General features: G+C 68.3%; 46 protein-coding genes, 2 tRNA genes and 1 riboswitch. Of the genes, 33 read left to right on the plus strand and 15 right to left on the minus strand.

Going from position 1 to position 53,326, the window contains the following annotated elements:
* Nucleotides 1-194 (minus strand): hypothetical protein (locus BLS42_RS20260; RefSeq protein WP_176803381.1); only part of this gene is annotated, 194 nt, incomplete at its 3' end.
* A gap of 39 nt (nucleotides 195-233) precedes the next feature.
* Between BLS42_RS20260 and BLS42_RS12430 the strand changes: the two genes are divergently transcribed.
* The 8 genes from BLS42_RS12430 (at nucleotide 234) to BLS42_RS12465 (ending at nucleotide 7,897) form a co-directional block, all read left to right on the plus strand.
* A complete protein-coding gene (locus tag BLS42_RS12430; RefSeq protein WP_090581580.1) occupies nucleotides 234-497 on the plus strand; it encodes a hypothetical protein in 264 nt (87 codons plus the stop codon).
* Nucleotides 498-577: 80 nt separating this feature from the next.
* Nucleotides 578-1,345, plus strand: coding sequence for a class F sortase (locus BLS42_RS12435; protein WP_090581582.1), 768 nt, complete (start codon nucleotides 578-580; stop codon nucleotides 1,343-1,345).
* Nucleotides 1,346-1,417: 72 nt separating this feature from the next.
* Nucleotides 1,418-2,467, plus strand: a complete 1,050-nt coding sequence (locus BLS42_RS12440; RefSeq protein WP_090581584.1) for a 3-isopropylmalate dehydrogenase — start codon at nucleotides 1,418-1,420, stop codon at nucleotides 2,465-2,467.
* Between the two features lie 152 nt (nucleotides 2,468-2,619).
* Nucleotides 2,620-3,732, plus strand: coding sequence for a branched-chain amino acid aminotransferase (locus tag BLS42_RS12445; RefSeq protein ID WP_090581585.1), 1,113 nt, complete (start codon nucleotides 2,620-2,622; stop codon nucleotides 3,730-3,732).
* Between the two features lie 146 nt (nucleotides 3,733-3,878).
* The gene (locus BLS42_RS12450) at nucleotides 3,879-4,664 is read left to right on the plus strand and encodes an MBL fold metallo-hydrolase (protein WP_090581587.1); all 786 of its coding nucleotides are present in this window, start codon (nucleotides 3,879-3,881) and stop codon (nucleotides 4,662-4,664) included.
* Between the two features lie 76 nt (nucleotides 4,665-4,740).
* Nucleotides 4,741-5,517, plus strand: a complete 777-nt coding sequence (locus BLS42_RS12455; RefSeq protein ID WP_090581589.1) for a fumarylacetoacetate hydrolase family protein — start codon at nucleotides 4,741-4,743, stop codon at nucleotides 5,515-5,517.
* Nucleotides 5,518-5,646: 129 nt separating this feature from the next.
* Complete coding sequence (gene gltX, locus BLS42_RS12460; RefSeq protein WP_090581591.1) at nucleotides 5,647-7,182, plus strand: glutamate--tRNA ligase; 1,536 nt, start codon at nucleotides 5,647-5,649, stop codon at nucleotides 7,180-7,182.
* A gap of 1 nt (nucleotide 7,183) precedes the next feature.
* Nucleotides 7,184-7,897: an HAD family hydrolase gene (locus BLS42_RS12465; RefSeq protein WP_090581593.1), complete on the plus strand. Its 714-nt coding sequence runs from the start codon at nucleotides 7,184-7,186 to the stop codon at nucleotides 7,895-7,897.
* A gap of 79 nt (nucleotides 7,898-7,976) precedes the next feature.
* On the opposite strand, the gene BLS42_RS12470 is transcribed toward BLS42_RS12465, so the two are convergent.
* Nucleotides 7,977-9,365 (minus strand): hypothetical protein, encoded by a 1,389-nt coding sequence (locus BLS42_RS12470; protein ID WP_090581595.1) that lies wholly within the window; start codon nucleotides 9,363-9,365, stop codon nucleotides 7,977-7,979.
* Nucleotides 9,366-9,709: 344 nt separating this feature from the next.
* On the opposite strand from BLS42_RS12470, the gene BLS42_RS12475 reads away from it, so the two are divergent.
* Nucleotides 9,710-9,781: transfer RNA gene (locus BLS42_RS12475), tRNA-Gln, on the plus strand.
* 129 nt (nucleotides 9,782-9,910) lie between these two features.
* Nucleotides 9,911-9,983: transfer RNA gene (locus BLS42_RS12480), tRNA-Glu, on the plus strand.
* Nucleotides 9,984-10,120: 137 nt separating this feature from the next.
* Here BLS42_RS12480 and BLS42_RS12485 read toward each other — a convergent pair.
* On the minus strand, nucleotides 10,121-10,657 hold the full coding sequence (locus tag BLS42_RS12485) for a DUF1697 domain-containing protein (RefSeq protein ID WP_090581596.1): 537 nt from the start codon (nucleotides 10,655-10,657) through the stop codon (nucleotides 10,121-10,123).
* 13 nt (nucleotides 10,658-10,670) lie between these two features.
* Nucleotides 10,671-11,390, minus strand: coding sequence for an IclR family transcriptional regulator (locus BLS42_RS12490; protein ID WP_026266447.1), 720 nt, complete (start codon nucleotides 11,388-11,390; stop codon nucleotides 10,671-10,673).
* Nucleotides 11,391-11,520: 130 nt separating this feature from the next.
* On the opposite strand from BLS42_RS12490, the gene leuC reads away from it, so the two are divergent.
* Complete coding sequence (leuC, locus tag BLS42_RS12495; RefSeq protein ID WP_090581597.1) at nucleotides 11,521-12,975, plus strand: 3-isopropylmalate dehydratase large subunit; 1,455 nt, start codon at nucleotides 11,521-11,523, stop codon at nucleotides 12,973-12,975.
* Between the two features lie 106 nt (nucleotides 12,976-13,081).
* Entirely contained in the window at nucleotides 13,082-13,684 is a 603-nt protein-coding gene (gene leuD, locus BLS42_RS12500; protein WP_090581599.1) for a 3-isopropylmalate dehydratase small subunit, read from the plus strand.
* A gap of 121 nt (nucleotides 13,685-13,805) precedes the next feature.
* On the opposite strand, the gene BLS42_RS12505 is transcribed toward leuD, so the two are convergent.
* The gene (locus BLS42_RS12505; protein ID WP_090581601.1) at nucleotides 13,806-15,467 is read right to left on the minus strand and encodes an HNH endonuclease; all 1,662 of its coding nucleotides are present in this window, start codon (nucleotides 15,465-15,467) and stop codon (nucleotides 13,806-13,808) included.
* Nucleotides 15,468-16,154: 687 nt separating this feature from the next.
* Between BLS42_RS12505 and murA the strand changes: the two genes are divergently transcribed.
* The 4 genes from murA to BLS42_RS12525 are packed head-to-tail and all read left to right on the plus strand — an operon-like array spanning nucleotide 16,155 to nucleotide 20,449.
* Nucleotides 16,155-17,480 (plus strand): UDP-N-acetylglucosamine 1-carboxyvinyltransferase, encoded by a 1,326-nt coding sequence (gene murA, locus BLS42_RS12510; protein ID WP_090581603.1) that lies wholly within the window; start codon nucleotides 16,155-16,157, stop codon nucleotides 17,478-17,480.
* Nucleotides 17,481-17,490: 10 nt separating this feature from the next.
* Nucleotides 17,491-18,237, plus strand: coding sequence for a lysophospholipid acyltransferase family protein (locus BLS42_RS12515; protein ID WP_090581605.1), 747 nt, complete (start codon nucleotides 17,491-17,493; stop codon nucleotides 18,235-18,237).
* A complete protein-coding gene (locus tag BLS42_RS12520) occupies nucleotides 18,234-19,301 on the plus strand; it encodes an NAD(P)H-dependent glycerol-3-phosphate dehydrogenase (protein ID WP_090581607.1) in 1,068 nt (355 codons plus the stop codon). Before BLS42_RS12515 ends, BLS42_RS12520 begins: the two co-directional genes overlap by 4 nt.
* 17 nt (nucleotides 19,302-19,318) lie before the next feature.
* Nucleotides 19,319-20,449 carry a D-alanine--D-alanine ligase family protein gene (locus BLS42_RS12525; RefSeq protein ID WP_371129569.1) on the plus strand — a complete coding sequence of 377 codons (1,131 nt, stop codon included), beginning with the start codon at nucleotides 19,319-19,321 and terminating at the stop codon, nucleotides 20,447-20,449.
* Nucleotides 20,450-20,484: 35 nt separating this feature from the next.
* Here the strand turns inward: BLS42_RS12525 and BLS42_RS12530 are convergent, their stop codons facing one another.
* Entirely contained in the window at nucleotides 20,485-20,985 is a 501-nt protein-coding gene (locus tag BLS42_RS12530) for a DUF3515 family protein (protein ID WP_090581611.1), read from the minus strand.
* A gap of 198 nt (nucleotides 20,986-21,183) precedes the next feature.
* Between BLS42_RS12530 and thiL the strand changes: the two genes are divergently transcribed.
* The 4 genes from thiL to rsmD are packed head-to-tail and all read left to right on the plus strand — an operon-like array spanning nucleotide 21,184 to nucleotide 26,180.
* A complete protein-coding gene (gene thiL / locus BLS42_RS12535) occupies nucleotides 21,184-22,209 on the plus strand; it encodes a thiamine-phosphate kinase (protein ID WP_176803398.1) in 1,026 nt (341 codons plus the stop codon).
* A 22-nt stretch (nucleotides 22,210-22,231) separates the two neighbouring features.
* Nucleotides 22,232-23,326 (plus strand): DAK2 domain-containing protein, encoded by a 1,095-nt coding sequence (locus BLS42_RS12540; RefSeq protein WP_256336447.1) that lies wholly within the window; start codon nucleotides 22,232-22,234, stop codon nucleotides 23,324-23,326.
* A complete protein-coding gene (locus BLS42_RS12545; protein WP_090581615.1) occupies nucleotides 23,316-25,544 on the plus strand; it encodes an ATP-dependent DNA helicase RecG in 2,229 nt (742 codons plus the stop codon). The genes BLS42_RS12540 and BLS42_RS12545 overlap by 11 nt, the downstream gene beginning before the upstream one ends.
* Before the next feature lie 9 nt (nucleotides 25,545-25,553).
* Complete coding sequence (gene rsmD, locus BLS42_RS12550; protein ID WP_090581617.1) at nucleotides 25,554-26,180, plus strand: 16S rRNA (guanine(966)-N(2))-methyltransferase RsmD; 627 nt, start codon at nucleotides 25,554-25,556, stop codon at nucleotides 26,178-26,180.
* On the opposite strand, the gene BLS42_RS12555 is transcribed toward rsmD, so the two are convergent.
* The gene (locus BLS42_RS12555) at nucleotides 26,177-26,962 is read right to left on the minus strand and encodes a spermidine synthase (RefSeq protein WP_176803383.1); all 786 of its coding nucleotides are present in this window, start codon (nucleotides 26,960-26,962) and stop codon (nucleotides 26,177-26,179) included. The genes rsmD and BLS42_RS12555 overlap by 4 nt on opposite strands.
* Entirely contained in the window at nucleotides 26,962-28,173 is a 1,212-nt protein-coding gene (locus tag BLS42_RS12560) for an aminotransferase class I/II-fold pyridoxal phosphate-dependent enzyme (RefSeq protein ID WP_090581619.1), read from the minus strand. Before BLS42_RS12560 ends, BLS42_RS12555 begins: the two co-directional genes overlap by 1 nt.
* Nucleotides 28,174-28,221: 48 nt before the next feature.
* On the opposite strand from BLS42_RS12560, the gene coaD reads away from it, so the two are divergent.
* The 5 genes from coaD (at nucleotide 28,222) to mutM (ending at nucleotide 31,405) form a co-directional block, all read left to right on the plus strand.
* Entirely contained in the window at nucleotides 28,222-28,722 is a 501-nt protein-coding gene (coaD, locus tag BLS42_RS12565) for a pantetheine-phosphate adenylyltransferase (RefSeq protein ID WP_090581621.1), read from the plus strand.
* A 175-nt stretch (nucleotides 28,723-28,897) separates the two neighbouring features.
* Complete coding sequence (locus tag BLS42_RS12570) at nucleotides 28,898-29,422, plus strand: YceD family protein (RefSeq protein WP_090581623.1); 525 nt, start codon at nucleotides 28,898-28,900, stop codon at nucleotides 29,420-29,422.
* A gap of 36 nt (nucleotides 29,423-29,458) precedes the next feature.
* On the plus strand, nucleotides 29,459-29,662 hold the full coding sequence (gene rpmF / locus BLS42_RS12575) for a 50S ribosomal protein L32 (RefSeq protein ID WP_090581625.1): 204 nt from the start codon (nucleotides 29,459-29,461) through the stop codon (nucleotides 29,660-29,662).
* Between the two features lie 21 nt (nucleotides 29,663-29,683).
* Nucleotides 29,684-30,406 carry a ribonuclease III gene (gene rnc, locus BLS42_RS12580; protein ID WP_090581627.1) on the plus strand — a complete coding sequence of 241 codons (723 nt, stop codon included), beginning with the start codon at nucleotides 29,684-29,686 and terminating at the stop codon, nucleotides 30,404-30,406.
* 9 nt (nucleotides 30,407-30,415) lie between these two features.
* Nucleotides 30,416-31,405, plus strand: a complete 990-nt coding sequence (mutM, locus tag BLS42_RS12585) for a bifunctional DNA-formamidopyrimidine glycosylase/DNA-(apurinic or apyrimidinic site) lyase (protein WP_090581629.1) — start codon at nucleotides 30,416-30,418, stop codon at nucleotides 31,403-31,405.
* Between the two features lie 29 nt (nucleotides 31,406-31,434).
* Here the strand turns inward: mutM and BLS42_RS12590 are convergent, their stop codons facing one another.
* Genes BLS42_RS12590 through BLS42_RS12600 form a run of 3 tightly spaced genes read right to left on the minus strand, consistent with a single transcriptional unit; the run spans nucleotide 31,435 to nucleotide 36,106 of the window.
* Entirely contained in the window at nucleotides 31,435-32,406 is a 972-nt protein-coding gene (locus BLS42_RS12590) for an NAD-dependent epimerase/dehydratase family protein (RefSeq protein WP_090581687.1), read from the minus strand.
* Nucleotides 32,403-35,090, minus strand: a complete 2,688-nt coding sequence (locus BLS42_RS12595) for an alpha/beta fold hydrolase (RefSeq protein WP_090581631.1) — start codon at nucleotides 35,088-35,090, stop codon at nucleotides 32,403-32,405. The genes BLS42_RS12590 and BLS42_RS12595 overlap by 4 nt, the downstream gene beginning before the upstream one ends.
* Nucleotides 35,084-36,106: a 3-oxoacyl-ACP synthase III gene (locus tag BLS42_RS12600; protein ID WP_090581633.1), complete on the minus strand. Its 1,023-nt coding sequence runs from the start codon at nucleotides 36,104-36,106 to the stop codon at nucleotides 35,084-35,086. The genes BLS42_RS12595 and BLS42_RS12600 overlap by 7 nt, the downstream gene beginning before the upstream one ends.
* A 264-nt stretch (nucleotides 36,107-36,370) precedes the next feature.
* Here BLS42_RS12600 and smc point away from each other — a divergent pair, with 264 nt between their 5' ends.
* Nucleotides 36,371-40,015 (plus strand): chromosome segregation protein SMC, encoded by a 3,645-nt coding sequence (gene smc, locus BLS42_RS12610; protein WP_176803385.1) that lies wholly within the window; start codon nucleotides 36,371-36,373, stop codon nucleotides 40,013-40,015.
* A 54-nt stretch (nucleotides 40,016-40,069) separates the two neighbouring features.
* On the plus strand, nucleotides 40,070-41,281 hold the full coding sequence (gene ftsY / locus BLS42_RS12615) for a signal recognition particle-docking protein FtsY (protein WP_090581637.1): 1,212 nt from the start codon (nucleotides 40,070-40,072) through the stop codon (nucleotides 41,279-41,281).
* 44 nt (nucleotides 41,282-41,325) lie between these two features.
* Here ftsY and BLS42_RS12620 read toward each other — a convergent pair whose 3' ends face one another.
* A complete protein-coding gene (locus BLS42_RS12620; RefSeq protein WP_176803387.1) occupies nucleotides 41,326-42,576 on the minus strand; it encodes an MFS transporter in 1,251 nt (416 codons plus the stop codon).
* Nucleotides 42,577-42,823: 247 nt separating this feature from the next.
* Here BLS42_RS12620 and BLS42_RS12625 point away from each other — a divergent pair, with 247 nt between their 5' ends.
* Both BLS42_RS12625 and BLS42_RS12630 read left to right on the plus strand, forming a co-directional pair.
* Entirely contained in the window at nucleotides 42,824-44,203 is a 1,380-nt protein-coding gene (locus BLS42_RS12625; RefSeq protein ID WP_090581639.1) for an ammonium transporter, read from the plus strand.
* Nucleotides 44,200-44,538 (plus strand): P-II family nitrogen regulator, encoded by a 339-nt coding sequence (locus tag BLS42_RS12630; protein ID WP_028276847.1) that lies wholly within the window; start codon nucleotides 44,200-44,202, stop codon nucleotides 44,536-44,538. Before BLS42_RS12625 ends, BLS42_RS12630 begins: the two co-directional genes overlap by 4 nt.
* A gap of 134 nt (nucleotides 44,539-44,672) precedes the next feature.
* Here the strand turns inward: BLS42_RS12630 and BLS42_RS12635 are convergent, their stop codons facing one another.
* Entirely contained in the window at nucleotides 44,673-46,073 is a 1,401-nt protein-coding gene (locus BLS42_RS12635; RefSeq protein WP_090581640.1) for a glucose-6-phosphate dehydrogenase, read from the minus strand.
* A gap of 152 nt (nucleotides 46,074-46,225) precedes the next feature.
* On the opposite strand from BLS42_RS12635, the gene ffh reads away from it, so the two are divergent.
* On the plus strand, nucleotides 46,226-47,815 hold the full coding sequence (gene ffh, locus BLS42_RS12640) for a signal recognition particle protein (RefSeq protein WP_090581643.1): 1,590 nt from the start codon (nucleotides 46,226-46,228) through the stop codon (nucleotides 47,813-47,815).
* Between the two features lie 71 nt (nucleotides 47,816-47,886).
* Complete coding sequence (locus BLS42_RS12645; RefSeq protein WP_090581645.1) at nucleotides 47,887-48,621, plus strand: alpha/beta fold hydrolase; 735 nt, start codon at nucleotides 47,887-47,889, stop codon at nucleotides 48,619-48,621.
* Nucleotides 48,622-48,630: 9 nt separating this feature from the next.
* Here the strand turns inward: BLS42_RS12645 and thiC are convergent, their stop codons facing one another.
* On the minus strand, nucleotides 48,631-50,436 hold the full coding sequence (thiC, locus tag BLS42_RS12650) for a phosphomethylpyrimidine synthase ThiC (RefSeq protein WP_090581647.1): 1,806 nt from the start codon (nucleotides 50,434-50,436) through the stop codon (nucleotides 48,631-48,633).
* Nucleotides 50,432-50,540: riboswitch (TPP riboswitch) on the minus strand. (Overlaps the previous gene by 5 nt.)
* Nucleotides 50,541-50,619: 79 nt before the next feature.
* On the opposite strand from thiC, the gene BLS42_RS12655 reads away from it, so the two are divergent.
* Nucleotides 50,620-51,732: an amidohydrolase family protein gene (locus tag BLS42_RS12655; RefSeq protein WP_090581649.1), complete on the plus strand. Its 1,113-nt coding sequence runs from the start codon at nucleotides 50,620-50,622 to the stop codon at nucleotides 51,730-51,732.
* 70 nt (nucleotides 51,733-51,802) lie between these two features.
* Nucleotides 51,803-52,678 (plus strand): VOC family protein, encoded by an 876-nt coding sequence (locus tag BLS42_RS12660; RefSeq protein ID WP_090581651.1) that lies wholly within the window; start codon nucleotides 51,803-51,805, stop codon nucleotides 52,676-52,678.
* Between the two features lie 341 nt (nucleotides 52,679-53,019).
* On the opposite strand, the gene BLS42_RS12665 is transcribed toward BLS42_RS12660, so the two are convergent.
* Nucleotides 53,020-53,326: IS3 family transposase (locus BLS42_RS12665; protein WP_143019189.1), on the minus strand; the 307-nt coding region annotated here is incomplete at its 5' end.

A 53,326-nucleotide genomic window follows, 5' to 3' on the forward strand; every position in this document is an offset into this window, starting at 1 on the left:
CGCACCAGCCGGGCGATGGTAACGGCAACGGCGACGGGTCGCACCAGCCGGGCGACGGCAATGGTAACGGCGACGGGGACCACCATGGCGACGGGGACCACCATGGCGACGGGGACCACCATGGCGATGGGGACCACAACGGCGATGGGGACCACCATGGCGATGGGGACCACCATGGCGATGGGGATCACCATGGCGACGAGGGTGACTGCGAGGAGTCGGAAGAGACTCCGGTGGAGGAGTCCGTAACTCCGCCGGCTGTGAAGCCCGAGAAGCCAGTGACGCCCGTGACGCCCGTGACGCCGCCGACCAGCGCCGCTCCGGGAGCGGCGGCTCCGGCGGTGTCCAACGTTGGTTTCAACGTCCAGACGGCGGTCGCCAGCACTCCGGGTGCCGGAATTCCGCTGTGGCTCTCCGTGCTGACCGGACTCCTGACGGCAGGGGCCGCGACGGCTCTCCTGCGGGGCATGGTCCGGAGCGGTAAGGCCAACAGCTAGGGAAGATGCGGGCCGGTTGCCATTGTGCAGCCGGCCCGCACAGCTATTGCCCTCGGGCAAGTACTTCACCAGGAGCTCTCATGGCCCTTCGCCGCAAAGCCGATGATTCCGTCGAGGCAGCACCGCGTGGACTGCTGCTGCTTGGCCGGGACAGAATACTGCTGGTGGTCTGCATTGTTGGGCTGCTGGCGGCGTGGCTCGTCTACGCAGCTTTCGGCGTCAATGCCGGCGGGGGCGGCGCCGCCGGGCCCGCAACAGGATCCCTTCCAACGGCTACGGCAGCAGCGCAAGGCCCGGCGAGTCCGGTTCCGTCCGCCGGCCGCCCTTCCTCCACAACTTCACAGAAAGCAGCCCCCCAGGTGGCGGCGCGACGCACAGCCCCGCCGGTGGTGCAGGGCCCCGTTGCCTCCGCTCCGCAGCGTATTTCCTATCCCGCAGCACAGATGGACGTCGTGATTCATCCTCTGCAACCGAGCCGCGGTGAGGCTGCAAGCCAGAGCATCGTGCCTCCCGAGACGATGGACGGATACTGGCTCACCCCCTTCGGCGTCCCAGGCGTCGGATCGACGAACACCACCTACGTCGTCGGCCATAGCTGGCAGGGCATCGATGCGCCCTTCAATCATCTGAGCACGAGGGCGACACCCGGGGACAAATTGACCGTGCAAACGGCTGCCGGGGCCATCGCCTACAAGGTGGACTCCGTGACCACCTACCTAAAGTCGACCTTGAAGGACAGCCCCATTTGGACCGTCGTCCCCAACAGATTGGTCCTGATTTCCTGCTACACCGGGGATCTCTGGGGAAAGAACGTGACCGTGGTCGCATCCCCGGTTGCGGCCGGCTGAGGATTCCACGCGGCCATTCCGGATATTGAGACAATTTGACCAGCATGTGGATTCCTTGGCTACGCTGAAAACATGAGCGCATCCATTGATCTGGCAGTCATCCCGGGCGACGGCATTGGTCCGGAGGTCACGGCCGAAGCCCTGAAGGTCCTTGAGAAGGCCGCGGCCGCCGAGGGGATCGTGCTCCTGCAGACCCACTACAAGCTGGGTGCGGAACACTGGCTCGAGACGGGGGAGACCCTGCCCGCGGCGACCCTCGCCGATCTTCGCACGCGCGACGCCATCTTGTTCGGCGCCGTCGGGGCGGCCCCCGGCGACACCCGGATCCCCTCCGGCATCATCGAGCGCGAGCTCCTGCTCAAGCTGCGTTTCAGCCTGGACCACTTCGTCAATCTGCGCCCCTCCCGCCTGTACGCCGGCGTCGGCAGCCCGCTCGCCAACCCCGGCGAGATCGATTTCATCGTGGTCCGTGAGGGCACCGAAGGTCCCTACGTGGGCAACGGCGGCACGCTGCGCGCCGGCACCCCCCACGAGGTGGCCACCGAGGTCTCCCTGAACACGGCCCACGGCGTGGAGCGCGTGGTCCGCGATGCGTTCCGCCGGGCCAACGAACGCCCCCGCAAGAAACTCACGCTGGTGCACAAGCACAACGTCCTGGTCTTCGCCGGCCAGCTCTGGAAGCGCACGGTCGAGGCCGTGGCCCCCGAGTTCCCCGAGGTCACGCACGACTACCTCCACGTCGACGCCGCCACGATCTTCATGGTCACCGATCCGGCCCGCTTCGACGTGATCGTCACCGACAACCTGTTCGGCGACATCATCACCGACCTCGCCGCAGCCGTGACCGGCGGAATCGGCCTCGCCGCCTCCGCCAACCTCAACATGGACCGCACCGCACCGTCCATGTTCGAACCGGTCCACGGGTCCGCCCCGGACATTGCCGGCCAGCAGAAGGCCGACCCCACCGCGGCCATCCTCTCCGCGGCGCTCCTGCTCGACCACCTCGGCTTCGCTGGCGCCGCCCGGAAGATCGAAGCAGCCGTGACGGCCGACGTCGAAGCCCGCGACGGCGCCTTCCGGACCACCAGCGCGGTCGGCGACGCCATCGCGGCGGCGCTGTAGGTCCTGGCTGCATTCCTGGACTGTAGGGCGCCCCGAGGGGACCGCAAAACCCCGCTGCCAACGGGCGTAAGCTTGTTTCGAATCACCAATATGCTGCCGTGGTCCGAGGGTGAACCACGTTCCCACACCAGGCAGCCGATCGTGGAGGAACCATGACTCAGACTGCCCATGGCGTCGAATTCACCCAGCACCTGTCGGAGACCCCGAAGTCTGCTGAAGAGCGTGCAGCCATCCTGGCGAACCCGGGGTTCGGCGACTATTTCACCGACCACACCGCGATTGTCGACTACAGCGTCGACGCCGCAGGCAATGGCGGCTGGCACGACGCTCGGGTTGAGCCCTACGGCCCGATTTCCCTGGACCCGTCCGCCGCGGTGCTGCACTACGGCCAGGAAATCTTCGAGGGCCTCAAGGCCTACCGCCACGCCGACGGCTCGATCTGGACGTTCCGGGCCGAGGCCAATGCCGCCCGACTGAACAAGTCCGCGCGGCGCCTGGCCCTGCCCGAACTCCCGGAAGAGTACTTCCTCGGCGCCATCCGTGAGCTCGTCGCGGCGGACAAGGGCTGGGTGCCCTCCGGCGACGGCGAAGCCCTGTACCTGCGGCCCTTCATGATCGCCACCGAGGCGTTCCTGGGCGTGCGGGCAGCGCGCGAGGTCTCCTTCCGCGTGATCGCCTCCCCGGCCGGCAACTACTTCGGCGGCGAACTCAAGCCCGTCTCCATCTGGATCTCGCGTGAATACGCCCGTGCCGGCCGTGGCGGAACAGGCGCCGCCAAGTGCGGCGGCAACTACGCCGCCTCCCTGATCGCCCAGCAGGAGGCCGAGGCGCACGGCTGCAAGCAGGTCCTGTTCCTGGACCAGTTCAACGACAACGCCGTCGAGGAACTCGGCGGCATGAACGTCTTCTTCGTCATGAAGGACGGCTCGCTGGTCACCCCCGCATTGTCCGGAACCATCCTGGAGGGGATCACCAGGATGTCCGTGATCCAGGTGGCGCGGGACATGGGCCGGGAAGTCACCGAGCGCAAGATCACCCTGGATGAGTGGCGTGAAGGCGTTGCCTCCGGGGAAATTGCCGAGGTCTTCGCCTGCGGCACCGCAGCGGTCATCACCCCCATCGGCGTGCTCAAGGACGCCACCGAGTTCATCGGCTCCGAAGACGCCACGGCGGGGGAGACCACCCTGGCCATCCGCGCCCAGCTGCTCGGGATCCAGACCGGCACCGTGGAGGACACCCACGGCTGGCTGACCCGCCTCGCCTAACACCCAAGATATACAGCGCCGGAACTTCCGGTACGACGGCGGTCCCCACCTTCCGGTGGGGGCCGCCGTCGGCGTCTGCAGCCCATGTTTCGGGGCTGGATCCTTCCGTTCAGCGCAAGGACGGGGTTCGGTGCAAGGATGGGACCGTGACCACCGAGAGATCCCGCGACTTTGTCCGCAGCAGCGAGCTGACCCGGTTCCGCCTTGCGCCGAATCCGGGCCCCATGAGCCTGGACGGAACCAACTCCTATCTCATTGCCGCCCCGGGGGCCGCGTGCAGGGTCACCGTCGACCCCGGGCCCCTCGACGAGCCGCATCTGCAGGCGCTGGCCGGCGACGGGCCGGTCGAACTCATCCTGATCACGCACCGGCACGCGGACCACACCGCGGCCGCGGCGAGGTTTGCGGAGCTTACGGGCGCACCTGTCCGGGCCGCGGATCCCGCCCACTGCCATGGCGCACCCCCGCTGCAGGACGGTGAAACGATCCGGGCCGCCGGAACGGACATCAGGGTGCTGGCGACGCCGGGCCACACCGCGGATTCGCTGTGCTTCCACCTGCCGCAGGACGGCCCGCACGGCTCGGTGCTGACCGGGGACACGATTCTGGGCTCCGGAACCACCGTGCTGGACTATCCCGACGGCACCCTCCGCGACTACCTCGAATCGCTGGACCGGCTGGAGCGCCTCGGGCCAGCCACTGTGCTGCCGGCCCACGGCCCGGTGCTGCCGGCACTGGACGCCGTCGCCCGCGCCTACCGGGATCACCGGCAGGGCAGGCTCGAGCAGGTCCGGGCCGCACTCGCGGCACTGGGTGACGACGCAGGCGTCGGCGCCGTAACGGACACCGTGTACGCCGACGTCGATCCCTCCGTCCGCCGCGCCGCGGAGCTCTCCGTCGCGGCGCAGCTGGACTACCTGCGCAAAGCTTGACCACTTGAACAGCGGGCACCCCTGAACTGGCAGGCTGAAGACGGGCTCCGGCCGACGGGACGGTAGGCTAGGAACCATGCGTATCGCCCGGTTTGTAGTCGATTCTGATCCCCTCTACGGCATCGTGGAAGGTGAGCCCGGCAGTGAGGAAGTCACTGTCATCAAGGGCGATCCGTTCTTCCACGGCGTGGAACGAACCCCCATGAAGCACAAGCTGGAGGACGTCCGCCTGCTGGCGCCGATCATCCCGCGCAGCAAGGTCATCGGCGTCGGCCGCAACTTTGCGGAGCACGCCCGGGAACTGGGCAACGAGGTCCCGGCCCAGCCTCTGCTGTTCCTCAAGCCCAACACCTCCGTAATCGGGCCCAACGATCCCATTGTCCTGCCGGAGTTCTCCGAGGACGTCTCCTTCGAAGCCGAGCTGTGCGTCGTGATCGGCCGGATCTGCAAGGACGTGCCCGAAAACCGGGTGGACGACGTGATCTTCGGCTACACCTGCGGCAACGACCTCACCGCCCGCGACGTCCAGAAGACGGACCTGCAGTGGGCCCGAGCCAAGGGCTTCGACACCTCTGCCCCGCTCGGGCCGTGGATCGAGACCGAGCTCGACACCGAGGACCTGCAGATCCAGGGCCGGCTCAATGGCGAACTGCGCCAGGACGGCAGCACGAACCAGATGATCCGCGGCGTCCGGGAGCTCGTCTCCATCGTCTCGCAGGCCTTTACCCTGCTGCCCGGCGACGTCATCATGACCGGTACCCCGGCCGGCGTCGGCTCGGTGCAGGCCGGCGACCGCTATGAGGTCGAAATCGAGGGCATCGGTCGCCTCTCCAACCCGGTGGTCCGCCGCTAGAACGTTCCGCTAGAAGCAGCCGCGCCGATTTCGGACAGCCGCACCGTGGATCCACGGTGCGGCTGTCCCTTTTCGTAGCGGAATTCCGGGCGAGTAGCGATGGTGGAGGTTGGTAATGTTGGTACCACTATGACTACTGCTTCCGCGTCCGACGCCGTTTCCAGCTCCGCCCTTGCTGCCTCCACCGGTGAAGTCACCGCTGACACCCCGGTCCGTGTCCGGTTCTGCCCGTCGCCCACGGGCACCCCGCACGTCGGCCTGATCCGCACCGCCCTGTTCAACTGGGCCCACGCCCGGCACACCAAGGGCACCTTTGTGTTCCGGATCGAGGACACGGACGCGGCCCGCGACTCGGAGGAGAGCTACCAGCAGCTGCTTGAGGCCCTCAAATGGCTCGGCATCACCTGGGAAGAAGGCGTGGAAGTCGGCGGCCCGCACGAGCCCTACCGCCAGTCGCAGCGGCTGGACCTCTACAAGGACGTCGTGGCCAAGCTGATCGACGCCGGCTACGCCTACGAGTGCTACTCCTCGCCGGACGAAGTCGAGGCCCGCCACCGGGCAGCCGGCCGTGACCCCAAGCTGGGCTACGACAACTTCGACCGCGAGCTCTCCGAGGAACAGCTCGCCGCGTTCAAGGCCGAGGGCCGCCAGCCCGTCCTGCGCGTCCGGATGCCGGACGAGGACGTCACCTTTACTGACATGGTCCGCGGCGAGATCACCTTCAAGGCCGGCAGCATCCCGGACTACGTCATTGTCCGCGCCGACGGATCCCCGCTCTACACCCTGGTCAACCCGGTGGACGACGCCCTCATGGGGATCACCCACGTGCTCCGCGGCGAGGACCTGCTCTCCTCCACGCCCCGCCAGGTGGTGCTGATCCAGGCGCTGATGGACATCGGCGTCGCCAGCTACATGCCGGTCTTCGGCCACCTGCCGTACGTCATGGGCGAGGGCAACAAGAAGCTCTCCAAGCGCGACCCCCAGTCCAACCTGTTCCTGCTCCGGGACCGCGGCTTCATTCCCGAAGGCCTGCTCAACTACCTGTCCCTGCTCGGCTGGAGCCTCTCCGCCGACGAGGACATCTTCACCGTGGAGCAGCTGATCGAGCACTTCGACGTCAACGATGTGCTGGCCAACCCCGCCCGCTTCGACATCAAGAAGGCCGAAGCGATCAACGGCACCCACATCCGCATGCTAGGCGCTGAGGACTTCCGCGGCCGCCTGGTGCCCTACCTGCAGGCCGCCGGCCTGGTCGGGGAGAGCCTCACGGCCCGCGAGGAAGAGATCCTGGCCGAGGCCGCCCCGCTGGTCCAGGAGCGCATCGCGCTTCTGGGCGAGGCCCCCGAAATGCTCGCGTTCCTGTTCAAGGCCGACGACGCGATCGACGTCGCCGACGACGCCCGCAAGGGCCTGCCGGAGAACCTCACCGAAGTGCTCGACGCCGCCCTGTCCGCTCTGGAGCCCGTCGCTGACTGGACCGCCGAGAACATCCAGGCTGCCCTGAAGGAGGCCCTCGTGGAAGGCCTCGGCGTCAAGCCGCGCCTGGCCTTCGGCCCGGTCCGCACGGCCGTCTCGGGCCGGCGGATCTCCCCGCCGCTGTTCGAATCCATGGTCATCCTGGGCAAGGATTCATCCCTGGCCCGCCTCCGCGCCTTCCGCGGCTGACATGCTGGCCGCGGGCCTGGGCGGCGGCGCTGTCCATGGGGTTCTGTTCGATATCGACGACACCCTGGTGGACCTCGAATTCGCCATGACGGCCGCCCTCCGCGACGTCAGCGAGCACCTCCTGCCCGGCCTGGACGAGGCCGGGTGGGAGAGGTTCGGGCGGATCTTCACCCGGGAGACCACCCACTTCTACGACCGCTACCTGGCCGGCGAGCTGACGTTCAATGAGCAGCGGCTGCTCCGCGGCCGGGCGGCGCTGGGGTATTTCGGCGTCGAGCTTGCGGACGGCGAACAGGCCCACCACTGGGTGAGCTCCTACGCGAGCCGCCAACACGGCTACATCCGGGCGTTCGACGACGTCGGCCCGCTGCTGGACGCCCTTGACGCCGCGGGCATTCCCTACGGGGCCGTGAGCAACAACGTCCACGACTACCAGCGCGTGAAGCTGGACGCGGCCGGGCTGGAACGGATTGCCGTCCTGGTGGGCACCGATACTGTCGGCGTCGCAAAACCGGACCCGGCCATCTACCTCGAGGGTGTCCGGCGCATCGGTACGGGCCCCGGCCAAACGCTGTACGTCGGGGACAACCGGCTCCTCGACGCGGAAGGCTCGACGGCGGCCGGCCTCCTCGGTGTCTGGCTGAACCGCGGCGGGGAGCGCGCGCCGGGCTTCGCCGGGCGCGAGGTCGGCTCCCTGCTGGAGCTGCTGGCCTGACCCCGGCGACACCGGAGGCACGAACAAAACGGCCCCGCCGGAGGATCCATTCCTCCGGCGGGGCCGTTCGCTTGGCGGACTAGGCCGTTTCCTGCACCAGGCGACGGTTCCGCAGGGCCAGGAAGGCGCCTACGGCACCTAGTCCCAGCAGCGCCACGAGGCCCAGGGCCACGGCCACGTCAGCCTTGATCATGTTCGACGGCGAGACCGCCGCAGCGCTGGAGTGCAGCGTACCGGTGCCTTCGGCAATCCGGGCGTTCCCGTCGGCCAGCTTGCCGGCGCCCGTGGACAGCAGGGTGGACCCCGAGGCCAGCTTGGTGTTGCCGGCGGAGAGCTGCGATGCTCCGTTGGCGAGGGCCGTGGAGCCCCTCAGCAGGCCGGGGTTGGAAGGATCAGCGGGGTCCCCGGCAATTCCGGTGTTTAGCGCCAGCGTGCCGCCAGCCAGCCGCGAGGTCCCGTCGGTCATCCTGGCGGTGGCCTTGAGCAGGCCGGGGTGTTCGGGATCTCCCGGAACCCCGTCCATGCCGACGCGGATCTTCGCGGTGCCGGCTGCCAGCAGTTCGGTGCCCAGGACGACGCCGGGGCTGTTGGGGTCGCGGCTGTTGAGCTTGCCGGCCAGGGTGGCGAATCCGGCCGTGAGCTTTCCTGTTCCCGCGTGAAGTTGGCCGGCGCCGGTGTTGAGCTGGGCGGTTCCGGCCTGCAGCCGGGAGGCGCCGGCGTCGAGCCGCTGGGCGCCGGCGGTGATCTTAGCGATCTGGGCCTTTACCGCGGAAAGCGGCACAAACTGCTTGATGGGGTCATTGGCCGCGGCCAGCAGCTTCTCCAGGGCTTGCGCGAGGGCGGCCGTGCCGGTTCCGGCTTCCGGGTTGTCCCCGGCGCCGCGGTAACCCTTGAGCTGCACCGCTCCTGCCGCGAGGCGGCCGGTGCCGTCGGCAAGGCGGGCCGCGCCGGCGTTGAGCTGGGTGGCGCCGTCGGCCAGATTGTTCGGGGCCGTACCGGAAGGGGTGGGGGTCAGTGCGGCGGAAAGCTGCACGGCCCCGGCGGCGAGCTTCTGCGCGCCGTCGTCGACCTTGTAGACGCCGGGTGCCAGCTTGTTGTTGACGTCTGTTTGGATTTTGACGGCACCCGTGGCGAGCTTGCGGGCTCCGGCCTCGAGCTTCTCCGCCCCGGGGGCGAGCTTGCCAGCGACACCGGCCTGGATCTTCGCGGCGCCGTCCGAGAGTTTGCCGGCGCCGGCATCGGCCTGCCCCGCGCCCGTGGCCAGTTTGCCCGCGCCGTCCTTCAGCTGCTGCGCCCCGGCAGAGGCCTGTCCGGCCCCGGCATTGAGCCTCGCGGATCCGTCCGTAATGCGCCCGGTGACCAGGGTATAGAAGCCCAGCAGCGCGATCAGCAGCAGGGCCAGGATGGCGATGGCGATCTGTTGCGCCCGGGTTCGGGTTGGGGCGGTGGCGGCACGACTCTGTGGCACAGGTTGTTCCTCTCGACGATCTCGCCGGCAACGGCTCTGCTGCCGGCCCCCGCAGCTGTGACGCAGCTAACAGTCGGAAATGGCCGTTATTCTGCCCGAAACTGAGTGGGGAGGGGGTTGTTACTCATTGGTAACTTACCGAGCGTAAACTTGTTTGCACCGGATTGGCAAGGGTTGGCTTCGGTTTTCCGTCCCCCGGAGCAGGGCTCGGCCCGCCCGAGCGGCTCGATGCGGCAGCTTGGCGCCCGATTTGTGGAAGTGAAAACTCTCGGGTAAAGTAATTACTCGTGCTGAGGCGCCGGGAGCGAGGGTTTAGGCCTAAACATCCGGACCGAAAGTGCCATTGGGATATGGTGTAATTGGCAACACTACGGTTTCTGGTACCGTCATTCTAGGTTCGAGTCCTGGTATCCCAGCTCTGAAAATCCGCGGGTTTCCGCTGAATTTCGGAGGTTGTGAATCGGCTGGTCCGATTTGAAACCTGGGTCAAATGTATGAAACAATCATTTGGCTTGAATGGCAGAAATGCTGTTCAGGAAGTACGCGGCCCCATCGTATAGCGGCCTAGTACGCTGCCCTCTCACGGCGGTAACGCGGGTTCGAATCCCGCTGGGGTCACAATGGAACGGTCCCGGGCATCAGCCCGGGGCCGTTTTTGCTTTGCCAGGAATACTTGAAGGCCCGAACAGCGTCCCGCGCCCTGCAGGTAGCGTGACGGGTCCGGCTTGCCGGGTCTGGCCTGCCGGACTAGAGCGCTAAATCCCGGCTGCTGCGTCGCGGACCTTGACCATGGTGCGCAGGTTGCGGGTGGTCGTGGTTGCCTTGTACTTCGCCTTCGAGGAGAGCTTGCTGAAAGGGCTGTCCAGGGTTCCGCCGGCCGGCGCTAGCCAGGCCAGGGCTTCGGGGCCCAGGCGGGTGAGTTCGGCCCCGTCCAGGGCGCGGCCGGACTCGAACAGCTCGGAGAGTACCGCCTCGTCAGAGGAGAGGGTGATGTAGCTGTGGGTGGCCGCGTCGTCGGCCGGGTAGGGGCAGGCCTCGACCAGGGCTGCCACGCGGGACGCAGTCAGCACCACCACCCAGGCGTCGTAGCCGAAGGTTTCCCTCAGGCACGCCTCGAACTCTTTTTTGACGCCGGCAGGATCCAGCTCGCTGGCCAGCACGACGTTGCCGCTGGCCAACAGGGTCAGGACGTCCGAAAACGGTCGCGACTTCAGTGCGCTTTTGAGATCGGCCATTTTGATATTGATGCCGCCCACGTTGATGCCCCGCAGGAACACCGCATAGTTGTTCATGGGCACAGCATACTTAGTCGTTGGTCTTGCGCAGCGCCTCGGTCAGGACGCGGCCGGCGTTGCAGACCACTTCGGCGTGAAGACGGCCCGGCTGGCGGGTCAGGCGCTCAATCGGGCCGGAAATGGACACTGCGGCAATCACGCGGCCGGACGGCCCGCGGACCGGTGCCGAAACGGAGGCGACTCCCGGCTCGCGTTCCCCGAGGCTCTGGCCCCAGCCCCGGCGTCGTACTCCCGCCAGGACGGTGGGGGTGAAACGGGCGGACTGGAGGCCTTCCAGGAGGCGATCGTGGTCTTCCCATGCCAGCAGTACCTGGGCGGCGGAGCCGGCCTTCATGGACAGTTGGGTGCCGACGGGGATGGTGTCGCGCAGGCCGATGGGGCGTTCGGCGGAGGCCACGCAGACACGCCAGTCGCCCTGGCGACGGAAGATCTGGGCGCTTTCGCCGGTGGCGTCGCGCAGCTGCATGAGCACGGGCCCGGCGGAGGCGATGAGGCGGTCCTCGCCGGCGGCGGAGGCCAGTTCCACGAGGCGGCTTCCGAGCACGAACCGGCCCTGGATATCGCGGCTCACGAGCCGGTGGTGCACCAACGCGAGAGCCAGCCGATGCACGGTGGGCCGGGCCAGTCCCGTGGCCGCCACCAGCTGCGCCAGGGTGGTGGGGCCGGCCTCAAGTGCGTCAAGCACATGGGCCGCTTTATCGATGACACCGACTCCACTAGAATTGTCCATGTAATGATATTGCCGTCTCATTATCTGAGATGCAAGTCAACGCGCTGGCGTATTACTCGGCTGTGCTGGTTCAGTGGAAGCACTAGTCCGTGGGAACGCACAATACTTACCGCAGTGAAGGGAGCAGGCCGTGGCAAAGACACTGGCCGAGAAAGTCTGGGACGCGCACGTAGTGCGCAAGGGGGACGGCGAAGGAGCCAACGCCCAGCCGGATCTCCTTTTCATCGACCTCCACCTGGTGCACGAGGTGACGTCGCCGCAGGCATTTGAAGGCCTGCGCCTCGCCGGCCGCAAGCTGCGCCGGCCGGACCTCACCATCGCCACCGAGGACCACAACACTCCCACGCTGGACATCGACAAGCCAATTGCCGATCTCACCAGCCGCACCCAGATCCAGACCCTGCGCAACAACTGCCAGGAGTTCGGTGTCCGCCTGCACTCACTCGGCGACGCCGAGCAGGGAATCGTGCACGTGGTTGGCCCCCAGTTGGGCCTCACGCAGCCCGGCATGACCGTGGTCTGCGGCGACTCACACACGTCAACGCACGGCGCCTTCGGAGCGCTCGCCATGGGCATCGGCACCTCCGAGGTGGAGCACGTCATGGCCACCCAGACGCTGTCCCTGAAGCCGTTCAAGACCATGGCCATCAATGTTGAGGGCACGCTGCGCCCCGGCGTGAGCGCCAAGGACATCATCCTCGCCGTTATCGCCAAGATCGGCACGGGCGGCGGGCAGGGCTACGTGCTCGAATACCGCGGCTCCGCCATCCGTGCGCTGTCCATGGAAGCCCGGATGACCATCTGCAACATGTCCATCGAGGCCGGCGCGCGAGCCGGGCTGGTGGCTCCGGACCAGACCACGTACGACTACATGTTCGGCCGCCCGCATGCGCCCGAGGGCGCCGAGTGGGATGCCGCCGTCGAATACTGGAACACCCTGAGCACCGACGACGGCGCGGCGTTCGACGTCGAGGTGGACCTCGACGCCGACACCCTGGAGCCGTTCGTGACGTGGGGAACCAACCCGGGCCAGGGCGTGTCCCTGTCCGCAAACGTGCCCTCGCCGGATGACTTCGGCGATGAAAACGCCAAGGCCGCAGCCGAACGTGCCCTGCAGTACATGGGACTCGAGGCTGGCACTCCGATGAAGGACATCCGGGTGGACACGGTGTTCCTGGGCTCCTGCACCAACTCACGGATGGAGGACCTTCGGGCGGCCGCTGACATCATCCGCGGCCGGACCAAGGATCCCAACATCCGGATGCTCGTGGTGCCCGGCTCCGCCCGCGTTCGGCTCGAGGCTGAAGCCGAGGGCCTGGACAAGGTCTTCAAGGACTTCGGGGCCGAGTGGCGCTTTGCCGGCTGCTCCATGTGCCTGGGCATGAACCCGGACCAGCTGGAAGTGGGGGAGCGCTGCGCCTCCACGTCCAACCGTAACTTCGAGGGGCGCCAAGGCAAGGGCGGCCGCACCCACCTGGTCTCGCCGGTAGTCGCGGCGGCGACGGCCGTCCGCGGCACGCTGAGCTCGCCGTCGGATCTGGACCCCGCTCCAGAGTCGGCAGCGGTCCGAGTCGACGCCGCGTAGCCTCCGCCGAGATCTGAAGTGGATCGACAAAATCGATCCACTTAGCCTCGATCCGTTTAGCCCCGGTCCACACAGTTTCGGTCCACACAGTTTCGAAGGATCCGCCATGGAAAAGTTCACCACCCACACCGGCATCGGTGTCCCGCTGCGCCAGAGCAACGTCGACACGGACCAGATCATCCCCGCCGTCTACCTCAAGCGCATCACCCGCACGGGCTTTGAGGACGCGCTCTTCGCCGCGTGGCGCAAGGACCCGTCCTTCATCCTGAACCAGGCGCCCTTCAGCGCAGGATCCGTTCTGGTGGCCGGCCCCGACTTCGGCACCGGCTCGTCCCGCGAGCATGCCGTCTGGGCACTGAAGGATTACGGCTTCAAGACGGTCCTGTCCTCGCGCTTCGCTGACATCTTCCGCGGCAACTCCGGCAAGCAGGGCCTGCTCGCCGCCGAGGTTGCCCAGGACGACATCGAGCTCATCTGGAAAGAACTCGAGAACGCCCCCGGCACGGAGGTCACGGTGGATCTCGTGTCCAAGACCGTGCAGTGCGGCAACATTGTGGCGCCGTTCGAGATTGACGATTACACACGGTGGCGCCTTCTTGAGGGCCTGGACGACATCGGACTGACGCTCAAGCACGAAGAAGACATCACGGCGTACGAGGCCACCCGACCCTCCTTCAAGCCCAAGACGCTGCCCGCCCGGTTGTCCTGAGGCCCGTCGGGACCTCCTGGCGCTGAGATAGGTGAAGACGTGCCATCGTCGAGTTGTGAGACTCGACGACGGCACGTCTGTCTTCAGGGGGCTGGTGGCCTGGCACTTTGAGTCCACATCGTCAGGCCGCCGCCATGGCCGTGCGCTTGCGGGTCTTGAGGGCCTTCGCCCGCTGCCGCAGTTGGCGTCGTTGGTGGGATCCGGGCACGGCCGCTGGGCGGAGCGGTGTTCCCGGCAGGCCAAGCGGTGTCCCCGGGAGTGGTGGTGCGGTGGAGTGGTATGTGTGGCCGGTGGGGGTGGTGAGGGCGATGGTGTGCCTGTCGCCGCTGCCGGAGGCGGGGTCAGTTGCGGGAGCAAGGCCTGACTGTTCTGCGGGTGCGGGGCGGGCGGTCCAGCCGGGGGTTTCTTTGGTGTGGTTGCAGGCTTCGCAGAGGCCGGCGCCGTTGGTCTGGGTGGTTTCTCCGCCCTCGTGCCAGGGAACGATGTGGTCCAGATGCCGGATCGGGGCGTCGCAGTAGGGGGTGCGGCAGGTGTCATCCCGGGCTTGGATGAAGCGTCGGTGCCCGGGCGGGAAGAGCCGGGCGCGGGAGTCCATGCCGATGAGCTCACCGGTGCCGGGGTGGGTGTAGAGCCGGCGGAGCCAGACCCCGAACGCGGTGTCACCGGCGCTTCCTGCAGCGCCGCCGGGTGTTGGCGGACTGCCGGGTTCCGGTGGACCGGCGGCATTGCCGCGAGGTTCAAGGCGCCCGGCGGTTGACTTGCCGGGTTCCGGTGGACCACTTTGTCCAGGCGAACCGATGCCGAATGTGCCGTCTTTAGCCTTCGTGCCGTTGATGATGCTGCGGGCCCACTCCGCGGGGACGGTGCCGTAGCCGGGCAGCCGGGCCGGTTCGGAGTCGCCCTGGAAAAGCGTGCGGTCCGTCATGACGAGCCGGATCTCGATGCCGGTGATCCCGCCGGGGGTGCCGGTGCTGCGTTCGACCAGGGTGTCGGCCATCAGCTGCCCCCGGTTTCTCGGGTCCCCGGCGGCACGGAGGGCGTCGGCGTGCCGGCTCAGCGCGGTGTAGACGGCGACGCCCTGGGCGACGGGCAGCAGGGCGGTGAGGCAGGCCATGGCATCGGGGGCCGGACGCAGGCTGACATACCGCTCACTGGCGGCGTGTGCGGCGCGCTGCGTGACGGTGCGCGGGTCGAGCCGGTAGGCGGCGGCGCGGGCCGCGGCGACCAGCCGCCGGTCGCCGACGCCGTCCAGGGTGCCGGTGTCGGCGGCGAGCTCGGCGTCGACGGCTGCCCGGTCGGCGGCGGTCAGGCAGGCGGTTTCGCGCACCAGCAGGGTGGCGCGCCATTCGTTGAGCTGCCCGGTCTCGAGGGCGGCGAGGGTGTGCGGCATCTCGGTCACGAGGGCCTTGGCCAGGCCCAGGAGCCGGCCGCCCCTGGCCGGGGATTCGCGCCGGGCCAGGGCGATCTGCGCGCCGACCCCGGCGCCGAGTTTCTCGGCCGGGACTCCGGCGGCACGCTGCTCGTGGCGCTGGAGCAGGTCGAAGGCCACGGCGAGGCGGGCCTGCTCCGCGGCCAGAGCGGATTTCCGGTCTTCCAGTTCCCTGATCCGGTCAATGATCCCGGCACTGTCCGTTGCCGGCGGGAGGGCGGCCAGCAGGCCCGCCGCGTCCGTGACGGCCGTCGCCACGGTGCCAGGCCAGGGGGCTGCACCGCGCCCGGCGCGACTGAGGCCAGCCTCGCCGTGTCCTGCCGGAACCATTTCGGGCCCCTGATTGCCGTCCATGAATCAAGTCTCCATCGGGGGTCTGACATTAAAAGGGAGAGCCAGAGGAGTCCGGGATGCCGTGGGACACCGGAGCTGTACCACTGGTAGGTGAGTGCCGCCGGGGCCGGCGACCAGGTTCCCGGGACGGCCGCAAGGGTGACCATGACGGAACCTGTCATATCCGAGGCAGCGCTGGCGACAGGCGCCGTGACAAGCCAAAGCATTGCGAAGATCGCCAGACAAAGGGTCATGCCGGCCAAAGGGTCATGACGGCATTTCTTGATTTCATGTTGGTGATCACCAACGGATCCAAGGCTCGTGCAGCCCGTTGGCCGCACTGAATGGATCCGCGTGCGGCGGACCTCGTGAATGTAGCGGACGCAACCCAGAACGGAGGCCCTGGAACGTAGCGCGCAGGCTCCCATCACGCCGGAACTATGACAACGTGCAGTCACGACGGCGGCAGGCAAGCGTTCCGGCTGCGCCCGACGGCGCCCGACGACGCAATGACCGCGACCCGCCGTCGCGCGGCACGTTCTACACACGTACCCTACCTACGACGTCTGCGTTGCCGTATCCACGCAGACCGAGCCAGTGTGAGGCCAATCGAACTCCTTCGTATTTCAGATCGGTAACGGATGCTCCTATGCTTAGCTGGAGCCTTTGTAAGGATTTGGGGGCGAGTAGTCGTGAGGAAACCGGTATATGAGTAGTGTTTTGACAATCCGCGGAGGCGTCCCGCTAACTGGCCGCGTCACCGTTCGCGGGGCCAAGAATCTTGTCCCCAAGGCCATGGTTGCTGCCCTTCTGGGCAACGAGCCATCGGTGTTGCGCAACGTGCCTGAAATCAAGGACGTTGAGGTTGTCACGAGCCTGCTTCAGCTCCACGGCGTCAGGGTCGACAAGGACCCCGTGACCGGCGATCTGACGCTTGATCCCAAGGGCGCCAAGACCGCCTCCAGCACGGCCATCGACGCCCACGCCGGAGATTCGCGCATCCCGATCCTGCTGTGCGGGCCACTGATCCACGCCATTGGCGAGGCATTCATTCCCGATCTGGGCGGCTGCAAGATCGGCGACCGCCCGATCGACTACCACCTCAATGTCCTGCGCCAGTTCGGTGCGGTAGTGGAAAAGCGCCCCGGCGGCATCCATATCTCCGCGCCCAACGGGCTCAAGGGCGCCAAGATTGTCCTGCCCTACCCGTCCGTCGGCGCCACCGAGCAGGTCCTGCTGAGCGCCACGCGCGCCGAGGGCATCACCGAGCTCTCCGGCGCGGCTACCGAGCCGGAAATCGTGGACCTCATCGCGGTGCTGCAGAAGATGGGCGCGATCATCAGTGTCCAGACTGACCGCACCATCCGGATCGAAGGCGTCCGGGACCTGGGCGGGTACAACCACCGGGCCCTCTCGGACCGGAACGAGTCGGCCTCCTGGGCTTCCGCGGCGTTGGTCACCCGCGGCGACATCTTTGTCGAAGGCGCCACACAGCGCGACATGATGACCTTCCTGAACACCTACCGCAAGGTTGGCGGGGGAATGGACATCGGTGACGACGGCATCCGCTTCTACCACCGCGGCGGCAAGCTCAACCCGCTGGTTCTCGAAACGGACGTGCACCCCGGCTTCATGACGGACTGGCAGCAGCCCCTCATCGTCGCCCTGACCCAGGCCGAGGGCGTTTCGATTGTCCACGAGACCGTGTATGAGAACCGGTTCGGCTTCACGGATGCGCTGATTCGCATGGGCGCCAACATCCAGGTCCACCGCGAGTGCCTCGGCAGCGTGCCGTGCCGCTTCGGCCAGCGCAACTTTCTGCACTCGGCCGTAATTTCCGGACCGGCGCAACTCAAGGGCACCGACATCGACGTCCCGGACCTGCGCGGTGGATTCAGCCACCTCATCGCCGCCCTGGCCGCCAGCGGCACTTCCCGAGTCACGGGAATCGACATCATCAACCGCGGCTACGAGCGCTTCACCGAGAAGCTCGCGGGCCTCGGCGCCGATTTCGACATCACGTCTGCCAAGTAGCGGGGGCCCTGTGAAGGAATCGGCCAAGAGCCACGCCACATTTGTGACGGTCGCCGGGATCGTCCGGCCCGTGATGAACCTGCTGATGAACAAGAAGTGGGAAGGCCTCGAGAAGCTGCCTGCCGGGGGCTTCATCGCCGCACCCAACCACTGCACGGAGATCGATCCGCTGGTGGTGGGGCACATGCTCTATAACCAGAAACGGATGCCGCACTTCCTCGCCAAAGCCGGCCTCTTCAAGGTGCCCGTGCTGGGCGCTGTCCTGCGGTTCACCAAGCAGATCCCGGTGGAACGTTCGACGGCGGGGGCGAACCGTTCGCTGCAGCTCGCCAAGGAAGTCGTGAACGAGGGCGGGGCGATCATCATCTACCCCGAGGGAACCCTGACCAGGGACCCGGCACTCTGGCCGATGAAGGGGCACACCGGTGCCGCGCGCATGGCGCTGGAGAGCGGCATTCCCGTGGTGCCCATGGCCCATTGGGGTGCCCAAGAGGTCTTCCCGCGGTATGCGAAGCGTTTCTACATCTTCCCCCGCAAGACTTCACGCCTGGTGGTCGGGGATCCGGTGGACCTGAGCGCCTTTGCGGGCCTGCCGCTGGACAAAGCGACGCTCACCGCGGCCACGAATGTCATCATGGACGCCATTACCGGCCTCTTGGCGGGACTGCGCGGCGAACAGCCGCCCGCGCAGCGGTGGGACCCGGCGGCGCACAACCAGCCCACGCACGGCCGCATTGACCCGGACGTCACAGCGTGACGGCGGATTTTGCGACGGCGGCCAGCCGCGGATCCGAGACCGCCACCACCGTGGCCGTCCTGGGAGCAGGCTCCTGGGGTACCACCTTCGCTAAAGTTGTGGCCGACGCCGCTACGGCGTCCGGGGTCGAACGAACCATCCGTCTCTGGGGCCGGCGCCCGGAAATCGTCGACCAGATCAATACCCAGCACCGCAATGAGCAGTACCTGAAGGGCATCACGCTGCCCTCCAGTATCACCGCGTCCACGGACGTCGCCGAGGTCCTGGCCGGCGCGGAAGTGGTCATCCTGGCCGTTCCGGCGCAGACCCTGCGGCCGCAACTGAAGGCGTGGAGAGACATGCTGGCGCCCGGCGCCGTCGTCGTGTCCCTGATGAAGGGGCTCGAACTCCACACAGATGCGCGCATGAGCGAGGTCATTTGCGCGGAGCTTGACCTGCCGGCTGACCGGGTCGCCGTGGTCTCGGGCCCCAATCTGGCCATGGAGATCGCCCGGGAAGAGCCAACAGCATCCGTCGTGGCCTGCACGGACCCGGTCACGGCAGGCTGGATCGCCCGCAGCTGCACCGCCCCCTACTTCCGCCCGTACACCACGAACGATGTGGTCGGCGTCGAAATCGGCGGGATCGTCAAGAACGTCATCGCCTTGGCCGTGGGAATCTGCGAGGGCAAGAAGATGGGGGACAACACTAAGGCCTCCGTCATCACACGCGGCTTGGCGGAGACCTCCCGGTTGACACTCGCCCTGGGCGGCGAGGCCCGGACCATGGCCGGGCTCGCCGGTCTGGGTGACCTTGTGGCCACCTGCTCCTCCCCGCTGTCCCGAAACCACACGGCAGGCAGGCTGCTCGGCAAGGGGCTGACCCTCGAGCAGGTCACCGCCGAAATGAAGCAGACGGCTGAAGGCATCAAGTCCAGCCAGGCGGTCCACGAACTAGCCGGAAAACTCGGCGTCGACATGCCGATCACGGCAGCCGTCGTCGCAGTCCTGGCCGGTAAATTGTCCGTAGACGAACTGGGTCCGCTGCTGCTGTCCCGGGACCTGAAACCCGAAGGCGATCACTGAGAGTGTCAGAGAACAACATGACCACAGAAGGCCGTACGGGCCAGCCCAAGCCCCGCGTTGCCGTGCTGTTCGGCGGCCGCTCCAGCGAGCACGCCGTGAGCTGCGTGACAGCCGCCGGCGTCCTGGGCGCCATTGACAAGGACAAGTACGACGTCATCCCGATCGGGATCGCCAAGACCGGCCAGTGGGTTCTGGCCTCCGGCGACACCAACGAGTGGTCCCTGTCCGCCACGTCGCTGCCCGAAGTGGCGCCGTCGGCACGGACCGTGGCCCTGGCGGAGATCGGCGGCGAGCACCAGCTGATCGTCGCCTCCCCGAATGCGGTCCCGGAAGAGCTCGGCACCGTGGACGTCGTCTTCCCGCTGCTGCACGGGCCCTTCGGCGAGGACGGAACCATCCAGGGCCTCCTGGAACTGTCCGACACCCGCTACGTGGGCGCCGGCGTGCTCGCGTCCGCGGTCGGAATGGACAAGCACTTCATGAAGGTGGTCTTTGAATCGGCCGGGCTCCACGTGGGACCCTACATCGCCGTGACCGACCGGCAGTGGCTCACAGACCCCGAAACCGTCCGGAAACGCGTGGACCAGCTTGGCTTCCCCGTGTTCGTCAAGCCGGCCCGGGCGGGGTCCTCCATGGGCATCTCCAAGGTGGATTCCCTCGAGGGCCTGGACGCCGCAATAGAGACCGCAAGGGAGCACGATCCCAAGTTGGTCATCGAGGCCGGCATTACCGGCCGCGAGATTGAATGCGCAGTCCTGGAGGGCCGGGGGACCGATGCTCCGCGGACCTCCATGCCGGGAGAGATTTCCGTGGCCGGCGGCGGGCACGAGTTCTATGACTTCAACGCCAAATATGTGGACGACGCCGCTGCGCTCAGCTGCCCGGCCGACCTCCCCGAGGAAGCGATCACCCGGGTCCGGGAACTGGCCGCCGTCGCCTTCGACGCCGTCGGCGGTGAGGGACTGAGCCGGGTTGATTTCTTCTACACCCCTGATGGCGATCTGATTATCAACGAGATCAACACGATGCCCGGCTTTACGCCCAAGAGCATGTACCCGCAAATGTGGAAGGCCTCGGGCCTGGGCTACGCCGAACTGATTGACGAGCTGATCCACCTCGCACTGCACCGCAAGACCGGCCTGCGCTAGGCCTCGCCGGGCCCGGGCTCGATCCGGCGCAAGGCCTACTTGCTGGTCGGCAGGTTCTGCAGGTCCTCTTGGCCCACGCAGTTCCGGGTGGCCTTGATCTTCAACGCCGGGGCGGAGAGGTCTGCCAGCACGGTGGCCGAACTGATCTTGTTCGGATCCATCAGGATCTCCGTGGCGGGTTCGCGGCCGAACGTGGTCAGCGTCCACACGGGGTTGCCTTCCTTGATGACCCAGTCGACGCCGTTGACGCTTACGCAGCGGTCCGTGGTGGGACCCGGGACGTTGACGCCGCAGCGAAGGATCACCATGGATGGATCGCCCCAGGCCGCTGTGGCCTGGGCATTGGTCTTCCGCATCTTGGCATCGCCGATTGCGTCGGGAAGGGCCAGCATCATCGGCGCGCATGCCGCGTTCGCGGCATCCTTGGCGGGCGTGACATCAACCACGGGGGAGCAGGACGTCAGGGCCAGGCCGGCTGCGACGGCCACGACAGCCACGGCAAGGCGCGCGGAAACGAGGCGGCTGAACTGGAACATTCATCCAGCTTAACCCGGCCCGCGGGGCGCTACGGTCCGCCCCGGCGCACGAAGGGCTCTGCGAGTTCAGCGACGAGCTGTGAGGGCCGCCCCTCGCGGTACCGTAGGGCTGTGTCTGAAACTGTGCCTGACTCTCCTGTGCCCGAATCTCCTGTGCCTGGCTCTCCTGCGCCCGAACACCTGCCGCCGAACACCGCATTGACCGTTGCCGGGCTCTCGGAGTCCCAGCTGCTGGGGCGCATCTTCCCGCGCCTCACCGTCCCGGTGCCCGCTGGCGGCCCGGAAGCGGCGACGTACTTGCTGCTGGGGCCAGGGGACGACGCCGCGATTGTCGCCGCGCCGGACGGACGGACTGTGCTGAGCATCGACACCCAGGTGGCCGACCAGGACTTCCGACTCCAATGGAACAACGGCTACCGCACCAGCGGGTACGACGTCGGCTGGAAGGCCGCGGCGCAAAACCTCAGCGACATCAATGCCATGGGCGCCCGGGCCACGTCCCTTGTGGTGAGCCTGACGATGCCGCCGGAGACCCTCGTCTCCTGGGTGGAGGATTTCGCGGACGGCCTCATGGCCGGGATCAGGGGGCTGGGGGCTCTGGACTGCACGGTGGCCGGCGGCGACCTCGGCCGCGGCCGCGAACTGGCGGTCAGCGTGGCCATCGTGGGGACCCTTGACGGCAAGGAGCCCGTGCTGCGTTCCGGAGCCCGGCCGGGGGACACCGTGGCCCTGGCGGGAACAGTGGGCCGGGCGGCGGCCGGGCTGGCGCTGCTGGAGTCGGACGTCCGCGTGGGGGACCTGACCAGCGGGCAGCGCTCCCTCATGGACACCCAGTGCCGGCCGCAGCCGCCGCTCGCGGCCGGCCCCTTGGCGCGTGAGGCCGGCGCGTCGGCCATGATGGACATTTCAGACGGCCTGGTCCGGGACGGAATCCGCATGGCGGCCGCCAGCCACGCGGTGCTGAACCTGGAAGCCGCCGCCCTGAAGGAGCTGGCCGCCCCGCTGCTGCCGGCGTCGGAGCTGTTAGGAGCAGACCCGATGTCCTGGGTCCTCGGCGGCGGCGAAGACCACGGACTGCTCGTCACATTCCCGCCAGGGGTTCAGCTCCCTCCCGGGTTCACTGCGATAGGCTCGGTAGAGACCCCTGCACCAACCGAAAGCACGGGAGTAACGATTGCGGGCAGGCCCGCTGACGCTGTGGGATGGGATCACTTTGCAGACTAAGATTGCCGCCAACGCGCAAGCGATGAAGCGGTGGTTGGGCAAGGCGGAAACCACGCTCGGCAACCACAGCGACCGCCTGAACGCCATCAACATCTTTCCCGTGGCCGACGGTGACACCGGCACCAACCTCTACCTGACCGTCCGTGCCGCGGCTCACGCCGCGGACGCGGTCACCGAGGGGCACGCCGTCGTCGAGAGTGGCACGGCCGCTGGCCAGTCCACGCACGCCGCCGCGGACCTGCACGATGTCGGCGCCGTCCTAGCGCAGGCCGGCCAGGTGGCCATGGAACAGGCCCGTGGCAATTCCGGAACCCTGTTTGCCGTCTTTCTCGCCGCCGCCGCCGAACCGTTGGCCGGGCACACCCGGATCAGCGCACCGCTGCTGGCTGCGGCCCTTAACCGCGCCCAGATCCGGGCTTGGTCCGCGCTGAGCGATCCCGTGCCGGGCACCATGCTCTCCGTCATGGAAGCCGCCGCCCGGGCCGCGGCCGCCGTGGACTCCGCACACGACGGCGATGACAGTAACCAGACCCTCGGCCTGGCCCTGGATGCCGCCGTTGAGGCAGCCCTGGCCGCAGTGGTGCGCACGGAGGACCAGCTCGATGCCCTGCATGCCGCCCACGTGGTGGACGCCGGCGGCGTGGGTATGCTCCTGATCCTGGACTGCCTCCGCTCCGCCGTGCTGGGCGAGGAGCTCCAGAGCGAACTGCTGGACGGCCTGCACGGCTACGACGTCCAGGATCCGCACATCCACGTTGGCATGCCGCGCGACGAAGGCGTCGAAGTCATGTGCACCATCTCCCTGTCCCCGCTCGATGCCGCCATGATGCGCCAACGGCTCGACGAAATGGGCGACTCGGTGATCATGAGCCAGGTCGGCGGCGCTGCGGACGCCGCCGGGGCCTACCGCTGGCGAGTCCACGTCCACGTCCTGGATGCCGAACCCGCCGTCGCGCTGATCCGTTCCCTGGGCGAGCCCACGGACATGTCCGTGAGCGAGCTCGCCGTGCCGCGCGATCCGGAACCACAGGGCGCCACCGTTGCCGCAGCCGTTGAAGCCACCGTCGCTCCCGCGCTCGCCGCCGAAACCCGAAACCCCGACGGACATGCACGCTGAACTTGAACTGGGCCTGGAGCGCCGCATCGGCAAGCGCTCCGCGGCTGTCATCGAAAAACACCTCGGCATCACCACTGTCGGCGGGCTCCTGAACTACTTCCCCCGCCGCTACCTCAGCCGCGGCGAGCTGACACCTATCAGCGAGGTCCCGCTGGACGAGGAAGTGACCCTGATCGCCCGGGTGGTCTCCAACAGCACCCGGTCCATGCGCGCCCGGCGCGGTTCCCTGACCGACGTCGTGATCTCCGACGACGCCGGCGGCGCGCTGCCGGGCACGCTCAAGGTCAGCTTCTTCAACGGATTCCGGGCCAAGGCGGAGCTGCAGCCGGGCCGGCGTGCCATGTTTTCCGGCAAGGTCACCCGCTACGGCGGATCCCTTGGCCTGACCAACCCGGATTTCCTGCTGCTCGACGAGGACCCCGACACCCCGGGCATCGACCCGGAGAAGCTCGCCGCCATGCCGATCCCGGTGTACCCGGCCACGGCCAAACTCACCAGCTGGTCCATCCAGAAGGTCATCTCGACGCTGCTGGACACCGCGGACCTTGAAACCCTCGGCGACCCGCTGCCGGCGGAGATCGCGGTGCGGGAGAAGTTCCTGCCGGTCGCGGACGCCTACCGGCTGATCCACGCCCCGCAAACCCCGGCGGACTTCCAGCGCGCCCGCGATCGGTTCCGCTACCAGGAAGCCCTGGTGCTCCAGTCGGCCCTCGCCCGCCGCCGCGCCCAACTCGCCGCGGAGGAAGCGACGGCCCGCCGCCCGGCACCGGACGGGCTGCTGCCGGCCTTCGACCGCCAGCTGCCGTTCACGCTGACCGCCGGCCAGTCCGCCGTCGGCAAGACGCTCTCCGACGAGCTCGCCCAGGACTCGCCCATGAACCGGCTGCTCCAGGGCGAGGTGGGCTCCGGCAAGACGATCGTGGCGCTGCGCGCCATGCTGCAGGTGGTGGACGCCGGGGGACAGGCTGCCCTGCTGGCCCCCACGGAAGTCCTCGCCGCCCAGCACTATGAATCCATCCGGCGCACGCTCGGACCGCTCTCCCGGGACGGGATGCTCGGCGGGTTCGGCCCGGACGCCGTCCAAGTCACCCTCCTCACCGGCTCCATGCCCACCGCGGCGCGGAAGCAGGCCATGCTGGACGCGGCCTCCGGAACGGCCGGAATCGTGATCGGCACGCACGCCCTGCTCAGCGACAACGTGTCCTTTTACGATCTCGGCCTGATTGTGGTGGACGAGCAGCACCGCTTCGGCGTGGAACAGCGCGACGCCCTCCGGGCCAAGGCCAGCAAACCGCCGCACCTGCTGGTCATGACCGCCACCCCGATTCCCCGGACGGTGGCCATGACCGTGTTCGGAGACCTCGAAACCTCCGTGCTGGATGAGCTCCCCGCCGGCCGCGCCCCGATCTCCACGCACGTGGTGGGGCTCGCGGAACACCCGGCGTGGGCCACCCGCATCTGGTCCCGTTCGCGGGAGGAGATCGACGCCGGCCACCAGGTCTACGTGGTCTGCCCCAAGATCGGCGCGGACGACGACGGCGACTTCACCCCGGGCGAGGCCGAACCGTCCGCCGCAGACCTCGAAGGAGAGAACGGCGGGCGGGAACTCGCCTCTGTCACCGGAGTCGTGGAACACCTCCAGGACGAACCGGCCCTGGCCGGGGTGGCTGTGGCGCCGCTGCACGGCCGGCAGGACCCGGTGCTGAAGTCCGAGACCATGGCGTCCTTCACGGCCAACCAGACCAAACTGCTTGTCTCCACCACCGTGATTGAAGTCGGCGTGGACGTCCACAACGCCACGCTGATGGTGATCCTGGACGCGGACCGCTTTGGCATCTCCCAGCTCCACCAGCTGCGCGGCCGGGTGGGCCGCGGCGGCCTGCCGGGGACCTGTCTGTTGGTCACCACCCTGGAGCCGGGCCATCCGAGCCGGCGCCGGCTCGATGCCGTGGCGGCTACCACCGACGGCTTCGAACTGTCCCAGGAGGACCTCAAGCTCCGCCGGGAAGGCGACATCCTGGGTGCCTCGCAGTCCGGCGGCCGTTCCACCCTGAAGCTGCTGCGCGTCCTCGAACACGAGGACGTGATCGCCCGGGCCCGGCAGGACGCCCAGCGGATCGTGGCCGCAGATCCGTCACTGGCGGGCCAGCCCAGGCTCGCGGCCGCGATCGACGAATACTTGAACCCCGAGAAGGAGGCGTTCCTTGAACGCGGCTAGGACCACAGCATGAGCCGGATCATTGCCGGCGCGGCCGGCGGCAGCCCCCTGGTCAGCGTCCCCGGGAGCCTGACGCGCCCCACAACGGACCGGGTCAAGGAAGCGCTGTTCTCCCGGCTGGACGCCTTCAACGTCATTGCCGGCGCACGGGTGCTGGATCTGTACGCGGGATCCGGCTCGCTGGGAGTGGAGAGCGGCAGCCGCGGCGCCGACTCCGTGGATCTGGTCGAATTCGATGCCAAGGCCAGCGCCGTCTGCCAGAAGAACGCGGACCTCGTCAACACCGTCACCGGCCGCAAGGTGGTCTCCGTGCACCGCTCCAAGGTCGAATCCTTCCTGGACCGGACCGCTGAGGCCGCGCGCTGGGACCTGGTGTTCCTGGACCCGCCCTACCCCCTGGACGAGCCGGCCCTCGCTGCGGTGCTGGCCAAGCTGGTGCCGCACCTGGGCGAGGGGGCCGTTGTGGTGGTGGAACGCTCATCCCGGACCCCCGAGCCGGCATGGCCCGAGGGCATGGAACGGTTTGCCGAGAGGAAGTACGGCGAAACCCGGCTGTGGTTCGCCGAGCCCGGCGTCGAAGCCGGTCTGGAAGCCGTCGAAGCCGTGGAAGCCATGGACTTGGAGGCCCGGGACTAACCGGCCAGCACGTCCAGCTCGACGCCGGCAAGTACCTTCGCCGGATGCGGACCGCGCGCCGAAAGCGCCGCCGTCCAGGCCTCCGGCCACGGGCCCTGCGTCCCGGTCAGGATGATGTTCCCGGGATACCGGCCGGTGAACATGCAGGCCTCCGCGAAGGCAGCGACGTCGGCCATGGCCCGGCGCATGGCCGCGACCTGGCTCCGGACCAGGGTCAGCCCGGGCTCGTCGCCCACGTTGACAATCAATACCCCGCGCGGCGTCAGCCGAGCCGCAGCCTCCCGGTAGAACTCTGTGCACGCGATGTGTTCCGGCGCCTCGGGCCCGGAGAAGATGTCCAGGATCACAACGTCGAAGCGCAGTTCCGCCGGAAGCCCGGCGAGGGCGTCGCGGGCATCGCCGATCACCGTGTGCAGCTGCGTTCCCTCCGGCAGGGGCAGCTGCGCCAGCACGAAGTCCAGCAGTTCCCGCTCCAGCTCCACGGCATACTGGACCGAGCCGGGCCGGGTGGCCTGGATGTAGCGGGCCAGCGTCAGGGCGCCCGCGCCCAAGTGCAGCGCGCTGATGGGCTCGCCCCACGGGGCGGCGAGGTCCACCACGTGCCCGATCCTGCGCAGGTATTCGTAGAAGATATCCGCGGGATCGGCCAGGTTCACGTGGGACTGCTCGGCGCCGCCGATGCTCAGCACGAAGCCGCCGTCGGTAAAGGGATCCGGCTCGATCGTTGCGTGCTGACCGGTGGTCCGCAGGAACCGCGACGCCCCGGGTTGCTGCTCCGCCATCACAGCCTGTCGCGCAGGGTCGCGAGCCGCTCGGCGGCCTCCTCCAGCACGTGCAGCTGCTTGCAGAACGCGAACCGCAGCAGGCTGCGGGTGCGCTCGGCGCCCTCGGCGTGGCAGAAGACCGGCACCGGGATCGCGGCAACGCCCACCAGGGCCGGGAGCCTGCGGGCCAGCTCCACGGAATCGGTGATCCCCAGTGGAGAGGTGTCCACGTTCACGAAGTAGGTGCCCTGCGGCGTCAGGACGTCGAGGCCGGCCGCGCGGAGTCCCTCGCTGAGGATGTCCCGCTTGTACCGGAGCGTGTCGGCAATGCCGGCATAAAACTCGTCCGGGAGCCCCAGCCCCACCGCGATCGCGGCCTGGAAAGGCGTGCCGGAACTGTAGCTCAGGAACTGCTTGATGGTCCGGGCTGCGGCCACGAGGTGCTCCGGTCCGGAGAGCCAGCCGATCTTCCAGCCGGTGAAGGAGAACGTCTTGCCGGCCGAGGAAATGGTCAGCGTGCGCCCGGCCGCGCCGGGCAGGGTGGCCATGGGGATGTGCTGCACACCGAAGGTCAGGTGCTCGTACACTTCGTCGGTGACGATGACGGCGTCGTATTTTTCGGCCAGTTCGACGACGCGCACAAGCACCTCGCGGGGGAACACCGCGCCGGTCGGGTTGTGCGGATTGTTGATCAGCACCACCTTGGTGCGGTTGCTGAAGGCGGCTTCGAGTGCGGCCAGGTCCGGCATGAAGTCCGGGGCCAGGAGCGGGGCGGTGACGTGCGTGGCGCCGGCGAGCCCGATGATGGCGCCGTAGGAGTCGTAGAACGGCTCGAACGTCAGCACCTCATCTCCCGGGCCGACCAGCGCGAGCAGCGAGGCGGCGATGGCCTCGGTGGCGCCGGTGGTGACGATGATCTCGGTCTGGGGATCGGGGGCCAGCCCGTAGAACCGCTGCTGGTGGACTGCGATCGCCTCCCGCAGCGGCAGGATCCCCTTGCCGGGCGCGTACTGGTTGGCTCCGGCGGCGATGGCGGCCTGGGCGGCCTCCTTGATCTCCACGGGGCCGTCCTCGTCCGGGAAGCCCTGGCCGAGGTTGATGGCGCCCGTGCTCAGGGCCAGGGTGGTCATCTCCTCGAAGATTGTGACGCCCAGCGAACCGTCGGGGGAGAGCAAATTGGCGCCGGTTGCGGCGCGCTGCCAGGGGAACTGGGGCGGGAGCTGGGACATTCAGCCATGTTATCCCGGCCTGTGGGGCGGATACGGTAGGTTCGGAGCATGAGACGCGCTGTTTGCCCTGGCTCCTTTGACCCCATTCACAATGGACACCTTGAAGTCATTGCGCGTGCCGCAGGGCTCTTCGACGAGGTGATCGTGGCCGTGTCCACGAACTACACCAAGAAGTACCGCTTCAGCCTTGAGGAGCGGATCGACATGGCCAAGGAAACGTTCGCGTCCTTGCGCGGCATCGTGGTGGAACCCGTGGGGGAGGGGCTCCTGGCCGAGTACTGCAAGCAGCGTGGTGTGTCCGCGATCGTAAAGGGCCTGCGCTCGTCCTCGGACTTCGACTACGAGCTGCCGATGGCCACGATGAACCGGCAGCTGACCGGCGTCGAGACGGTATTCCTGCCGGCGGAAAGCCATTACCTTCACCTGTCCTCCACCCTCATCAAAGAGGTCTTCGCCCTGGGCGGGGACGTCTCGGACTTTGTTCCCCGGTCTGTGCTGAAACGGCTGGCTCCGGGCGAGCCGGTCCAGAGCCGGGCGCGCAAAGTGTAAGCTTGACCGGTACTCGGCGGCCTGCTGCCGGTTGCGGGGCCCGAATCCAAGGCTGTTTTGTGGTGTGAACCGCAGGCGTGCCCCCGGTTTGAGTCCGTCCGGAAGTTCAGGCTAAGATAGTACGTCGGTCATATGTTCAACAGGAGTTCTCATTAAACGAGATGCTAGTTCGCCCTTGGCGTTCGACGTCAAGGACCTCGGACGCAGTCCGGGAAGCATGCGAACGCTGACGGAACATGTACCCGCGCCAAGTGATCTTGGCGTGGCGCTCATTGGCGTGCAGGAAGGCTCGGATGTCGAGCTGGACCTGCGGCTTGAGGCCGTACACGAAGGAATTTTGGTATCAGGAACCGCGCTCGTTGAAGTAACTGGCGAATGCGGCCGATGCCTGGATCCCCTTGCGTATGACCAAGAGGTTGATGTGCAAGAACTTTTCTTCTACGAGGACGCTGTGTTCTCCGACGAAGAAGACGAAGAAGAGCAACGTCGAGTCGAGCACGATCTGATCGATCTTGAGCCGGTGTTGCGGGACGCAGTTGTCACCATACTGCCGTTCCAGCCGGTGTGCCGGGAAGACTGCCAGGGCCTTTGCTCCGAATGTGGAGTACGCCTGGAAGACGAGCCGGGGCATCACCACGAGGTCGTAGATCCTCGCTGGGCCGCCCTGGCTGACTTGGCTAAGCCTGACCGGCAAAACTGATTTGTAAGTGTTTTTCTAGAGAGAAATGAGTTAGCCGTGGCTGTCCCGAAGCGGAAAATGTCTCGCTCGAATACCCGCGCCCGCCGCTCCCAGTGGAAGGCAACTGCCCCCCACCTGGTGAAGACCATAGAGAACGGCCAGGTTGTTTACAGCCTGCCGCACCAGGCAAAGGTCGTTACCGACTCGGCTGGCACCGCGCTGTTCCTTGAATACAAGGGCCGCAAGGTCGCAGACGTCTAATCCGCCAACAGGCTGAAAAAGATGTCTTCAACTGAAGAGCTTCTGAAGCGTCTCGGTGTCACTATTGACGCCGGGACGCTTCGTCTTGCGCTCACACACCGTTCCTATGCCTACGAAAACGGCGGCATCCCCACCAACGAACGGCTCGAGTTCCTGGGCGACTCCATCCTGGGCTTCTCCGTGACGGACGCGCTGTACCGCGATAACCCCACGCTGCCCGAAGGCGACCTGGCCAAGCGCCGTTCCGCCGTCGTCAGCACCCGTGCCCTGGCGGGCATCGGCCGCAGCATCGGGCTGGGCGAATTCATCTACCTCGGACAGGGCGAGAAGCTCACCGAAGGCAAGAACAAGGCGTCCATCCTGGCGGACACCATGGAGGCGCTGATCGGCGCCACCTACCTTTCCAACGACATCGAGACGGCAAGGCAGCTGGTCATGCGGCTGGTCGGCCCGCTGTTGAAGGACGCCGCCGCCCTCGGCGCGGGCACCGACTGGAAGACGAGCATCCAGGAGCTTGCGGCCAGCCGGCAGCTCGGAACCATCAACTACGCAGTTGACGGCTCCGGACCGGACCATGCCCGGACGTTCGAGGCCGTGCTGCGGATCGGTGGCACCGATTATGGCAGCGGCACCGGCAACTCCAAGAAAGAAGCCGAGCAGGAAGCCGCCGCCGATGCCTGGCGCCGGCTGACCGCCCCGTCCACGCCTGACCCGCAGCAGCTGCAGCCCCAGACCGGCAGCTAGGCGGCGGCGTTGCCTGAACTGCCCGAGGTCGAGGTGGTCCGGCGCGGCCTGGTGAGCTGGGTACGGGGCCGGACCATCACCTCCGTCGATGTACTGGACCCCCGGTCCCTGCGCCGGCATGCCCTGGGCCCGGAAGACTTTGCCGGCAACCTTGAGGGCGCACGGGTGCTGGACGTGGTCCGCCGCGGCAAATTCCTCTGGATGCCGCTGGCGGACACGCCCGCCCCGTCCGGGGGCCGCGTCCTGTCCGGACAGCAGGTCCCGGACGCAGAGCCGGTCCCCGCCGTCGCACTCATGGCCCACCTCGGCATGTCCGGTCAGCTGCTGATGCAGGACCCCGGCGTTCCGGACGAAAAACACCTCAAGGTCAGGCTGCGGCTCAGCCCCGCCGAGGGCATGCCCGAGCAGCTCCGGTTCGTGGACCAGCGGATTTTCGGCGGCCTGTTCCTCACCTCGCTGGTCCCCACTGACGACGGCGGCCCCGGCGGCCTCGCCGAAACACCGCTGCCGCTCATCGCCGAGGAAGCCTCGCACATTGCCCGGGACCCCCTGGACCCCTGGTTTTCCTTCGATGCCTTCTACCGGCGCCTGCGGGCACGCAAAACCGGGCTCAAGCGGGCGCTGCTGGACCAAGGCCTGGTCTCCGGGATCGGCAACATCTACGCGGACGAGGCCCTCTGGAAGGCGCAGCTGCACTTTGCCCGGCCCACCGACACCCTGCGCCGCGCCGACGCGCAGCGGGTCCTCGACGCCGCCCGCGAGGTCATGACCGATGCCCTGACCGCCGGCGGCACGAGCTTCGATTCGCTCTACGTCAACGTCAACGGAGCCTCCGGGTACTTTGACCGCTCCCTGAACGCCTACGGCCGGGAGGGCCGGGAGTGCAAGCGCTGCGCCGCCGCCGGCCGGGTCAGCCTGCTCAAGCGGGAACAGTTCATGAACCGTTCCTCGTACACGTGTCCCGTCTGCCAGCCCCGTCCCCGGAACGGGCGCTGGTAGGGGAGTCCGGCCGCGGTAACCCCAGCCGCTTAATGTGATCCGCAGTGCTCGGCCAGCCTCGCCAGGCCCTCGTCAAGGGAGACGGTGGGGGTCCAGTTGAGGAGTTCACGGGTCTCGCGCTGGTCGAACCAGTGGGCCGTGGAGAGCTGCTCAGCGAGGAATCTGGTCATCGGCGGCTCCCCAGCCCGGCCGGCCCGGGACCAGAGCCTCTCCACCACCGATCCTGCCGCCCGCGCGAGCCCGCCCGGCACCGTCCACGACGGCGCAGGGACGCCGCCCGCGGCGCATATGCCCGCCAGCAGCTCGCCGACAGGGCGGGGTTCGCCGTTGCTGACGACCAGCGCGCGGCCGTGGATGTGCTCCATGCGATGCACCGCGGCGACGATGGCCGAGGCGGCGTTGTCCACGTAGGTGGTGTCGATCAGGGCCCCCCCGGCGTCGAGCAGCGGCAGGCGGCCGCGGCTGGCACGTTCCAGCACCCGTTCCACCAGCTGCGTGTCGCCGGGACCCCAGACGATGTGCGGGCGCACCGCCGCGACGCGGAAATCCGTCGAGTCCGCGGCCAGCGCCAGCAGTTCGGCCTCGGCCTTGGTGCGGGAGTAGTCGCCGTGCGCGCGGGCCGGGTCCGCCGGCTCGGCGCCCAGCCCGGCGATGGCGGCGCCGGAGTTGGCTACGGAGGGGGAGGAGACGAACACCAGGTCCCGCACGCCGGCCTCGCGGGCCGCACGGAGCAGGCGACGCGTGCCTTCGACATTCACCTCCTCGAAATCTGCGGCGCGGCCGGTGAAGGAGACCTTCGCGGCCAGATGGATGACGCCCTCGGCGCCGGCGACGGCGCGCCGGACGGCGTCGTCGTCCGTGACGGACCCGGAGAGGTCCGCAGCGCCGTCGACGCCGGCGGGACGGCGCTGGAACGTGCTGACGGCGTGGCCCTGCCGCACCAGCAGCCGGGCCACTTCCCGCCCGAGCAGGCCGCTCGCGCCGGTGACGAGGACCCTCACGGCTGTCCCGGACGGCCGCCGGCCAGCACCGCCGAAGCCCACCTGGCCAGGCGGGTCCTGTCGATCTTGGCGTTGTGGCGGATATCGGTCGGCTGGGAGGGGACGGTGAGCACGGCGGAGACGCTGACGCCTGCCTGACGGGCCGCGTCCCGCACCCGCCCGGCGAGCTGCGGCGTGGCGGGGCCGGCCCGGCGGACGGGAGGTACAGTCTCGACGACGGCGACCACCGCCTGGGTCCCGGACGGACCGACCCCGACGACGGCGGCCAGCCCGACGTCGTCCAGGCGTTCGATGGCCTGCTCGGCGCCCACGGGCGTCAGCACGGTACCCGGCGCCGTCACGACGTGCGCGAGGCGTCCTTCCACCCAGAGCCGGCCGGCGGCGTCGAGGTGCCCGACGTCACCGGTGCGGTGCCATCCGGCGGTGCGGACGCTCTCGCGCTGGGTCAGCCAGAGCCGGTCGTAGGCTTCCTTCACGTGCGGGGCGCTGACCAGGATCTCGCCGGTCACTCCCGCCTCCGTGACGGGCTCGTTCCCGGGTGCGGTGCCGTCCGCGGCGAGCGGGATGACGGCCGTACGGGCGCCGTGCACCGGCCAGCCCACGCACACGCCGTTGCCAGCCCCCGCCACGGTTCCGGCGTCGGCGTCGGCTTCGGCGTCGCGGATCTGTTCGAGGCTGATATCGGTGACGGGCAGCGCCTCGGTCATCCCGTACGGGGTGTGCAGCGAGGCCCGGGGCAATAGCCGCTGTACCTCGGCGAGGAGGGGTTCGGGGACGGGAGCGCCGGCGGAGAGCAGCAGCTCCACGCGCCCCAGGGCCTCGTGCCCGGTCCGGTTCAGGCCGCCCTGGGTCGCGAGGACGTTGCGCAGCGCCGCGGGCGAGGCGAAGATCACCGTGGCGTCGATGGCCGCGGCGGCGGCCGCCAGCGCGCGGGCCGTCAGGGTGCGGGGCACGGTGACGTCCATGTTGGGGGTCACCGAGACTGCTCCGAGCGCCGGTCCGAGCAGGGCGAACGGCGCGAAGCCCGCCACCAGGCGTGCGCCCGGGCGGATCCCCAGCGTCGCGGCCACGGTGTCCCGCATGGCCGCCAACTGCCGGTGCGTGTAGAGCACGCCCTTGGCTGGACCGGTGGAGCCGGAGGTGAAGAGCACGGCGGCGGGGGCGTCCGGTTCCGGAGCCAGGGCCGGATTCCGGCAAGGGAGCTCCGGGCTGAGGCTGGCGCCGCGGCGGCCGAGGGCGGCGAGGGAGGTTTCGACGGCGAGGAGGCGGCGGCGGGCGGCCGGCAGGTCCCGCACACTGATGCGCCGTCCCGACCAGCCGAGTACTGCGGCAGCCGCCAAGGCCCTGTCGATTCCGATGAGGAAATCCGGGGTGGCGCCCTTCACGGCCCGGGTCAGGCCGCGGGTACCCAGGCCGGCATCGGCCACGACGACCACCGCGCCGAGCCGCAGGCAGGCGAAAAGGACCACGGTCAGGTCCACGCCCGGCGGAACCATCAGGCTCACCCGGCTACGGTGCCCTACACCGGCTTCCTGCAGGCCCGCCGCGAGGGCGGCGATATTCTGTTCCAGCTCCCGCCAGCTGAGCGAGCGGGCGACGCTGCCGTCCGCGGCCATTTCCGCGACGGCGGTATCCCCGCCGGCGGGTCCCGCCGCCAGCGCGGTGAGCGGCGCCCAAACGGGCGGGACTTCGGTCCCGGGCTCCAGGGCGCCGTCGGTCGGGGCGTCCGTCCGCTGAAGGCCGGGTCCGCCGTCCCGGCTGCGCTCGGCAAGCCACTCGAAGACGGGAGCGGCGATGTTCCGGTCTTCCGCGACCAGGTGGCCGGCGCCCTCGAAGCGGTGAACTTTCGCGTCCGGCAGCCGGCTGATGAGGTCCTTGAGGTACCGGTCGGAAAAGATCGGATCCCGCGGGCCCCAGAGCATCAAGGCCGGAACTTTCAGCCCGCGCAGCCCTTCCGCGACGCGGCTGAGCGTCGGGAAGCTGGGATGGGACGCGTCGGCGGGAATGTCCGCGACAAAGTTCCCCACCCCGGCGCGGCGGTCGGCGCCGCGGTAGGGGGCCATGTAGGCGCTGCGGACATCGGCGGCCAGCGGCGGGTGGGCCAAGGAATGCGTCACGCGCAGGAAGGCGTCCGACCTCGTCGTTCCCCAGCGGTGCACGGCAGGGTGCATGGCAAGCCGGAGCGCCGGCGGGATGCGGGAGCCTGAGGGCTGGTGGACGGCCGTGTTGGTCAGCACCACCCCGGCGAGCTGCTGCGGATGTGCCACGGCCCAGCCGAGGCTGATCACTCCGCCCCAGTCGTGGCCGACGGTGACGACGGGTCCGTCCAGTCCGAGCGCGGCGGTGAGATCGCCCAGGTCGTTGATCCGGTCCTCCAGGCGCCGGAACGTGCCGGTGCGCTCGGAGAAGCCCATATCCAGCTGGTCCACCGCCACCACACGCCACGGATGTGCGGGGTCGGATCCGGCGGTCAGCAGGGTCCGCCACAGGTAGGACCACGTCGGGTTGCCGTGCACGCACAGGAGGGTGCCGGCAGGAGTCAGGCCGCGGCGCGTGAGCTGGGCACCGTTGTCGAGCAGGTGCCAGCGGCGCACCCTTCCGGGCTCATCCACGGCGGAGGTGGACGCCACATCGATTTCGCGCGACCATTCGGGGTCGACGCCGGGCCAGTCGGCGGCTACCAAACGATTTCCACCATGGCGGTATTCAGACCGGAACCGACGCCCATGCACAACACGCGGTCCCCGGTTGCGAGAGTCTGCGCTTCGGCCGCGAGGGTCATTGGCAGGGAGGCCGGGCCCACATTGCCCCAGTGCGGGAACGTGATCGGCACCTTGTCCGGGTCCAAGTCAATGGCGTCGATGATGGCCTGGGTATAGGCATTGCTCACCTGGTGCGTGACGTAGCGGTCCATCGAGGCCCAGTCCCACTCCGGCTGGGCCTCGTGCCAGGCGGCGACCACGAGCTGCAGGCCGCCGTCGAGCAGGCCCTTGGTGTCGGTGGCCATGCCGTCGATGCCGCCCACGCACAGTTCATGGTGCTCGGTGCCGGCACGCATCACGCCGCCGAGGATACGGTGGCCCCCTGAGTGCTGGTCCGCCGGGCCCAGGACGGCCGCAGCGGCTCCGGAGCCGAGGGTTAGTGTGGCGAACTCGCGGTTGAAATCCTCGCGGGTCGTCTCGGGCCGCTGCAGCCGGGCCAGGGTGGCCTCCTGTGTTGCCTGGGCATCCTCACCGTTGACGATCATCGCGTACTTGATCTGGCCGGAGTCGATCATGTTGGCCGCTAGCGTCATGCCGTTGACGAATCCGAGGCAAGCGTTGGCCAGATCAAAGTTCATGGCCGACGAAGGCAGGCTGAGTCCGTGGTGGATCTTCACCGCGACCGACGGTTCGAGGTTGCGCCGCGTAACGGAGGTGTTGATCAGCAGGCCAATCTCAGACGCTTCGATGCCGGACTCGGCCAGGGCCTTTGCGCCCGCCTCGATGGCGGCGTCGTCGAACGATGTCCCGGGGGCCCACCAGCGCCGGTGCGTGATGCCGGCGACCCGTTCGAGCAGCTTCGGGGGGACCCTCAGCCGCCGCAGGGTGGAAGCCAACCTGCGGTCGAAATCCATGGAACTCACGATCGTCGGAGCTTCGACGCTGCTCACCGAGAGTAAGGCGGTGTTGCTGTGCCGGAATGTTGCGTTGCCTACCAAAATCAAGCCCCTGTTCACGTCCGTCCTGCGCTCCGGCGGTTCACCGCACCCTCGAGCGCAAGCCCAAGAGCTTAACTATGCCCGTTGCAGGTCGGTTCCTGCATATTCTGCGGCAAAAGCCGCGGCTTTGCACGGGTTCTGCGCGGAATTGCCGCAGCTGCGCAGTACATTGTATGTATCCGGGCCCGCCCCGAACACCCGCGTCCGAATCATGCGTTCGTCGAACAGCGGGCCCAGTCCGCCGAGCAGGAGACCCGAAGCACCTTGCATTTGAAGAGTCTGACCGTCCGGGGATTCAAGTCGTTTGCCTCAGCGACGACATTTGAATTCGAACCGGGCGTCACCGCCGTGGTGGGCCCGAACGGTTCGGGCAAATCCAACGTCGTGGACGCGCTGGCCTGGGTCATGGGCGAACAGGGAGCCAAAACCCTCCGCGGCGGCAAGATGGAGGACGTGATCTTCGCGGGCACCTCGGGCCGGCCGCCGCTGGGCCGGGCGCATGTCTCGCTGACCATCGACAACAGCGACGGCGCCCTCCCGATCGAATACAGCGAGGTGACGATCTCGCGCACCCTGTTCCGGACCGGCGGCTCGGAATACGCCATCAACGGCGCCGGCTGCCGGCTGCTCGATATCCAGGAGCTGCTCTCCGACTCCGGCCTTGGCCGCGAGATGCACGTGATTGTGGGCCAGGGCCAGCTGGACAAGGTCCTGCACGCCACCCCCGAGGACCGGCGCGGCTTCATCGAAGAGGCCGCCGGCATCCTCAAACACCGCCGCCGCAAGGAAAAGACGGTCCGCAAACTCGAGGCCATGCAGGCCAACCTGTCCCGGCTCAGCGATCTCACCGGCGAAATCCGGCGGCAACTGACCCCGCTGGGAAAGCAGGCGGAAGTGGCCCGGCGCGCCCAGAGCGTCCAGTTCGAGGTCCGCGACGCCCGCTCACGCCTCCTGGCCGACGACCTCGTCCAGCTGCAGTCCGCGCTGGCGCAGGACGTCGCCGACGAATCGGCGCTCAAGGCTCGCCGTGGCGTCGTCGAACGCGACCTCGAGGCCGGACGGCAGCGCCAGGCGGTCCTCGAACAGCTCGCCGCCGAGGCCACGCCAACGCTGAACGCCGCGCGGGAGAACTGGTATTCGCTCTCCACCGGGCGCGAACGGCTCCGCTCGCTGGGCTCGCTCGCCGAGGAGCGCCGCCGGCTGCTCGGCGCAACGGACGTGGTTCCGGACACCGGCCGGGATCCGGACCAGCTGGAGCAGCAGGCCGCCCGCGTCCGCGACGAGCAGGCCGGGCTGGAACGGCAGATCCTGGACCGGACGGAGGCCCTGGACGCCGCGACAGCCGCCAAACATGAGGCCGAACAGGCCGCCGCCGCCGAGGACAAGCGGCTCGCGGCCCTGCTCCGGGCCGCCGCGGACCGGCGCGAAGGCCTGGCAAAGCTCGCCGGGCAGGTCGGCGCGGCACGATCCCGCGTCGAGTCTGCCCAGTCCGAGCTCGGACGCCTCCGCGAATCGCAAAAGGCGGGTGAGGAGCGCCGCCGGCACGCGCACAGCGAGTTCACGGCCCTGGAATCCCAGGTGGCAGGCGTTGAAGACGGCGAGGAATCACTCGACGCCGAATACGAGGCCGCAAGCGAAGACCTCGACACGATCATCGCCGAAATTGACGCCCTGAAGGCGGCCGAGCGTGAGGGGGAGCGGGAACGCGGCGCCCTCATGGCCCGCCGCGATGCCCTCCAGCTCGGCCTGAACCGCAAAGACGGCTCCGGACACGTGCTCGGCGCGGCCGCCGGGAACCTGGCCGCCGGGGTCCTGGGATCCCTGGCGTCCATGATCACCGTGGAGGCCGGATTCGAGGCCGCCGTCGCCGCCGCCCTCGGCAGCGCGTCCGACGCCGTGGTGGTCCGGGACCAGGAGACGGCCGCTGCCGCCGTGCGGCTGCTCCGCGAGGACGACGCCGGCCGCGCCGCGCTGCTGCTCGCCGACGACCCGGCCGGAGGTTCGCCGCTGTTGGCCGATGCGCTGTTGGCCGATGCATTAACCGGTGGGAACACGCTTCCCGCGGGCGCGCGCTGGGCTGTGGATCTGGTGGAGCTCGTTTCCGCTGCGGATCCGGACGCCGCCGGCCTGCCGCTGGCGGCCCTGCTGGCGGGCACCGCCGTCGTCGAGGATCTGGATCACGCGGCGCAGCTGATCGCCGCGCGCCCCGAGCTCACCGCCGTGACCCGGGCCGGGGACGTCTTTACCGCGCTGACCGTGACCGGCGGTTCCGCCTCGGCGCCGTCGCTGCTGGAAGTCCAGGCCGCCGTCGACGACGCCGCCGCGAAGCTGGCCACCGTGACCGCCGGGCTCGAACGCAACCGCTTCGCCCTCTCCACCGCCCGGGCCCGGCGCGCCGAAGCCCAGGACAGGGCGGACGCGGCCCTCGCGAAACTCCACGACTCCGACGCGAAACTCGCGGCCGTCGCCGAACGCCTGGGCCATCTGAACGCGGTGCTGCGCAGCGCCGTGGGGGAGAGTGAGCGCCTGGCGGCGTCCCTGGCCAGGGCCGAGGCCCAGATTGTCAGTGAACAAGATGCCCTGGAGGCGGTGGCGGCACGGCTCGCCGCGGCCACCGAAGCCCCCGCGGAGCAGGAACCCTCCCCGGAGCACCGCGACGCCCTGGCCCTGGCCGCCTCGCTGGCCCGCACGGCCGAGATGGAGGCCAGGCTCGCCCTGCGCAGCGCCGAGGAACAGCTCACGGCCACACGCAACCGGGCGGCCTCGCTGGAACGGGCCGCCGCCACCGAACGCCGCGCCCGCGAGGAAGCCGCGGAACGGGCCCGCCGCCGCCGGCTCCAAGCCCGGCGCGCCGCCGCCGTCGCCGTCGCCGTGCAGCAGATCATCGGGTTCATCGACGTCTCCGTGGAGCTGGCCCGCCGGGAGCGGGACAGCGCCGAGGAACGCCGGGACGCGATGGACCGTGAGCTTGCCGGGGTACGCAGCGGCAACGACGCCCTGGCCCGTGAACTGGCCGAGCTCACCGACTCCGTGCACCGCGACGAGCTCGCCCGCACGCAGCAGCGGCTGCGGATCGAGGCCCTGGAACTGAAGAGCGTGGAGGACCTCGGGCTGACCGCCGACCAACTCGTGGCCGACTACGGACCGGACCGGCCCGTGCCGGTGCCGGCCGAGGACTCGGCGGACAAATGGGCAGCCCTGCGCGCCCCGGTGGACGAGGAGGGCCGCGAGATTTCTGCGGGCAAGCCCTTCGACCGGGCGGAGCAGGAGAAACGGCTCAAACGCGCCGAACGCGGTCTCGCGGCCCTGGGCAAAGTCAACCCGCTGGCGCTCGAGGAGTTCGCCGCGCTCGAGGAGCGCCACCAGTTCCTCAGCACCCAGCTCGAAGACTTGAAGTCCAGCCGCAAGGACCTGCTGGACATCATCAAGGAAGTCGACGACCGCGTCCAGAAGGTCTTCGCCGAAGCATTCGATGACACCTCACGGCAGTTTGTCCGCGTCTTCGCCCGGCTGTTCCCCGGCGGCGAGGGCCGGCTGGTCCTGACCGACCCCTCCGACATGCTCACCACCGGGATCGAGGTGGAAGCCCGCCCGGCCGGCAAGAAAATCAAGCGGCTCTCGCTGCTCTCCGGCGGCGAGCGTTCCCTGACGGCCGTGGCGCTGCTGGTGGCCATCTTCAAGGCACGGCCCTCGCCCTTCTACGTCATGGACGAGGTCGAGGCCGCGCTCGATGACACCAACCTGGGCCGGCTCATCACCATCTTCGAAGAACTCCGCGAATCCAGCCAGCTGATCGTCATCACGCACCAGAAGCGCACCATGGAAGTCGCCGACGCCCTCTACGGCGTCACAATGCGCGGCGACGGCGTCTCCACGGTGATCAGCCAGCGGCTGGGCGCGGAGGTCTAGGCGGAACGAAAACGCTGGCCACGGCCCATTTGGGGTTTGTGAGAAGCTAGGGGAGTGAACGACATCCTCCCCATTATTCTGCCCATTCTCGCTGTCCTGGTGGTCATCGGTGTGCTGATCCCGGTGCTCATGAAGACCCGGAAGAACACCAAGACCTATACCGGCACACGTGACGCAAACGACCCCGTGCAGGCCCCGGGAGCCGGAACCCTTGTGGAGGACCGTTCCGCCCCGGCGCCGGCGCCGGGAAGGACGTCGCCGGACGCCGTCGAGCTCGAAGGACCAACGGTCGAGGTGCCGGACGACGCAGCCGGCCTGGAAACCGTGCCGGTGGAAACCCCGCTTCCGGTGGCCGGACGACTCATCCGGCTGCGCGAGCGGCTGGTCAAGTCCAACAACATCCTGGGCAAGGGACTCCTGGCCCTGCTCTCGGCGGACAAGATCGATGAAAACGTCTGGGACGAGGTCGAGGAAACCCTCCTGCTGGCCGATCTCGGCACCGAACCGACCATGCAGCTCGTGGACGCGCTCCGCGAACGCGTCAAGGTGATCGGTACGCGGGACCCTGAGCACGTCAAGGCCCTGCTCCGCGAGGAACTCATCAAGCTCGTGGACCCCACCATGGATCGGAGCCTGAATGTCGAGCGCCACGACAGCAAGCCCGCTGTCATGATGGTGGTCGGCGTCAACGGCGTCGGCAAGACCACCACCGTGGGCAAGCTCGCCCGCGTGCTCGTGGCCGAAGACAAGGACGTGCTGCTGGGCGCTGCCGACACCTTCCGCGCCGCCGCCTCCGAGCAACTGGCCACGTGGGGCCAACGAGTAGGCGTGCCCACCGTGAAGTCGGACATCGACGGCGCGGACCCGGCGTCGGTGGCCTACGAGGCCGTCAAGGCCGGCATCGACCAGGAAGTCGACGTCGTCATGATCGACACCGCGGGGCGCCTGCAGAACAAGGTGGGCCTGATGGACGAGCTCAGCAAGGTTAAGCGGGTCATCGAAAAGCTCGCCGAGGTGGACGAGGTGCTGCTGGTCCTGGACGCCACCACCGGCCAGAACGGACTCAACCAGGCCCGGGTGTTCTCCGAGGTGGTGAACATCACCGGGATCGTCCTGACCAAGCTGGACGGCACCGCCAAGGGCGGGATCGTCGTCGCCATCCAGAAGTCCCTCGGCGTCCCGGTCAAGCTGATCGGCCTGGGCGAAGGCGCCGACGACCTCGCGCCGTTCGACGCCGAAGGCTTCGTGGATGCCCTGCTGAACTGATATGTAGGGTTTCTAGCACGCACCGGTGGCGGCACCGCCGCAGCTCAGGCGCCCTTCGCGGCCGGGCGGCGGAACGTTTCGCGGGCCGGCAACCACACGGCGGCGGCGGCCAGCAGCATGCCGCCCGTGACCCCGAAGGCCCAGCCGTAGCCCAGGCGGTCCGCCAGCAGCCCGGCCACCACGGGTCCGACGATCGCGCCGCTGTCCGAGGCCATCTGGAAGACGGCCAGGACGCGGCCGCCGGAGCGCTCGTTGCCGATCACGTCGGCGATGGCGGCCTGCTGGGCCGGTCCGAGCAGGCCGGAGCCGATCCCGGCGCAAGCGGAGGCGAGCAGGAACCAGGGCAGCTGGTGTGTGAACCCGATGGCCGCCGTGGCCGTGCCGGTGACCACCAGCCCGGTCAGCAGGAGCGGCTTGCGGCCCAGGCTGTCGGCGAGCCGGCCGGAGAACGTCAGGGCCACCGCGTTTCCGCCCGCGAAGACCGCCAGGGCCCAGCCGGCCGATTCCGGCCCCGCGCCGAGGGCCACGACGGCGAAGAGCGGCACTGTGGCCATCCGCACGCCGAAGGTGGCCCAGCCGTTGGCAAAGCTCGAAAACAGGCCGGCACGGTAGGCACTGTCCCGCAGCGCGTCCTTCAGTTCCATCGCCGGGGCTGTCGCGCCGGGCTGCCGCGATGCGGCCGGTACATGGCTGAGCTGGGTCTGCACGACCAGGGCCGCCAGCACCAGGGCCGCCGCGTAGGCCAGGAACGGCACCCGCAGGCCGAAGTTGGCGAGCAGCCCGCCGACGATCGGGCCGCAGACGTTGCCGATCAGGAAGGCGGAGGCATAGGCCCCGGAGACCCGGCCGCGGCTTTCCGGCGGCGCGAGCCGGACCACGAGCGCCATGGACGCCACAGTGAACATCACCGAACCCGCCCCGCCCAGGCCGCGGAAAACCAGCAACTGCCAGTAGTTCTGGGCGAAGGCACAGGCCGCCGTCGACGCGGCCACGATCAGCAGCCCGGCCACGTAGACGGGCCGTTCGCCCAACTTCACGATCAGGGTGCCGGCGGCCGGGGCGAAGACAAGGCGCATGAACGCGAAGATGCTCACGATGACTGCCGCCGCCGTCGCGCCGACGTCGAACGTGGTGGCGAACTGGGGAAGAACCGGTGCCACGAGGCCAAAACCGATCGCGATCAGGAAGGCCGCAACCAGCATCACCTTGATGTCCCGGGGCAACCCGGAACCCCCCGGGGCCGGTGAGGGCGCCTGGGCTGCGGCGTCGCCGACGGGGCGGGAGGTGTTGCTCATAATGCGTTCGTCCTTGGGCAGATGCGGCCCGCTGGCGGCGGGTCCTTCAAGCTCGGAATTAATCCGATGAAACATAACCGTAACAAGTGTGAGATGCACCATTTACGTCCGGGAGGTTCTTGTAACAACCCGGCAATGTAAATCCTCCGCCAGCGAAACACAGCCCCGCGAAACTCGATGTAGAACGCAAATAATGCGTTGGGACCGGCGGACTACCCCGCACCTATTGCAAGAGAGGACGTAGACCATGGAACTCACCGCAGGTCTCGTTTGGCTCCTGGTCGCCGCGGCACTCGTGCTGTTCATGACCCCGGGCCTGGCATTCTTCTACGGCGGCATGACGCGCGCCAAGTCGGCTTTGAACATGATGATGATGAGCTTCGTCGCCATTGGAACCGTGAGCATCATGTGGATCCTGTGGGGCGCCTCGATGGCTACGAGCAACGAAGACAACTTCTACCAGATCTTCGCCAACCCGTTCAGCCACTTCGGCCTGCACGGCTTCACCGAACCGGCTGATCTGCTCAAGGTCGGCTACGCGGCCACCTTCGCCATCATCACGGTGGCCCTGATCTCCGGAGCAGTCGCCGACCGCGCCAAGTTCTCCGCCTGGGTGGTCTTCACCCCCATCTGGGCCACCCTTGTCTACGCGCCGATGGCCTTCATGGTCTGGGGCGGCGGACTCTTCTCCGCCAGTGGCTGGTTCGGCCAGACGTTCGCGCCGGTCATCGACTTCGCCGGCGGCACCGTGGTCCACATCAACGCCGGCGTCGCGGGCCTCATCCTGGTCCTGATCATCGGTAACCGCAAGGGCTTCGGCAAGGACCCGAACCACCGCCCGCACAACGTTCCGTTCGTCATGCTCGGCGCCGCAATCCTGTGGTTCGGTTGGTTCGGCTTCAACGCCGGTGCCGCTGCCACTGTGGAGCAGGCCGGTCTGATCTGGATCAACACCCTGGCCGCCCCGGCCGCCGCCATGCTCGGCTGGCTCGCCGTGGAACGCTTCCGCGACGGCCACCCGACCTCGCTCGGTGCCGCCTCCGGCGTGGTGGCAGGCCTGGTCGCCATCACTCCGGCCTGCGCCAACGTCTCCCCGCTGGGTGCGATCGCCCTCGGCGTCGCTGCCGGTGTGGCCTCCGCGCTCGCCGTCGGCCTGAAGTTCAAGTTCGGCTACGACGACTCGCTCGACGTCGTCGGCGTCCACCTCGTCTCCGGCGTGATCGGCACCGTGGCCATCGGTTTCCTGGCCACCCCGAGCCAGGGCGCGGCGGGCCTGTTCTACGGCGGCGGCACCACGCAGCTGGTCGCCCAGAGCCTCGCGGCACTGATGGCCATCGTCTTCACCGCCGTGATGACGTTCATCATCGCCTTCCCGATCCACAAGCTCATGGGCTTCCGGGTCTCCCAGGAACAGGAAGTCGTCGGCGTGGACCTGAGCCTGCACGCCGAGACCGCCTACGAGTTCGGCGTCGGCGGGCACGGCGGCAGCTTCCAGCCGCTGCACGAACTGATCACGGGCAAGCCGATGGGCGGCGAGCCGCAGGAAGAAACAGTCTCCGCAGCCGAGGTGGACGCCGCGTCCAACGGCAAGCAGAACGCAACAGGTAAGGAAAGTGTGGAGGCATGAAACTGATCACGGCAATCGTCCGACCGGAAAAGCTTGAGGCTATTCGCGAAGGCCTGGAAGCCTATGGTGTGCAGGGCCTCACGGTCAGCGCAGCCAGCGGCTACGGCCGGCAGCGCGGCTACACCGAGGTGTACCGCGGGGCCGAGTACAACGTGGATCTCCTGCCAAAGATCCGGGTAGAAGTCCTGGCCACCGACGAACAGGCGGATGACATCCTGGATGTCATCATCGCCAGTTCGAACACCGGCCGGGCCGGGGACGGCAAGGTCTGGACCATGGATGTGTTCGAGGCTGTCAGGGTCCGCACCGGAGAGCGCGGTTCGGCAGCGATCTGAGTTGATCCCCGCTCCGCCCCACCGGAAAGCGCTACTGACACCGCGGCGCTTGCGCTGACACAGCGGGCCGGATGCCCCAAAAGGCATCCGACCCGCTTTGTCGTCCCTGCTGCTGCGCCCGTTTTGCGCTGGTGCTACGCCGGTGCCGCTCCCGGCCAGCCCTCCGGCCCCGGGGTCCCGGCCGGATATTCCTCCAGCGGGACATGTCCGGCGGTCCAGGACTTCAGCACCGGCGCCAAGATGCGCCAGCAGTCCTCGGCGGTGTCTGCCCGCACCGAGAGCAGCGGATCGCCGGCCAGGACGCCCTCCAGCACTTCACCGTAGGGGAGGAGTCCGGAAGCGCTCAGCTCGGCCTGCAATGTGGCCCGGTCCAGGCTCAAGACATCGCCCGGGCCGTTCACGTCGACGTCGAACTGCAGCGTGTCCGGGCCAAATCCAATCCGCAGCTGGTTGGGGGCGTCCACGCCGGTGAACCCCTTCGGCAGGTGCGGCACCGGCCGGAAGGTCACCACGGCCTCCTTGCGTTTTGTGCCCAGCGCCTTGCCCGAGCGCAGGGTGAACGGAACGCCCTGCCAGCGCCAGTTGTCGATCTCCACCTGCACCTCGGCGAGGGTCTCGGTGCCCCTGGACGCGTCCACGCCGTCCTCCCGGGCATAGTCCGGAATTTTCCGGCTGTTGATCGAACCGGCGGTGTACCGTGCCCGGCGGGTGTTTTGGCGATACGGGGCCTTGACGCTGCTGGCCCGCAGCACGGTGGCCACAGCATCGCGGAGGTCGCGTTCGTCCACTGACGCCGGCGGCTCGATTGCCATGAGGGCCATGATCTGAAGCAGATGGCTCTGGATCATGTCGCGGAGGGCGCCGGCGCCGTCGTAGTAGCGGGCGCGGCCTTCGAGGGCGAGGTCCTCGTCGAAAATGATCTCGATCTTTTCGATGTGCTGCCGGTTCCACACCGGCTCCAGGAAGGTGTTCGCGAAGCGCAGGCCAAGGATGTTCAGGACGGTTGCCTTGCCGAGGAAGTGGTCCACCCGGTGAATGTGGTCCTCCGGGACCAGCCCGGCCAGTGTCTTGTTCAGGTGCCGTGCGGAGTGTTCGTCCGAGCCGAACGGCTTCTCCATGACGAGCCGGGTGCCGGCGGGCACGTCCTCCGGAGCCAGCGCCTCGCACGCGAGCTGGCTGACGCGCGGCGGCAGGGCGAAGTAGACGGCCACGGGGCCCTCCAGCTGCGCGAGCAGCCCCGCGAGCTCGCCTTCGGCCGTGACATCGAGCTGGTGGTAGGCGCTCTCCTGGCGGATCCGCTTGAGTTCCCGCTTGCCGTGGGCATCGGCCTGGGAGTCCTCGTCCGCGAAGGACTCCTCGATCCGGCCCAGCCACTGCTCCGGCGTCCAGGGGTCCGATCCCGCTCCGGCCAGGGTGAGTCCGTCGGCGCGGCCCCGGGCCACCAGGCGGGCCAGCCCCGGTAACAGGAGCCTGCCCGTAAGATCGCCGGAGGCGCCCAGGATGAGCAGGGTTTTTACAGTTGTTTGGCTGGTCACCTAAGCCAGCATGCCATCTTGAAGGCTCATCTTGGTACCCTAGATAGTCGAGTCCTGTTGTCGAGGCGGTTCGTTCAGGCGAACACAAGTCGCGACGCTGGCGTGCCGCACCGGCCGCCACCTGTAGATCCACTGAAAGAAGTGCACGGCGCGTGTTCAATTCACTCTCTGACCGGTTGACAGCAACCTTCAAGAATCTGCGTGGCAAAGGCCGCCTGACCGAGGCGGACGTTGACGCCACAGTCCGCGAGATCCGGCGTGCCCTTCTGGACGCCGATGTCGCCGTGCCCGTGGTCCGGGAGTTCACCGGCCGCGTGCGCGAGCGTGCCCTCGGCGTGGAGGTCTCCGGCGCGCTGAACCCGAGCCAGCAGATCGTGAAGATCGTCAACGAGGAGCTCGTGGAGATCCTCGGCGGCGAGACCCGCCGGATCCGCCTCGCCAAGACCGGCCCCACCATCATCATGCTCGCCGGCCTCCAGGGTGCCGGCAAGACCACCCTCGCCGGCAAGCTCTCCAGGTACCTCAAGGCCCAGGGCCACAGCCCCATGCTGGTCGCCTGCGACCTGCAGCGCCCGAACGCGGTCACCCAGCTGCAGGTGGTCGGCCAGCGCGCCGGCGTGCCCGTGTTCGCCCCGCACCCGGGCGCCACGTCCACCGAGCTGGACCACCCTGCCGGCGACCCGGTCGCCGTCGCCCGTGCCGGCGTCGAGGAAGCCAAGCGCACCCTCCACGACGTCGTGATCGTTGACACCGCCGGCCGTCTCGGCATCGACGCCGACATGATGGAGCAGGCGCGCCAGATCCGCCGGGCGATCGTCCCGAACGAAGTCCTGTACGTGATCGACGCCATGATCGGCCAGGACGCCGTCAACACGGCCATGGCCTTCGATGAGGGCGTCAACTTTACCGGCGTCGTGCTCTCCAAGCTCGACGGCGACGCCCGCGGCGGTGCCGCGCTCTCCGTCACATCCGTGACCGGCAAGCCGGTCATGTTCGCGTCCACCGGCGAAGGCCTGGACGACTTCGAGCTCTTCCACCCGGACCGCATGGCCTCGCGCATCCTCGACATGGGTGACGTCCTCACCCTGATCGAGCAGGCCGAAAAGTCCTGGGACAAGGATGAAGCCGCCCGGATGGCGAAGAAGTTCGCCGACCAGGAAGACTTCACCCTGGATGACTTCCTCTCCCAGATGCAGCAGATCCGCAACATGGGCTCCATGAAGAAAATGCTCATGATGATGCCCGGTGCGCAGAACATCCGCCAGCAGCTGGAGCAGTTCGACGAGCGCGAGATCGACCGCGTCGAGGCCATTGTCCGGTCCATGACCCCGCACGAGCGCGTGGCTCCGAAGATCATCAACGGCTCCCGCCGGGCCCGCATTGCCCGCGGTTCCGGCGTGCACGTCTCCGAGGTCAACGGACTGCTGGAGCGCTTCGCCCAGGCCCAGAAGATGATGAAGAAGATGGCCGGCGGCGGCGGGATGCCCGGAATGCCGGGGATGCCCGGCATGGGCGGCGGGGGTGGTGCTCGAAAGGGCGCCAAGACCGCGCCCAAGAAGAAGGCCCGCTCCGGCAACCCGGCCAAGGCTGCGCAGGAACTGCGCGACGCCGAGGCCCGCCGTGCCGCCGGCCCCAAGGCGCTGCCCACCGGAGCGTCGTTCGGCCAGCAGGGCGGCGACTTCGATCCGTCCCAGCTGAACCTGCCCAAGGGCTTCGACAAGTTCCTTGGCGGCAGCAAGTAGCCGCAGCTGCTGGCAGCCGCCGGGACTGTGTCGCCGGCGGCATCAGCACTGAAGTGCCATAGGGTTAGACAATGTTCAAGCAGCGCGTAGTCTTCGTCCACGGGGCTGGCAGTTTCGGTGCCGCCGCGTGGCCAAAGCAGCACGGAATGGCGCTGGACTACGACGCCCTGTTCCTGCGGCGGCACGGGTTCGACGCCGTCGCGGAACCGCTCGAATCGGACTTCGCCGCCGACGCCGCAATCGTGCTCGCGTCGCTGGCAGATGACGGCCGCGGCGAGGCCGGCGGGCATGTGGTGGCCCATTCGCAGGGCGCGATCGCCGCGATGATGGCCGCCGTCGAGCGCCCCGACCTCGTCCAGTCGCTGACCCTGGTGGAACCGGCCTGCCTGTCCTTGACCGCGGAGCTCCCGGCCACCGCCGCGCACCGGGCGCTCATGCAGCCGCTCTTCGACGTCCGGCACAACCTCAACGACGACGACTTCCAGCGGGAGTTCATCCGCCGCGCGTTCGCGGCCGACGCCCCCGGCGCCACAACGCCGGAAGCCCTCCGGGCGGCGCGCCGGCTCCGCCTGCAGGCGCCGCCGTGGGACGCCCCGCTGCAGATCGTGCCGGGCGTGCCGACGCTGGTCCTGACCGGCGGCTGGGAACCGCTGTATGAGGAAATCGCCCGCTACCTGCGCGAGACCGGTGCCCTGCACCGCACGGCGCCGGGAGGGCACCGGCCCCAGGATTCAACCGACGGGGACCGGGCCATCCGCTCGTATATTGCCGAGGTCAGCAGGCGCCAGCACGCCCGGGCGTCCTGACCGGGCGTCCTAAGTGGCTGCCGGGCCTCCCACGGCGGGCTCCGGCAAGTAGACCTTGCCGCCCGAGGCAAGGAACTCATTGCTCTTCGCCTGCATTCCCGCCGCCATCTGCGCCAGGGCCGCCTGCGAATCAGCTGAACCGTATTCGTCCCGGATGTCCTGGCTGATCCGCATGGAGCAGAACTTGGGACCGCACATCGAACAGAAGTGGGCCGTCTTGGCCGGCTCCGCGGGAAGCGTCTCATCGTGGAAAGCCTCGGCCGTCACCGGATCCAGGGACAGCGCGAACTGGTCCCGCCAGCGGAACTCAAACCGCGCCTTGGACAGGGCGTCGTCGCGTTCGTGGGCGCCGGGGTGGCCCTTGGCGAGGTCGGCGGCATGGGCCGCGATCTTGTAGGTGATCACGCCCGTCTTCACGTCGTCCTTGTTGGGCAGCCCCAGGTGTTCCTTGGGTGTGACGTAGCAGAGCATGGCGGTGCCGTAGCGGGCAATCTCCGTGGCGCCGATCGCCGAGGTGATGTGGTCGTAGCCCGGAGCGACATCGGTGACCAGCGGCCCGAGCGTATAGAACGGGGCGCCCTTGCAGAGTTCCTGCTGGCGCTCCACGTTTTCCCGGACGAGGTGGAAGGGCACGTGCCCGGGGCCCTCCACCATGACCTGCACATCGAACTCCCAGGCCCGCTGCGTGAGCTCGGCCAGGGTGTCCAGTTCGGCGAACTGCGCCGCGTCGTTGGCGTCCGCCGTCGCGCCCGGCCGCAGCCCGTCACCTAGGGAGAACGCGACGTCGTACTTCGCGAAAATCTCGCACAGCTCGTCGAAGTGCGTGTAGAGGAAGTTCTCCTGGTGGTGCGCCAGGCACCAGCCGGCCATGATGGAACCGCCGCGGGACACGATGCCGGTGACCCGGTTGGCCGTCAGGGGCACATAGCGCAGCAGCACCCCGGCGTGGATGGTCATGTAGTCCACGCCCTGCTCGCACTGCTCGATCACGGTGTCGCGGAAGATCTCCCAGGTCAGGGCGTTCGCCTCACCGTTGACCTTCTCCAGCGCCTGGTAGATCGGGACCGTGCCGATGGGGACGGGGGAGTTGCGGATGATCCACTCGCGCGTCGTGTGGATGTCGTCCCCGGTGGAGAGGTCCATGACGGTGTCCGCGCCCCATTGCGTGGCCCACTGGAGTTTGTCGACCTCCTCGGCGATGGAACTGGTCACGGCGGAGTTGCCGATGTTGGCGTTGATTTTCACCAGGAACGCCTTGCCGATGATCATCGGCTCGGATTCGGGGTGGTTGACGTTGTTGGGAATGATCGCCCGGCCCGCGGCCACCTCGCTGCGCACCAGCTCCACATCGCAGTTCTCGCGCAGCGCGACGAACCGCATTTCCTGGGTGATCACGCCGTCCCGGGCGTAGCGCATCTGTGTGACGGTCCTGCCCTCAACCGCGCGGCGCGGCACCGGGCGTCCGCCCCGCCACTCGGCCGACGCCGCACCGCGGCGCACCGCCGACTTGCCGTCGTCGAGCAGCTCCCGTTCCCGGCCGGCGTAGGTTTCGGTGTCCGCCCTGGCCTCAATCCAGGGCGCCCGGAACGGCTCCAGCCCGCGGACCGGATCGCTGCCCGGGCCGGCCGTGCGGTAGACCCGGAACGGAGGGTTCGGGACGCCGCCCGGTGAGGGTTCCAGGGCAATCTCCGTCACCGGGACGCGGATGCCATGGTCCGGGTCCGTGGTGAAGGCCAGCGAGTGGGACTTCAGTGACTGCGTGCTGGCTGCTGACTGATTTTGGACAGGGCTGTGCTGCGTCAATTGGGTATTCACGAAAATACTCACTTCCTTCGCCGGCATTACCCGGACAGGTTCAACGGTCGCAGGCTGCGTCAGCCCGATCTCAGCCCCTGCAGGGGGCACCCGTGTGGTCGTAGACGAAGCTACCACGCACCTGTTGATGGCTGTCGAGTATGACGCGGCCGGCGGATCCTCATGCGGACTAGGCTTTAGGCCATGACCGGCATCATTGAGTTCAGCGGCCCCATCCTCACAGCGGCGAACCAGGAACGCCGCGGGCTCTGGTCCGTGGACGGCCTGCTGACCTTCCGCCGTCCGGCCGCCGCGCCGGACCTCGTGCTGGACGGCTGGGTCATTCCCGGACTCGTGGACGCACACTGCCACATCGGCCTGGGCCCCGGCGGGGACGTTTCCGAGGACACCGCGGAAGCCCAGGCCCTGGCGGACCGCGACGCCGGGACGCTGCTGGTCCGCGACGCCGGCGCCGTCCACGACACCCGCTGGCTCCAGCAGCGCGCGGACCTTCCCCGGCTCATCCGCTCCGGCCGGCACCTCGCCAGGACCCGGCGCTACCTGCCGGGGCTGGCCGTCGAGGTCGAACCGGAGGATCTCGTCGAGGCCGTGCGGAAGCAGGCCCGCGCAGGCGACGGCTGGGTCAAGCTCGTGGGGGACTGGATCGACCGCGACGCCGGCGACCTCGCCGCCAGCTTTCCCGCCCGGACAATCAAGGACGCCGTCCGGGCCGCCCACGACGAGGGGGCCCGCGTCACCGCACACTGCTTCGCCGAAGACACCCTGGATGACATGCTCGACGCCGGGATCGACTGCATCGAGCACGCCACCGGGCTGCTGCCCCGGCACCTGCCGCGCTTCCTCGAGCAGGGCGTCCCGATTGTGCCCACCCTGATCAACATCGCCACGTTCCCGGACATCGCCGCCCGGGCGGAGGCGAAGTTCCCCCGCTACGCCGCCCACATGCGCTCGCTGTGGGAGCGGCGGGCCGAACGGGTGCTCGAAGCCCACGAGGCGGGGGTGGCGACCTATGCCGGCACCGATGCCGGCAGCGTGATCAGCCACGGCCGGATCGTGGACGAGATCCAGGCACTGCACGCCGCCGGCCTTCCCGCCGCAGCCGCCCTCGACGCCGCGAGCTGGTCCGCGCGGACGTGGCTCGGCGCGGAGTCCATCTGTGAAGGGGCAAGCGCGGATGTCCTCGTCACGGCCGAGGATCCGCGGAACCAACCGGCCACGCTGCGCCAGCTCAAGCACATCGTGTTGCGCGGGCTGCCGGTGCAGCGGGAACCAGGCCGGTCATTAGGAATAAATTGAAGCTTCAAGTAATTTATCTTTATGAAGGGTCATCGAACGACGGTGGCCGCCGAAGCATCGGAGCGATGAAATGACCGCAGAAGCCAGCACCCAGGACCTCCTTCCTGCCGAACTCACCATGGGCACTGTGATGCTCAAGGTCGGCGACATGAAGCTCATGACCGACTACTACCAGCGCGCCCTCGGGCTGGAGACTGTGGCCGAACAGGACGGCGGGCTCTACCTTGGGCGCCAGCAGAAGCCGCTGGTCCACCTTGCGCCCGCCCCTGGGCTAAACCTTCCTTCCCGCGGCGAGGCCGGGCTCTTCCATACCGCCCTCCTCTTCGAGGACCAGCACTCCCTGGCGGCCACCATTGCCAGCGCTGCCCAGTACGAGCCCCAGTCCTTCACCGGCAGCGCGGATCACCTCGTCAGTGAGGCCTTCTACTTCAACGACCCGGAAGGCAACGGCATCGAGCTCTACTGGGACCGGCCGCGGGAGGCCTGGTCCTGGGAGGGCAAGAACGTCGTCATGGACAGCCTCGCCCTGCCGCCGCAGCGCTACCTGCAGCAGTACCTGACCGAGGAGTCCGTGACCGGCCAGCGCCAGGCTGCCGCCGGCGTCGGGCACGTCCACCTGCAGGTGGGCGACGTCCAGTCGGCGCATGAGTTCTATGTCGGCACGCTCGGCTTCGAGAAGACCGCGGGCTGGCACGGCCAGGCGCTGTTCGTCTCGGCCGGCGGCTACCACCACCACATGGCCATGAACGTCTGGAACAGCCGCGGCGCGGGCCCCCGGCGCGACACGCTGGGCCTGGGCGAGGTGCTCATCGAAGTGCCGACCGGTGACGACGTCGCCGCCCTGGCCGACCGGCTCAAGGTCGCCGGCGTCGACTCGCACCACACCGGGGCCGAGCTGCGCTTCGAGGACCCGTGGCGCAACCGGATCCGCGTTGCCGTGCGCTAAGTGCACGCTGTTTTGCTGAGCATGTCCCGCGTTCAAAGTTCCCCGCTGGACATGCCCAACATTCGCGGGCAGGACTTCGGAACATGTCCAACTGTCGTAGCCGGGAATGGACATAGCTGCCGTATGTCCATTGCTCACGGGCGGGGGAGGGCATGTCCACTGTTCGCTGAGAGGACCGCTGGGCATGTCCACTGTTCGCTGAGAGGACCGCTGGGCATGTCCAATTGTGGCAGCCGGGAATGGACATAGCGGCCCTATGTCCATTGCTCAAGGTTCGGGGAGGGCATGTCCATTGCTCACGGTGAACTGGTCCCCGAAAGTTGGACTGGCCAAATAAGATCCTAGGCCGCGAGGGCCTGGGCCCGGTATTGCGCCGGGCTCAGGCCCTTGAGCTTTGTTGAGATTCTTTCGGTGTTGTACCAGCGGATGTATTCGTGCAGTGCCTCTGCCAGTGCGTCGGTGCTGAGGAACCGGACATGGTGGAAGAGCTCTTCCTTGAGGTGACCGAAGAAGTTCTCCATCACCGCGTTGTCGTAGCAGTTGCCCCTGCGGGACATCGATTGAACCGCGCCGGCGCCCTCCAGAAGAACGCGCCAGGAGACGTGCCGGTACTGGAAGCCCTGATCCGAATGCACCAGCGGCTGCTGT

This window comes from Arthrobacter sp. ov407 (assembly GCF_900102895.1).
Taxonomy (GTDB): Bacteria; Actinomycetota; Actinomycetes; order Actinomycetales; family Micrococcaceae; genus Arthrobacter.

Coding starts and splice junctions, on each gene's coding strand:
- BLS42_RS12435 (WP_090581582.1), top strand. CDS start 578: ATGGCCCTTCGCCGCAAAGCCGATGATTCCGTCGAGGCAGCACCGCGT.
- BLS42_RS12440 (WP_090581584.1), top strand. CDS start 1,418: ATGAGCGCATCCATTGATCTGGCAGTCATCCCGGGCGACGGCATTGGT.
- BLS42_RS12445 (WP_090581585.1), top strand. CDS start 2,620: ATGACTCAGACTGCCCATGGCGTCGAATTCACCCAGCACCTGTCGGAG.
- BLS42_RS12455 (WP_090581589.1), top strand. CDS start 4,741: ATGCGTATCGCCCGGTTTGTAGTCGATTCTGATCCCCTCTACGGCATC.
- gltX (WP_090581591.1), top strand. CDS start 5,647: ATGACTACTGCTTCCGCGTCCGACGCCGTTTCCAGCTCCGCCCTTGCT.
- BLS42_RS12465 (WP_090581593.1), top strand. CDS start 7,184: ATGCTGGCCGCGGGCCTGGGCGGCGGCGCTGTCCATGGGGTTCTGTTC.
- BLS42_RS12485 (WP_090581596.1), bottom strand. CDS start 10,657: ATGAACAACTATGCGGTGTTCCTGCGGGGCATCAACGTGGGCGGCATC.
- BLS42_RS12490 (WP_026266447.1), bottom strand. CDS start 11,390: ATGGACAATTCTAGTGGAGTCGGTGTCATCGATAAAGCGGCCCATGTG.
- leuD (WP_090581599.1), top strand. CDS start 13,082: ATGGAAAAGTTCACCACCCACACCGGCATCGGTGTCCCGCTGCGCCAG.
- BLS42_RS12505 (WP_090581601.1), bottom strand. CDS start 15,467: ATGGACGGCAATCAGGGGCCCGAAATGGTTCCGGCAGGACACGGCGAG.
- murA (WP_090581603.1), top strand. CDS start 16,155: ATGAGTAGTGTTTTGACAATCCGCGGAGGCGTCCCGCTAACTGGCCGC.
- BLS42_RS12525 (WP_371129569.1), top strand. CDS start 19,319: ATGACCACAGAAGGCCGTACGGGCCAGCCCAAGCCCCGCGTTGCCGTG.
- BLS42_RS12530 (WP_090581611.1), bottom strand. CDS start 20,985: ATGTTCCAGTTCAGCCGCCTCGTTTCCGCGCGCCTTGCCGTGGCTGTC.
- BLS42_RS12540 (WP_256336447.1), top strand. CDS start 22,232: ATGAAGCGGTGGTTGGGCAAGGCGGAAACCACGCTCGGCAACCACAGC.
- BLS42_RS12545 (WP_090581615.1), top strand. CDS start 23,316: ATGCACGCTGAACTTGAACTGGGCCTGGAGCGCCGCATCGGCAAGCGC.
- rsmD (WP_090581617.1), top strand. CDS start 25,554: ATGAGCCGGATCATTGCCGGCGCGGCCGGCGGCAGCCCCCTGGTCAGC.
- BLS42_RS12555 (WP_176803383.1), bottom strand. CDS start 26,962: ATGGCGGAGCAGCAACCCGGGGCGTCGCGGTTCCTGCGGACCACCGGT.
- BLS42_RS12560 (WP_090581619.1), bottom strand. CDS start 28,173: ATGTCCCAGCTCCCGCCCCAGTTCCCCTGGCAGCGCGCCGCAACCGGC.
- coaD (WP_090581621.1), top strand. CDS start 28,222: ATGAGACGCGCTGTTTGCCCTGGCTCCTTTGACCCCATTCACAATGGA.
- rnc (WP_090581627.1), top strand. CDS start 29,684: ATGTCTTCAACTGAAGAGCTTCTGAAGCGTCTCGGTGTCACTATTGAC.
- BLS42_RS12620 (WP_176803387.1), bottom strand. CDS start 42,576: ATGAGCAACACCTCCCGCCCCGTCGGCGACGCCGCAGCCCAGGCGCCC.
- BLS42_RS12625 (WP_090581639.1), top strand. CDS start 42,824: ATGGAACTCACCGCAGGTCTCGTTTGGCTCCTGGTCGCCGCGGCACTC.
- BLS42_RS12630 (WP_028276847.1), top strand. CDS start 44,200: ATGAAACTGATCACGGCAATCGTCCGACCGGAAAAGCTTGAGGCTATT.
- BLS42_RS12645 (WP_090581645.1), top strand. CDS start 47,887: ATGTTCAAGCAGCGCGTAGTCTTCGTCCACGGGGCTGGCAGTTTCGGT.
- BLS42_RS12655 (WP_090581649.1), top strand. CDS start 50,620: ATGACCGGCATCATTGAGTTCAGCGGCCCCATCCTCACAGCGGCGAAC.
- BLS42_RS12660 (WP_090581651.1), top strand. CDS start 51,803: ATGACCGCAGAAGCCAGCACCCAGGACCTCCTTCCTGCCGAACTCACC.